Here is a 55,733-nt window from a genome sequence, read left to right as displayed (position 1 = left end):
CGGATGACGAATGGGATCTCGAAAACGCAGTCAACATCAAGGGTACCTATCACATGATGGTTGCCGCGATCGAGCACATGCGCACGCGCCCGAAGGTTGAAGCGCACGTGGCGGGCCGCATCGTGAACATCACGTCGGTCGACGCGTTCAAGGCGCATCCGCAAAACGGACACTATGCCGCCACGAAGGCCGCCGTCGTCAGCCTGACCAAGTCGTTCGCTGAAGAAGTCGCGAAGGACGGCATCCTGGTCAACTCCGTCGCACCGGCAGGCTTCGCAACCGAGCGCGCGAAAAAGCTCGGCTTCCTCGGCGAACTCGCAGCGGCCAACCCGCTCGGCCGGGCCGCGGAACCCGAGGAAATCGCGCAGTGGGTGGTGATGATGGCAAGCAGCCGCAACACCTATGCGACCGGCGAGAACGTGATCGTCAGCGGCGGCTATATTTACGCATGACGTAAGTCAAAGAACCGGCGCTCGCCTCGCCCGAGTCGGCAGGGCGGGCGCCGGCGACACCTGCGAGTATGCTAAAGTCATAATATGTCATACGGCGCAGGTCACACAAGGACAACCGGGCGCCGGCGCGGTATGCCTGCATCCGTCAATTGCAGAGCCTTCCTATCCTGTGTGGAGCACACGGAATGTCTCTGGACGCTGAAACTCTCCTAAAGAATGCCGCCAGCTCTGGCCGGCGCCGCAGCCTGACTGAACTCGTCATTCAGGCGCTGAACGACAAGATCGACCGCGGGGAATACCCTCGCGGCTCCAAATTGCCGACCGAGCCCGAACTTTGTTCCGAATTCGGCGTCAGCCGGACCGTCATTCGCGAAGCAGTCGCGTCGCTCAAGCTTGGTCGCCGCCTGATCGCCCGCCACGGCGTTGGCGTGTTCGTTGCCGATGAAACCGATCAGGCATCGGAGCTGAATTTCATCGATTCGACCACGCTGAATAACTCCATGCATGTGCTCGAGCTGCGGACCGGGGTCGAAACGGAAGGCGCTGCTTATGCGGCCCGCCGGCGATCGGAGCCGCACCTGAAGGCGCTCAAGGAAGTCTATGCACGGATGGAGATCGTCGCGATCGACAACGACGCCGAATGCGCTCGCGCGGACTTCGAATTCCACCTGGCGGTCGCAACGTGCTCGGAGAACCCCCATTTCGTGTCGATCTTGCGGTCGCTGGGCCAGGAAATCATCGGCGATCTGCGATTGAAGCACGCGAAAGCGAATCTGAAAGAGCGCAAGACGTACATTAAGCGCATTCAAAGAGAACACGGCGACATCCTCGAAGCCATCGAGAACCAGGATGAGAGCGGCGCCCGCCGCGCGATGCGACGCCATCTCAACGAAAGCCTCGAGCGCTACCATCATTTGACGAGCGCACGCTCGGAGTAAGCCAGAGACTCGCGGGCCCTCATTCGGTACGGACGAGGTATAGACACGCGCGAGAACGACCACCATGAGCGGATGCATCACGCGGGCGCCGATCGTCCGCGGCATCCAATGCACGGATGTCGGGATACTTTCCCTGAAGTCGGCATAAAGAAAAAGCGGCTCCCGGACCACTCGCCCGGGAGCCGTTCATGTCGTCCGGAGGACGTCGTTGGAAGCGCGGTGTCAGAACCGGTGACGCAGCCCCACCGTCACGATCGCTTGAGAACGCTTGCCGGCATCGATGTCCATCGACCCGATCACGGCCTGTGCCGCGCCGGCGCCATTCTCGCCCGTCGCATGCCCGTATGACGCAACCGTATAGACGTCCGTGCGCTTGCTCAGGTTGTAGTCGGCCCCGATGCTGAACTGGTGGTATTTCGCCGACGAATCGCCCAACGACCGCAGGTAGTTGTAGCCGACTTCGGTCAACAGCGCCGGCGTGACCTGCCAGACCCCATAGACCGAGCCGTTGTGGTATTTCTCGGAACGCCTGAACGCCGATGACGCATCCGGGTTGTATTGCGAGTAACTGTAATAACCGCCTAGCGTGAATGCGCCAAGCGTATACCGGCCGGCCGCACGCGCGATGTTGACGGAGCGCGCGGAAGCATACGCTGCGTTGACACTGCTGTTGAACAGCGAGTCCGCCGAGGTCTTCGCCCGTTGCGCCACCGAGCCGTTGCCATTGTCGACGTGCAGGAAGCCTGCAGCCACCGCAAGCGGACCGTTGGTATACGCGGCCGCACCGCTGTATGTCTGGCCAGAGCCGACCGCACCTGCGACGCCCCCGAACGAATACATCGCGGCGAACTGCAAGCCGGACCAGTTCGGGCTCGACCACTTGATGGCGTTGTTCACGCGAACGCTGTTGTCGGCGTTGTCGATATCGCCTGGCGACGAAAAGAACCCGCCGAGGTAGTTGTCGCCCTGCACTGGCTGCACGAGATCGATGAGCGGATCGTACTGGCGGCCGAGCGTCACAGCACCCCAACCGCTGGAAAGCCCGACGTAGGCCTGTCGACCGAACATGCGCCCGCCTTGACCGAGGCTGCCCGATGTCGAACTGAATCCGTTCTCGATCTGGAAAATCGCCTTCAGGCCGCCGCCAAGGTCTTCGCTGCCCTTCAGCCCCCAGCGCGATCCCGATTCTGTTCCGCTTGCCATCATCAGTTGCGTCGATTTCCCACCGCTGTTATGGACGTACATCAACCCCGTATCGACGATGCCGTACAGCGTGACCGTGCTTTGCGCGTACGCATGCGAGGCGAGCACGCCTGCGGAAATCGCCGCCAGTCTTAAATATGGATTCCTCATTTTTTCTTCCAAACCCCTGTTTCGTTTGTATTGCGGCCAATTGCTCGCGTGTGAGAATCGGCGTCAGCGCGCGTCGGACCGTCGCATCGAAGTGCTACCCTTACTGAAACGATTCTGTCAGTTTTTGATCGGTTCGACCTTGTCGCCGGTCGCAATGGCTTGCGGCACCCACTTTCCGCCGATCACCTTGTAGAACGTCGCAGCGGGATCCTTCATGTCACCGTTCGGCATGAACGCGATGTTTCCGGACACGCCTTCGAACGACACCGATTTGATGAGCGGCGCATAGACCTTGGGATCGGTCGAATTCGCCTTCTGCATCGCATTAATCAGCACCCAGGTCGCGTCATACGCGGACGGCGAATAGGCAACGACACCCTCGTTGTACTTGGCCTTCATTTTCTGGTCGAATGCCTTGCCTGCCTTGAGCTTGGTCAGCGGCACACCGTAGTCCCAGGACATGGCACCTTCGGCACTCTCGCCCGCCACTTTCAGGAACGTGTCGTTTTCGAAGCTGCCACCACCTAACATCGTCGCCCGGATGCCCAACTGGCGCATCTGCTTCATCACCATGCCGGCCTGCTGGTCCAGCCCCGCCCAGAAGACCACGTCCGGATTGAACGACTTAATCCGGGTCAGCTGCGCGCGGAAATCCACCGCCTTATCGGTCGTGAATTCGCGGTCAACGACATTGCCGCCCGCAGCCTTCACGCCCTTGACGAACTCGTCGGCCATGCCCTGGCCGAACGCGGTGCGATCGTCCATTACCGCAATGCTTTTGCCCTTGAGTGCCCCAACGGCCGAATGGCCGGCAAGCTGTCCCATCTGGGCGTCCGAATTCGTCACGCGAAACACGGTATTGAAGCCTTGCGACGTCAGTGTCGGATTGGTCGCCGTCGGCGAGACCATCGGAATTCCGGCGTTGTAGTAGATCCGCGAGGCAGGCACGCTGGTGCCCGAGTTGAAATGCCCGACGATGCCGGCGACCTTGGAGTCCACCAGTTTCTGCGCGACTTGCGACCCCATCCGCGGGTCACCTTGGTCATCCTCCGCATCCAGGACAAAGCGCACAGGCTGACCGCCGATCACGAGCTTTTTCGCATTCGCGTCATCGATCGCCAGCTCAACGCCTCGCTTCAGGTCGACCCCGTAATGTGCCGAGGCTCCGGTCAGTGGTGCGGCGAATCCGATCGTGACATCTGCAGCACTGGCCAGTTGGCTAAACATCAGCCCGGTTGCAGCCAACGACGCCGCCATCGCAATGTGCTTTATGGAAAACGAAATCTTCATTTGACACCTCTATGAGTTTGACGAGGCCAACGCCGCCACATCGACACACTTGATCAGACAAATGCTCATCGACGCGTCGCATACAGGCCGGACGGAGACGGTTCCGCCATTCCGCGACGCCAAGTTGGCGTGGATTGGCGAGCCCAAAATCAAGCCGCGCCGGGCAGCTCAGACGCCAAGGTATTAGGTGAGACGTCATATGTCAACAACTCAAAATATCACCCATGGTAAGGGTTTCCCTCAGGGGAGATTGCTAGGGAGGTGGGCGGAATTCGAGACATTCGCGCGGTAGGCGACCGCCTGAACCGCGAGCATTCCACAGTAATGCCGTCAATGAACGACCGAGGGCGGTCGAAAAAAAGAAGCCAACGTTTCGTAAAATCGAGAAACGGAGGCATGCATGAATCGAATTCCAAGAGCGGTCTATACGAAGGAGCTTCGTGGACGAAGCGGTCAAGCTGGCGTTGACTGAAGATGTTGGGGTGTCGGAAGCGTCGCGGCGGCTGTCGATCCCAATCAAGACGCTGGCAAACCGGGTGCGCGCGGCGAGGGCCGGCAAGCTGAAAGATGTCGGTCGGCACGAGAAGCCACTGACGGAAATGGAGGCCGAGCTGGCGCAGGTCAAACGCGAACTGGCCGAGGTCAAAATGGAATTCGATCTCCTCTCGAATTCCAGGAAAGAGCCAAGTACCCGTGAACGAGGAAGACAGGCAGGTCAGAGGATCGACAAGGGTTGATGTTGCTCCCGGATACCTACGCGACGAACAAAATAAGACGACTCATCCGATACTCACGCACACAACACATTGAGTAATTTAATTTTTTAAAAACAAAACACCCTCAAACATCCGGATCCGGAATCCGCGCCGACTGGATCACGACCAGCGTATCGCCCGCCTCGATCCTGCACGGCGGGTCCTCATAAAACGACTGGATCTTCCCGCACCGGTCGAGCCCGACCACGATCGCGCCGGGCACGACGTTCGTCATGCAGCCGATCTCGTGCGGTAATGCCTCGCGCTCGATCAGCGTCGCGCGGCCGCGCGTCGACAGCATGTCGTTCACGAACGGCACGATATAGCGGCTATGCACCGCATCCGCGAGCAGCAGCGCGCCGATCTTCGTCGACGACACGATCACGTCCGCGCCGGCCTGCCGCAGTTGCCGCTGGTACAGGTTCTCCTGGATCCGCACGACGATCTTCGTTTCGGGCGCGATGCTGCGCACCGACAGCGTCAGCAGGATCGCGGTCGGATCGTCGGTCACCGAGATGATCACGGCCTTCGCCGCGCGCACCTGCGCCTGCTGCAGCAGATCCTCGTGCGCGGGATCGCCGAGCAGCCCCGTCACGCCGAGCGACGTCGCGGCCTCGAGCGCCTGCTGCTGCGAATCGATCACGATGATCGTCGCGGGATCGACGCCGCTCTCGAGCAGCTCGCGCACGGCGATCGACCCCGACAGGCCATAACCGCACACGACGATGTGATCGGACAATTGCTTTTGCAGGCGTTTCATGCGGAATTCCTCGACGACGCGCTGGATCACGAACTGATACGCCGTGCCCAGGAAAATGAACCAGATGACGATGCGGATCGGCACGATGAAGAACGCATCGAGCAGGCGCGCCCGCGCGGTGACGGGCACGATGTCGCCGTAGCCGACCGTCGCGACCGTGACCATCGTGAAGTACACGAGATCGGCGACGGTCATCGGCGTGCTCTTGGTCGAATCGCGCAGGCCGTCGCGATCGAGATACAGCACGAGGAACGCGAGCACGCACAGCAGCACGACCGCGCCGAAGCGGAACAGCAGCGTGCGACGCGGCGACGCCGCGGGGCGCGTGAACAGCGTACGCGCACGCGGCGCCTGCCACGGATCGCGGGCACGACGCAGACGGGAGCGCAACGAGCGGCGCTGGGCGGAGGGCGTTGCCAACGGGGAATCTCCTGAAGGATGCGGGCTCGATTCTACGATGGGAAGGCGTCGATCAACCCGACGTCATCGCATCGATTCATCCGTCACAGCATGCTGCGCGGCCGCACCATCGTCCCGTCGACGAAGCGCTGCGCGCGAAACGCCGACAGGTCGAGCGACGGTGCGCCCGTGTCGATCCATTCGGCGAGCAGCCGGCCGACGATCGGCCCCATCGCGAAACCGTGACCGCAGAACCCGGTCGCGATCGCGAGCCCCGACGGCGTGCCCGGCGCATCGATCACCGGAATGCCGTCGGGCAGCACGTCGATCAGGCCAGCCCACGCCTCGACGATCTGCGCGTCCTTCATCGCGGGGAACATCGCCTTGAGCTTCGCGAGCGCGCGCGGCGCATGCGCGCGATTCGGCTGCGGCTGCGGATCGCGCGGTTCGATCGGCCCGGCCGCACCGTTGATGCGCGCGAGCGCATCGCGCCACGCGGCCGAATTCAGGTGCAGCCGGAATTTGTCGCGCTGCGACCAGAATTCCGGCCAGAAGAGACTCAACCCGCGCAGGTGGCCGAGCGTCAGGTCGACGTCGACCTGCATGTCGTCGGCGAGATTGATCGCGCCGCTCTTGCGCTGCCGGATGCCGAGCCCGTGCCCCCAGAGCGTCGACGCAGATACCGGCGGCACCACACTGGTGCGCATGCAGGTGCCGCGCACGGCCTGCTGCGGCAGGCGGATGCCGACGCCGTCGAGCAGCCGGAAACTGGTCGCGCCGGCCGCGCAGATCACGCGCCGCGTGCGGATCGCGCCACGCTCGGTCGCAACGCCGACGACCGCGCCGCCAGCCGTCTCGATCGCCGTCACGCCGCCCCCTTCGAAGAAGCGCGCACCGGCCTCGGCGGCACGCGCGGCGAACGCCGCGGCCACGCGACGCGGCTCGGCCTGCCCGTCGGTCGCGGTATACAGCCCGCCGAGCGTGCGCGCCTGCGGCGAAAGGCCGTTGACGCGCTCGTCGATCTGCGCGCGCGTCAGCATACGCGTGTCGAGCCCGTGCTCGCGCGCGACGGAGAGCCATGCGTTGAACGACGACCAGTCCGTTTCGTTGTCCGCAATATAGAGACAGCCGCCCTGCCGCCATTCGAGATCGAAACCGAGGGTTTCCTCTAACCCTTCCCAGATTCGCATGCCGGCCATCATCAGCGGCACCTCGGCGGCTTCGCGGCCCTGCTGCCGCACGAAGCCCCATGCGCGCGTCGACTGCTGTCCGGCGATGCGCGACTTGTCGAGCACGACGGCCTTCAGGCCGCGCAAACCCAGGTAGTACGCGGCCGCGCAGCCCATGATGCCGGCGCCGGCGATCACGACATCGGCCTCGGCGGGGAACGCCGTTTCGGCGCGGGTCAATGCATCGTGCAGCGGATAGGTTGTCGTCATTGCTTCCTGTTGGTCGTTAATCCATCCGAATACGGGCTGCCGCGGTAACGTCGTGACACACCTTTCACACAAACGCACCGATCGCGACACGGAATGACGACCATTTTGCGGTAAAGTTATCTTTTCCGCGCGTGGCCGGTCGGCTCGCCATTGGACGTCATGAAGACTGTCCGTCGAGACTGCCGCAAGGCGTCGTTCTGAACGTCACGATCCGTTCCCGTAGCATGACCACTGAAGCAATCACCACGGATTCCCTCGCGGTCGCCGAGCGCGTGCGCGAGCTGATGACCCGCAACGGCATCGGCAAGCGCCAGCAGACCACCGAGCTGTGCCGCATCCTCGACCTGAGTTTCTCGCAAGGCCACCGCAAACTGCGCGGCAGCAGTCCCTGGACGCTCGCGCAAATCAAGAAAGTCGCCGAAGCGTACGGCGAACCCGCCGCCCAGCTGTTCGGCGCGCAAACGCTCGACCCCGGCATGGTCGGCGCCTATTCGCAGGAGGCCGTACTGTACGCGGGCGTCGCCGAGATTCCGTGCACCGCATGGATCGGCGCGCCGCTCGAAGCCGGCGCGCGCCCCGAGTTCGTCGCGTACGAACAGAACGGCCGCTGGCGCGTGCTGCGCCATACCGGCGTGCTGTACCAGAACGCGTACGACGTGCACAAGATCGAAATCTATCCGCGCCGCGCGGAGAGCGACAAGCTCGTCGTCGCGGTGATCGACCCCGATCGCGTCAGCGCAACCGAGCTGTGCCGCTATCTCGAACGGCAGGGTTTCGCGACGGCCGCGTTCGACGGCCTCGCGCCGTTCGTCGACGCGCTGCAGGGCCAGGCCTTCGACGCGGTCCTGACCGAATGGCTGTTCGACGACAGCACGGCCGCCACCGCGATCAAGGCCGTGCGCACGTCCGACAACCCGGGTGCGCCGATCTTCGTGCTGACGGGCGACCTGCTCACCGGCCGCGCGAGCGAAGCCGACATCAGCGAAGTGATCCGCGCGTTCGACGTCGTCTGCTACGAAAAGCCCGCGCGCATGGCGATCCTCAGCGCCGATCTCGCGAAACGGCTCGCACGCGGGTAATTTCCGCCGACCCGGCTCGTCTTCCTCAAGGCCAGCGGGCGCGCAATGCCGCGGGCGCGAACAGGTTCCTCAGTACAATAGCCGCACCTGTTCACGCCCACCCCGGCATCCGCCGCCCGACTCCATGGCCCGCCTCATCCCCGACGACTGGAAAAGCCTCGCCGCGACCGGCGCGGCCGAACGCGAGCGCGAGACGCTCGCCGCGCTCGAACACGCGCTGCCGGACAACTACACCGTGTATCACGGCGTGCACTGGACGCGCGCCGATCAAGCCTTCTCGGTATTCGGCGAGGCCGCGTTCGTCGTCGTGAGCCCGGCCGGCCGCGTGCTGCTGATCGAGCAAAAGGCCGGCTTCCTGCGCGAAACACCGAAGGGGCTCGTGAAGGTCTACTTGCAAAAGGAGCGCAATGTCCCGATCCAGCTCGCGCGCACGCAGGAAACGCTGCACCGGCGCCTGACGGCCGCGCTCGGCGCGGGCGTCTACGGCGTCGAGGCGCTGCTGTACTGCCCCGACTACGCGATCCGCCAGGCATCGATCGCGGGCGTCCCGGCCGACCGCATCGTCGACGCGTCGCGCAAGACGCAGCTCGCGCAAGTGATCCTGCAGATCCTGCCCGAGGACGACGAACACTTTCCGAACGCACCGAAGCTCCACCATTTCCTCGCGGACGAACTGGCGCTCACGCCCGACACGAGCGCGCTCGTCGGGCAGGCCGGCACGCTCGTCACGCGGCTGTCGGGCGGGCTCGCCGCGTGGGCGCGCCAGCTCGAATTCGCGCCGTTCCGGCTGCGCGTCACCGGCACCGCCGGCTCGGGCAAGACGCAGCTCGCGGTGCAGGCGATGCGCGATGCCGTCGCGGCCGGCAAGCGCGTGCTCTACGTGTGCTTCAACCGCCCGCTCGCCGACTATATCGCGCGCATCGCGCCGCCCGGCGCGAAGATCGCGAACTACCACCAGTTGTGCGACTGGGTCGCGCGCGACGGCGGCTATACGCCCGACTTCCAGGTGCCCGGCGAATTCGAGCGGCTCGAGGCACGCTTCGCGGAAGCGCCGATCCCGGAGCGCTGGCGCTTCGACGTGCTGGTCGTCGACGAAGGGCAGGATTTCCATGCACCGTGGGCAGCCGCACTGGAACGCCTGCTGGCGCCGGACGGCGCATGGTGGTGGCTGGAAGATCCGCTGCAGAACCTGTACATGCGCGAGCCCGTTGCACTGCCCGGCTGGGTCGCGCTGAAGGCGCTCACGAACTACCGCAGCCCGCGCGACCTGCTCGAATTCGTGCGCGACGTCGTCGGCCGGGTCGAGCCGCTCGCGGCCGAACTGCGCTCGGGCAGCCCGTTCGACGGTTCGGATCCGTCGGTGTCGGCATACGGGGAAGCAGGCGCGTCGGGGGACGCGCTGGCCGACGCCTGCATCGACGCGACCAAGCGCGCGATCACGCACGCGCTGTCGCTCGGCTTCCGCAAGCAGGACATCGCGGTGCTGTCGTATCGCGGCCGCGAAGGCTCGGTGCTCGCGCCGCTCGACCAGCTCGGCCCGCACCGGATCAAGAGCTTCACCGGCAAGTACGACCTGTTCGGCAACCCCGAATATCGCGAAGGCGACGTGCTGCTCGATTCGATCTACCGCTTCAAGGGCCAGTCAGCGCCGTGCGTGATCCTCACCGAGGTCGACTTCGACACGCTCGACGCACGCGCCGCGCGCAAGCTGTTCGTCGGCGCGACGCGCGCGACGATGAAGCTGCTGATCGTCGCGTCGTCACGCGCGGCCGCGCAACTCGCGGCAGGTTAACGGGGCAGCGCGGATCGTCCAACACGGGAACAATCTCCAACGTGATGCTCGTCGACACAATCGGGCACATTTCTTTCCGCCTCGCCCCCTGAACTACCCGCCTTTCGCGCGGCTCCTGCAATACCGGGTGGTTTATCCGCTTCCGGCCTGCCGTTACGATGCCGAGCCATTCCGCATGGCATTCGAAAGGTATCGACCGATGGCTGCAGTGAAAATCGAATTAGGTTTCGGCAGGCAGGCCACCTTGAACAGACTCGTTTCTCCAGGTGCGTTGACGTTGCGGCAGAGACGAGATGCAGACGAGTTCCTGCGGGCCTGGCCGACCGCGGGTGTCGGAAATGAAACCCATAGAGCACTGGACCATATCCGGCGGCTTGGCTTCACGCGTCGTATAGCACGGCTGGCGCGGCCGTCGGCGCTGCTGTTGCGGTACTTCGCGCGGTCATACAAAGCGGAGGGGTTTCCGTTTCGATCGAGCGAACCGCTACGCAATCCGGCGGAAGCGGCGGAACCGGCACGCAGGCCCCCCGAAAGGCCAGGGCGGCCGGACCGTCGTTCATGCCGTTCTCCAATCTGGAAAGCGTCAAACCGGTCAGCATGCCGCCCTCACCTTGCGACGCGACCGCCGCTCGCAGTTGGGCCACGCCGAGCGACGTGAGCGCGGATGAACTCCTCAGCTATCTGCAAGTCGTTGTGGGGCGCTTGAGGTCTGAAAGAGCAGTCACGCAGGCTGGCAACCGCTTCACTTCCACGCTACTCGGCGACGCACCGCCGTTCGAATATTCGGAAGCCTCGCCGAGCGATGACATTTTTGAGGTTGCAAAAACACCGAACACTGGAAAACCTGGAACCTGGTACACGAATCCAGGCAGCGGACAGATGCGTTTGTACGGCGACGGTGGTCGACCAGCAGTCGATATCGATTTCGACCACGATCACGGCCAAGGTATTCCTCACGCACATAACTGGGCGATCGACCCACTTCACGGGAAATTGCGCCGAGGGCCGGGCGTACCAATATCTATTCTTCCTTAAAATATGAGCCGGAATTTCATTATGGAAAACGTGAATCACCAAAACGTCATTGGGTTCGAGAACATGCCGACCTTCCATGATGCCGAACTCGTCATGATCGACCATCGTCCGACCGATCAGGAATTGCGGCTTCGGTTCAGTCGAATCGACGGAGGAATCGGCACCTTTCGCTTCACCGGTGTCATCTCCCAGCGCGTGATCGATTTTGCGGAACAGAACGTTGTGTCACGCCTTCTGATATCCGCTGCGTACCCATTTTCAGCGGCGGAGATATGCCACTGGCTGAAGTGGATGGACAGCCGAGAGGATTTCGAAGCGGCGAGCGTCGATGAGTCCCTGCTCGATCGGTATCTGGCCGATTTCGACGCGGATCGAAAGGCGTTGTTCGTCCTCGAGCCGTCATGCGGCGCGGAAGTCGCTGTACTGTGCGAGGCGATCTGGCTCAGCCTGGACCCCGACGTCTGAACATCCGACGGCGTGACATGGCAGGCGAAACGCTTGGGCGATCACGCCGAGTCGCTTGCCAACCCGCCACCATTCGCGACGCGCCCGCTCAAGCCACCCGGAACGCCCCCACCGCGCGACGCAACCCGTCGGCCTGTTCCTCGAGCGACGCGGCGGCAGCCGCAGCCTGCTCGACGAGCGCCGCGTTCTGCTGCGACACCTGATCCATTTGCGACACCGCGCGGTTCACCTGCTCGATCCCGTCGCGCTGCTCGTTCGATGCGGCCGCGATCTCCGTCATGATGCCCGTCACGCGCCCGATCGCCTGCTGGATGTCCTGCATCGTCGTGCCGGCCACGCCGACGAGCCGCGAGCCGTTCGCGACGCGCTCGACCGATTCGCCGATCAACGTGCGGATTTCCTTCGCCGCGGACGCCGAGCGTTGCGCGAGCGTGCGCACCTCGCCCGCGACCACCGCGAAGCCGCGGCCCTGCTCGCCCGCACGCGCGGCTTCGACCGCCGCATTCAGCGCGAGAATGTTGGTCTGGAACGCGATCCCCTCGATCGTGCCGATGATGTCGGCGACCTTCTGCGAGCTCTGGTCGATCTCGTTCATCGTGCCGATCACCTCGCCGACCACCGTCGCGCCGCGCGTCGCGATCTCGTTCGCGCTATCCGCGCAGGCTTGCGCCTCGAGCGCATGGTCGGCGTTCTGCTTCACGGTCGCCGTCAGCTGCTCCATGCTCGCGGCCGTCTCCTGCAGCGCGGACGCCTGTTCCTCGGTGCGCTGCGACAGGTCGGTGTTGCCGGCCGCGATCTGGTGCGTCGCCGTCGAGATCGCTTCGGAGCCCTGGCTGACCTGGCGCACGGTATCCGCGAGGCTGCGCTGCATGCCCGTCACGCCCTTGACCAGCTCGGCCATCTCGTCGCGCGACGACCAGCGCACTTCCGACGTCAGGTCGCCGTCCGACAGGCGGCGGAAATGCGACAGCAGCCGGTTCACGGGCTGCGTGATCGCGAAGTGCAGGCCGATCGCGCAGCCGAGACACGCGGCCAGGCCGAACGCGATACCCGCGATCGCGCCCGCGCGCATCCAGCCGTAATAGGTCTGCGCGGTGTCGTAGACGTCCTTGCCGCGCGCCGCCTGGTACGTATCGAGCGCATCGGTCGCCTGCGTGAGCGCGACCGACAGCGGCGGCGCGACCGACATCAACAAGCGGTCGGCCTCGTCGCGCCGGCCGTCGCGAATCGCATCGATCAGCGGCTTCAGCGCCTGCCCGATCAGCGCCTGGCGCGCGGCGTCAAGGCGGCTCGCGAGCGGGCCCTCGTCGCCGTCGTGCGGCATCGCCGCGTAGCCGCGCCACGCGGTGTCGGCCTTCGCGAGATAGTTCTCGGCCTTCTTGACGAGATCGGGCACTTCCGGCGCTTCCGGATGCAGCAGCGCGCGGTCGAGCGTCGTGCGCACGATCGTCAGGTTCAGGCTCGCCGCGGCAAGCGCGGTTTTCGCAGCCAGTTGCTGCGTATAGGCCTCGTCGAGCGCGCGGTTCGAGCTCTGCATGCCGGCGAGGCCGATCAGGCCCGACACGACGAGCAGCACGGCGACGAGACCGAGCGTGGAGAAGATCCGCGTACGGATCGAGAAACGGGAAAACAGGGCGTTCAGGTTCATGACGGCACGTGAGCGATAAAAAGTGCCGCGGCAATCGGTCCGCAGCACTCTGGATTACGGTTTGCCTGCAGAAAACTTGAGTCCGTCCCCGCTTTCAGTCTGATCCCGGTCAATTTTTCGCGCCGGCAATCTCCTGTTACGGTTGCAACATATCGAGGCTGGGCAGAAATTGACTGGTCAACCATCTATGGCTATATTTCGACTCAATTCCCTGCCATGGCAGATATCTCGATGACAACCGACACCCTCCTTATTCCGCCGGCCGCCGAAGCGGTCCGCCGCGACGCGCCGACCGGGCTGATCGTCGCCGCGCTGCTGCTCGTCATGCTGCTGTCCGCGCTCGACCAGACGATCGTGTCGACCGCGCTGCCGACCATCGTCGGCGAGCTCGGCGGGCTCGACCAGTTGTCGTGGGTCGTCACCGCGTACCTGCTGTCGTCCACCGTCGTGCTGCCGCTGTACGGCAAGCTCGGCGACCTGTACGGGCGCAAGATCGTGCTGCAGGCCGCAATCGTGCTGTTCCTTGCCGGCTCCGCGCTGTGCGGCGTCGCGCAGGACATGACCCAGTTGATCGTGCTGCGCGCGCTGCAGGGGCTCGGCGGCGGCGGCCTGATGGTCGTCACGATGGCCGCGATCGGCGATCTGGTCCCGCCCGATCGCCGTGCGCGCTACCAGGGGATGTTCGGCGGCGTCTACGGCCTCGCGACGATCATCGGCCCGCTGCTCGGCGGCTTTCTGGTCGAGCATCTGTCGTGGCGCTGGATCTTCACGATCAACCTGCCGCTCGGCTTTCTCGCGCTCGCGGTGATCGGCATCGCGTTCCGGCCGCACACCGCGCACGTGAAGCACCGGATCGACTACATGGGCGCCGCGTTCCTCGCGACCGCCCTCACCTGCGTGATCCTGTTCACGAGCGAAGGCGGCTCGCTGCTGCCGTGGTCGTCGCCGCAGCTGTGGATGACGCTCGTGCTCGGCCTCGTCGCGATCGGCGGCTTCATTTATGAAGAACGGCTCGCGGCCGAGCCGATCATGCCGCTCGAACTGTTTCGCCATCGCACCTTCGTGCTGGTCAGCCTGATCGGCTTCGTCGTCGGCGTCGCGTTGTTCGGCTCGGTCACGTTCATCCCGCTCTACCTGCAGGTCGTAAAGGGCTCGACGCCGTCGCAGGCCGGGATGCAGTTGCTGCCGATGATGGGCGGGATGCTCGTGACGTCGGTCGTCAGCGGCCGGCTGATCTCGCGGCTCGGCTCGTACCGGATGTTCCCGATCGCGGGGACGTTGATCGGCGGCGTCGCGATGGCGCTGCTGTCGACGCTGACGCTCGATACGCCCCTGCACACGATGTACGCGTACATGGCGCTGCTCGGCATCGGGCTCGGCATGGTGATGCCCGTGCTCACGCTCGCCGTGCAGAACACGGTCGAATTCCGCCACATGGGCGTCGCGACGTCGGGCGCGACACTGTTCCGCTCGATCGGCGGCTCGCTCGGCGTCGCCGCGTTCGGCGCGCTGTTCTCGCACGGGCTGCAGTCGCGGATGCTGCAAGCCATGCCGGCCGGCACGGAGTTGCCGCCCGCGCTCGGCCCGGCCACCGTGCACCAGTTGCCGGATGCCGTGCGCGATGCGTACCTGCATGCGTTCGCCGGCTCGCTGCACGTCGTGTATCTCGCGGCGGCGACGGTGATCGCGATCGCGTTCGTGCTCGCGTGGTTCGTCGAGGATGCGCCGCTGCGCAAGCACAACTGACCGGCCGGCGAGCCGGGCCGCGACAGCACCGCGATGCGACCGCCAGGCCGCATCGCGGTCCGTAACCGCGCGCCGTTACGGCACCAGCACGACCGCGCCCGTCGTCGCGCGCGACTCCAGCAACCGGTGCGCGTCGGCTGCCTGTTCGAGCGGCAGCCGCGCGCCGATCTCGACGTGCATCCCGCCCGCCAGCCGCTCGAGCGTCGCGCGCGCGGCTTCCCGATACCCGGCCACGTCGCGCGCGATGAAGCCGAGCACACTCGGCCGCGCAAGCGCGATCGAACGGGCCGGCCCCAGTTCGTCGAGGTCGATGGTCTGCCGCGCGCCGATCGCGGCAACCTGTCCGATGCTCGCGACCATCCCGAACGGACGGATCGCGCCAAGCGTACGCGTCAGCACGTCGCCGCCGATCCCGTCGATCGCGTAATCGACACCTGCGCCGCCGCCGAATGCGCGCGCGGCCGCAACAAAATCCGCCTCGCGATAATCGACGACCGCCTCGGCGCCATGCGTGCGCACGAGCGCGGCTTTCGCAGCCGAACCGACCGTGCCGATCACCCGCGCGCCGAGCGCGCGCGCCCACTGCGTCGCCAGCAGCCCGACGCCACCGGCCGCCGCATGCACGAGCACCGTGTCGCCGGCGCCGACCTGCCGGACGCGATGCAGCAGCATGTAGACGGTAATCCCTTTCAGCAGCCCGGCGGCGGCCGCGGCGTCGCTCAGGCCGTCGGGTATCGGCAGCACGCGCTCGGCCGGCATCGTGCGCAGGTTCGCGTAGCTGCCGGTCGGCATGCCCGCATACGCGACACGCTGGCCCGGCACGAGATCCGTCACGCCAGGCCCGACCGCATCGATCACGCCGGCCGCCTCGACGCCGAGCGCGTCCGGCAGCGCGGGCAATGCATGTGCGCCCGTCCTGAAATAGATATCGACGAAATTCACGCCAACGGCGGTCTGGCGAATCCGCACCTCGCCGGCGTCGGGCGGCGCCACAGGCGCATCGACGCGGCGCAGCACGCCGGCATCGCCGTAGCGGTCGATCCCGATCCGGACGGCAGTGGCAGTTTGGGTCATGACGTTCCTCGCAATCGAATGAAGTGACACGATCATCCCATCGTGCATAATCGAACGGAATTCACGTTAATCGCCCATCCACTGTGCAAAATTCGACCGATCTAGATTCTGTTCCCGCGTCCGCGCTGCCGATGAGCTGGGACGACATCCGCACTTTCCTCGCGGTGATGCGCGGCGGCAGCCTGTCGGCCGCCGCCCGGGCGCTGCAGGTTCAGCATTCGACGGTCGCGCGGCGCATCGACGCGCTGGAGTCCGCGCTCGGGATCCGGCTGTTCGACCGGCTGCCGCGCGGCTGGCCGCCGACCGACGAAGGGCTGCACCTCGCCGAGCACGCCGCGCGCCTCGAAACCGACGCGCATGCATTCGCGCGCGCCGCCCAGGGCGCGGCAGCGCTCGACGGCGTGGTGCGCGTGTCGGCGTCGCCGGTGTTCGCCAGCCATTTCCTCGCGCCACGGCTCGCCCGCGCGCAGCGTGCCTGGCCGGCGCTGCGGATCGACCTGATGGGCGAGATGCATGCGGCGAACCTGTACGCGCGCGAAGCCGATCTCGCGGTGCGGCTGTCGCGGCCGAGCGAGCCGGGGCTCGCCGCGCGCCGGCTCGGCACGATGCGCTTCGCGCTGTGCGCGTCGCCCGAATGGGCGGACGCGCCGCCCGACACCTGGCCGTTCGTCGGTTACGACGACGCGCTCGCGCAAACGCCGCAGCAGCAGTGGCTCGAACGCTTCGCGGCCGGGCGCCGTTTCGCGTTCATCACCAACGACCTGGCCGCGCAGCATCGCGCGTGCGCGGCGGGGGCCGGCGTCGCACTGCTGCCGAGGTTTCTCGTCGACGATCCGGCGGCGCACGCCGGTGCGCCGCTCGTCGAGCTGACGGCCGCGCCGCATTGCGACATCGAGCGCGAGATCTGGCTCGTCGTCCACCCGGATGTGCGCCGGTCGCCGCGCGTGCAGCGCGTCGCCGATGCGATCGCCGAAGCCGTTCACGCGGCGGACGGCCGACTGTAAGCGGCCGAAACCGCAAACGGCTTTGCCACGCGGTCCGGCGGACGGCATAGTAGCGATTTGATTGCGCCAGGCCCGCCGCCATGCCCACTACCCCCGCCTGCGTCGTTCGCGACGCGACCGATGCCGACCTCGATGCGATCCACGCGATCTATGCGCACCACGTGCACCACAGCGTCGCATCGTTCGAGGAAACGCCACCCGACGTCGCCGAACTGCGCGCGCGCCGCGACGCGGTGTTGCGCCACGGGCTGCCGTATCTCGTCGCCGAATGCGACGGCCGCGTGGCCGGCTATGCATACGCGACGCCATACCGCACGCGCAGCGCATACCGCTTCACGATCGAAGATTCGATATACATCGACGACGCGTGGCGCGGTCGTGGGATCGGCCGCGCGCTGCTCGCGGCTTTGATCGCACGTTGCGAAGCCGGCCCGTGGCGGCAGATGATCGCGGTAATCGCCGATGGCGGCACGGGCGGCTCGACATCGCTGCATCGCGCGTTCGGCTTCGAGCCGGCCGGCATGCTGAAGGCGGTCGGTTTCAAGCACGGCCGCTGGATCGACACGGCGCTGCTGCAACGCCCGCTCGGCGACGGCGCGCGCACGCTCCCCGCCTCGCCCGAGCCTGCCGCGTCGCGCTAGAATGGCCGCATGTCAAAACAGACTCATTCCACCCCCGACGAGGCCGCGGCGGATTCCCGCAACGAGTACACGGTCGACGAGCTTGCACGCGTGTCCGACACGACCGTGCGCAACGTCCGCGCGTACCAGGATCGCGGGTTGCTCGCGCCGCCCGAGAAACGCGGGCGCGTCGGCATCTACGACGATACGCACGTCGCGCGCCTGAAGCTGATCAACCACCTGCTCGCGCGCGGCTACACGCTGTCGAACATCCAGGACCTGATCAAGGCGATCGACGAAGGCCACGACCTGCGCTCGATCCTCGGCCTCGAAAACGCGATCGGCGGCCGCTGGTCGCATGAACTGCCGAAAACCTATTCGCTCGCCGCGCTCGCGCAGATGTTCGGCGCGCAGGCGACCACGCAGCTGTCACGCGTGACCGAGCTCGGGCTGCTCGAACGGCGCGGCCTGTCGTTCGTCGCGAAGAGCCCCGCGCTGCTCGAGGCGGCGGCCGCGATGACGAAGGAAGGCATTCCGCCGCGCGAGCTGCTCGACGTGATCAGCCTCGCGCGGCCGCATTTCGACGCGATCGCGCGGCTGCTCGTCGATCTCGTCGTGAAGCGGCTCGACCGCTACGACGCCGGCACGCTGCCGCCGGCCACCGACGTGCCCGAACTGGTCGACGCGATCTGGCGCCTGCGCCCGCTCGCGGCCGTGTTCGTCGAAGGCGAGACGAACCGCGCGCTCGAAACCGCGGCGAGCGCGTATCTCGGCGGCCGCGTCGCGACGATCCTCGACAAGAAGCTCAGCGACGAGGCCGCGCGGCAGTCCGGCGCGCCCGATACGCAAGGCGACGGCGACAAAGCATAGGGCCGCCGCCGTCATATTCATATCCGCAATGCTTCGTTTGCGGGCGCGATCGCCCATGCGACGATTCTTCCAACCGAGCGGCACCGGCCGCTCGCCCGAAGACGTTTCGCATGGAGTCCGTTCGATGATTCGTTTTACCCGCTGGATCACCCGCACCGCCGCCGTCACGCTCGTCGCGCTGTCCGCCGCGTCGGCCTTCGCGCAGGGCGGCGCCGACAAGATCGTGCGCATCGGCTATCAAAAAGCCGGCCTGCTGTCGGTCATCAAGGCGCAAGGCTCGCTCGAAGCGCGGCTCAAGCCGCTCGGCTATGGCGTCCAGTGGTTCGAATTCCCGGCCGGCCCGCAACTGCTCGAAGCGCTGAACGCGAACAGCATCGACTTCGGCTATACGGGCGCGCCGCCACCCGTGTTCGCACAGGCGGCCGGCGTGCAGTTCGTCTATGTCGGCGCGGAACCGCCGGCGCCGCACAACGAAGCCGTGTTCGTGAAGGCCGATTCGCCGATCCGTTCGGTCGCCGGCCTGCGCGGTAAGAAGGTCGCGCTGCAGAAAGGCTCGAGCGCGAACTACCTGCTGCTCGAAGCGCTGAAGAAGACTGGTGTGCGTTACGACGAAATCCGCCCCGTGTATCTCGCGCCGGCCGACGCGCGCGCCGCATTCGAGAGCGGCAACGTCGATGCGTGGGCCGTCTGGGATCCGTACTACGCGGCCGCGCAGAACGCGCTGAAGGTGCGCACGCTGTCCGATTACACGGGGCTCGCGGCCACCAACAACTTCTACGAGGCGACGCGGAACTTCGCGCAGCAGCATGCCGACGTGGTCGGCGCGATCCTGAAGCAGGCGCGCGAGACGGGCCAGTGGGTCAACGGGCATCCGGCCGACACGGCCGCGCTGATCGCGCCGAAGGTCGGCCTGCCGCAACCGCTCGTCGAGACATGGATCAAGCGCGTACCGTTCGGCGCGGTGCCGCTCGACGACCGGATCGTCGCGGCCCAGCAAGGTGTGGCCGATGCGTTCTACGCGGCGAAGCTGATTCCGCAGAAACTGAGCGTGGCCGACCACGCGTGGATCGATAAAAGCGTGGCGACGGCGCTCGCGGTGAAGTAACGCGAACGCAGCGCGCGTGCATGCAAAAAAAACCGACGGGCACCCTGCCCGCCGGCCTTGTTTTTTGGTTCTGCTCGAATGCACAAGCACCGCGAAGCCGACCGGTAACGCTCAGCCCCGTCTGGTCCCATCACCCCAGCTCAAACGACGTCACCCCAAACACGCGATCGATCGCGATCGCGGGCGCGTCTTTCGTATACATCCGCGCGGTTTCGAAAACGCTCGTCATGCCGTGCCGTTCCGCCAGCGCGACGGCCGCAGGATTCGTTTCCGGCACGTCGAGCACGATGACCTCGCCGGGCATGCTCGCCGCCAGCGCGCGAAACAGCCCGGTGGCGACGCCTGCGCCATCGGCGAAGAGCGGGCCGATCTTGCACCCCGCCTTGCAGCGGCGCACGACACCGTATCCGACGACACGGCCAGCGTCGACTGTAGCGAGCGCAACGGCATCCGGCTGCGCGATCCAGGCGGAGACGAAACGCTCGCGCGCCGCAGGAAAACACTGGCGATCGTAGGCAAGCAACTGCTCGAACGGCACATCGGCCGCTGCGGCTACATGCGCGCACCCGATGCCTTCCACGCGCCCCTGATAGCGGATGTTGCGGTACGCGAGCCGGAACCCGGACTTCCTGTAGTTCGCCTGCTGGGCGACGACGCCATCGAGACCGACGTTGCGGTCTCCGAGATAGCGCATGCCGTGCTGCCAGATTCGCATGCCGAAGCCTTTGCCGCGAAACCCGGGTTTCACGATGTAGAGACCGATGAAGCCAAAGCGTTCGTCGTAGGCGACGGCGGCGAGGCACGCGACCGGCTCGCCGTGCCAAACGCCGACGAAGAAACCGGCCGGGTCCGCCTCCCTGAAACAATGCGGGTCATGCCGGCCGGGGTTCCACCCTTCTGCAGCAGCCCATTCGACCGACAGGGCCACCTCGCCGGTCGACATGGTGCGCACGATAAAGTCTCCGCTTTGATCCATGGTTCGTCCCAGTCGCGGTTCTAGAGATTTTCGCCACGTGCTACGGTAAATGCATCGGGGAAGCGCCGGCAAGCCGGCTCCGGCCAACTGACAGAACAGACCGTGCAATCATGCCCCGCAGCCAGGGCTGCCGGACGAAATCGATCTCCCAAGATTTCACGTACTCTCGCCTCGTTGCTGCGGATCGATTCATCATATTCCCAAGGGCGGGTATCAGAGTAGAACGGTCCGCCCAGATAATGGGCCTTCGCGTGCGGATTTCGGCAGTCATGTAGTCGGCCGTTAATTACATCCCTGTTTCATTCTTGACCGCAGGCGACATCTTCGGCACGTCGTGCGGGCGACGCACGCGGAACGCTATGAATTTCGATGCGTTATCGTGAATTCATTGCGCGCGACCTATACTTTCAAAATCATTTCGTCCGCGATAAGGAGGCGCAATCGTCCCCGATGTACTTCGCGGGGCATCCCGCGCGGTCATTCACGCAAGACCCATGACTACTGTCGTATGAGGAAGGCATCATGTCGCGCAAATACATCGATTGCCGGGAATTCCCGAGCGAAATGAATTGTTCCGTTGCGCTATCCGCGGATTCCGAAGACGAGTTGCTTGAGGCGGCCGTCCAGCATGCGGTCACGGTTCACAAGCATGCCGATTCGCCGGAACTGCGTTCACAGCTGAAAACGCTGTTTCATGACGGCACACCCCCCGTCGAAACACCGCGTCAAGCGTGACGCTGGCGCGACAGATTGAAGAGCAGCGACCGCCTCACGACGGCCATCTGCTGACAACGCATTTGCGTTGACCGTAGCTGCACATCTTGCCGAAATCTTCTTCCGCATAGGGTCCAGCGGGGCGGCTACGGAAGTTCCGTTATCGTGCGAATACCTCACTGCCGGGCCGAACTCGTACTGCCGCGTTCGGCCACATTCGGTCGTTCGGGCATGTGCGTGGATGCTTGCCCGGGCGACGCGCCCCACACCTGAGAGCAGTCATCCGTTTCCGCCAACAGGTACGGCAAAAGCAGCAAGGCTGCCGGTCACGGCACGAGACTCATTCGCCATTGATCTCCGCGGCGGCTGCGCGCGGTGCGAGAAGATAACGCTGAATCCCCAAGCCGCAAGCTTCGCAATTCGTCTGAAACGATTCCACCTGCACACTCAGCTCCGCGCCCAGCGTTTGCAGCCGGGCGTCGATCTACGCCAGCGTGATCGTTCCATACTGCACGGGATCGCGCTTGCCGAGCATGTTGTGATTGATGCCATACAACATCAGGATCTTCTTCATTCTTGCCTCGGTCCGTGCGTTCAGTCGAGGGGGATAGTGAGCTGGTCGATCACTGCGCTGGTTAGGGGGCGCACGCCGCGCCACCAGGCGAAGGCTTCGGCTGCCTGTTCGACCAGCATGCCCACACCGTCCGCCACGCCGAGTACGCCTGCATTGCTCGCAAGCCGCAGGAACGGTGTCAATCGCTTGCCGTAGGCAAGCTCGTAGGCCGTACCCTTCGGGCTGAAAACGCCGGGCGGGACGGGCGGCAGGTCGCCGGTCAGGCTCGCTGACGTGGCATTGACCACCAGGTCGAAGCGTCCCATGCGTTCGAGATCGGCATAGCCGCAGGCGACGAGCGCACCACGCCCGGCGACCTGGGCCGCCAGCGCCTGTCCTTTGGCCAGGTCGCGGTTTGCGATGACCATTTCAGCCGGGCACGCCTCCAGGAACGGCAGCAATGCGCCGCGCGCTGCGCCACCGGCGCCGAGCATCAGCACGCGCTTACCGGTCAGCGACAGGCCAAGGTTGACCTCGATATCGCGGACCAGCCCGATGCCATCGAAGTTGTCGGCCAGAACGCGCCCATCTTCGAATTTGAGCGCATTGGCGGCGCCGGCCAACGTTGCGCGCTCGCTGCGTTCGTCCGCCATCGCGAAGGCCTTGAGCTTGAAGGGCGCGGTCACGTTCAGGCCCTTGCCGCCCGCGGCCGCGAACGCCCGCACCACCTCGGCAAAGGCCTCCTGCGGCTCGACCGGCCCCTCGATGGCCGTATAGCGCAAATCCTGCTGCGTCTCTTCGGCAAAGAGACCATGGATCAGCGGAGATTTCGTGTGTCCGATCGGGTTGCCGATCACCGCGTAATGGTCAGTCATCGTGGGCTCATTTGGAATAAAGGACGCCATCGGTCTGCATCGCGTCAATCTCGGCCGGGTCGAAGCCCAGCGAGCGCGCCACCTCGGCGTTGTGCTGCCCGAGGTCGGGCGCGACGTCGCGAATCGTCGTATCGCAATCGGAGAAGCGGAACGGCAGGTTGGGCAGGCGCAGCGTGCCGTAGCGCGGATGCTGCTGCTCGACCACCATGCCCCGTGCGTGGATCTGCGGGTCGTCCAGTACCTCGTCGATGCGTTGCACCTTGGCGCAGGGGACGTCGATGCCGTCCAGCAATGCCAGGATCGACGCGACGGAGCGCGCGGCCACCCAGGGTTCGACGACCGACAGGATGTTCGACCGATGCGCGTTGCGCCCCACGCTGTCGTGGAATCGCGTGTCGGCACCAAAGCCCGCCGGGCCGCCATGCGATTCGATCAATGCTGCGAAGCGTTTCCACGAATCGTCCACCTGCGCCGCGATCACGAGATCGCCGTCCGCGGCGCGGAACACGCCATAGAGCGTCGAGGTCGGCATGTCGTGCCCCGTCTGCTCGGGCAGCGCGCCTTGCAGCGTGTAGCACTGCACCGCGTACTCATGCATCGACACCAGCGTGTCGTACAGCGCCATGTCGATGTGCTGACCGCATCCGCTCTTCGCGCGTCCCAGCAATGCGGCGTTGATTGCGGCTACCGCGTGAATACCGGTGTACATGTCGCCCAGCGAAATGCGCAGCAACGGAGGGCGCTCGCCTGGCGTGCCGACCATCTGCATGATCCCGCTTTTGGCTTCGGCAATCAGTCCGAAGCCGGCACGATGCGCGTCCGGTCCCGTGTGGCCATAAGCAGAAATCGAGCAGTACACCAGGCCCGGATTGCGTGCCGACAACGCAGCGTAGCCGAGCCCCAACTTGTCCAGCGCACCGGGCCGGTAGTTCTCGACGAACACGTCCGCCGAGTCGCACAGGCGCTGCATGAATGCCTTGCCGCGCGGGTCCTTCATGTTGACGCTCACGCCGCGCTTGCCCATGTTGAGCTGCAGGAAATAGCCGCTTTGCTGGTCGTCGAGCACGGTGGCGTGCTGGCGCCCGGCGTCGCCACTGCCCGGGCGCTCGACCTTGATGACTTCGGCGCCGAGCGCCGCCAGGCATCGCCCCACGTAGGGGCCGGCAAGAAAGTGGCTGTAGTCGACGACGCGAATACCTTCGAGAGGACGGGCCTGCATCAGAACGCTCCCGGCCGGCGCGGCACCATCAGGCGGTGCTCGCCGCGTTGAACCACTTTGTCATCCTGATTGATCAACTCGGAAGGCAGCACGACAATGCCCCAGCCCGGGCGACTCTTGCTGGTTCGCATGGAGCCGACTCGAAACTTCACGTGCAGCACATCGTTAACCTTGATCGGCAGCAGGAAATCCCAGCTCCAGCCCAGCGACATGCCGGGCAGGAAGCGGTAGTCGCTCTGCGTCTTGAGGCCGTCCGCGATCGACAGCCCGAACAGGCCGTGCGCGACGAGGCAGCCGAAGTGGCTGGCGTTTGCGTAGTCCTCGTCCACGTGCACCGGCGTGCGGTCGCCGGTGAGATCGGCGTACGCGAGGATGCGCGCCTTGGTCACCGTGTATTGCGGGCTGACGCATTCGTCGCCTTCGCGCGCATCGTCCCAGTATTTTTCGATGATCGTCATCTTCATGCCTCAGCGCGTGGGTCGATCGCCAGAGCCTGCGCGACGCAGGAGGCGGGCCTGGCCTGGATGAACTCGACGGCGAGGCCGTCCGGCAGGCGAAGCCAGTTGCGCCCCTGCGGCATTTCGGTCACGCCGAATCTCCGTGCCGAGGCCAGCGCAGCCTCCATGTCTTCGCACATCACGCCGAGGTGGGCGAGCCGGCCTTCGGGGCCGTCATATTCCGGGGCGTGGATGAACTGCAGGCCGCCGAGGGTCCAGTACTGCCGCGGCGCGTCGAGCGTGCCGTCAACTTCTCGCATGCTCATGCCGAAAACGTCTTCGAAAAAACGGATATGCCACCGGATGTCCTTCACCCAGATGGCGACATGCTCCAGATAGGCTTTGGGGGCGTTCATTGGGCTGCCTCGCTGTGCTGGCGGTCGGCCATCGCGCGTTCGATTCCCTTGATGCAGGCGACGAGCGTGGCGTTGACCGGTGTCGGCACGCCGTACCGTTGGCCCCAGCGCACGACTGACCCGTTGATGTAGTCGATCTCGGTGATCGAGCCCTTCTCCAGGCTTTGCAGCATCGAGGTCTTGAACGCCGTGGGTAGCCCCTCGGCGGCCAGCGTCCAGGCCTGCTCGGGATCCGTCATCGACAGCTTGACGCCGGCTGCCTGCGCGGCCGCGATCGCCTCGGCCACGGCCGCGAGCGATGTGGCCTTCAGCACGGGTTCGTCGTAAAGCTGTCCGTAGGTCAGCCCGGTGACGCCGGTGAGTGCGCCCGTCGCGACGTTGACCAGCAGCTTGTCCCACATCGTGCCGATGATGTTGTCGCTGGCCGTCGTGCCGAGCCCGGCGGTGTTGAATGCGTCAGCGATCGCTTGCACGCGGGGTGTGATGCGTCCGTCGAGTTCGCCGATATAGGTGAACTTGCCGAGCACGCCGGACTCGATGTGCCCGGCGCCGCGGAGCACCCCGCCGACATAGGTCTTGCCCGCGAGTACACGCTCGCGGCCAACTACATCGGCAAGGATGTCCTCATGTCCGAGGCCGTTTTGTAGCGACAGCACCAGCGTATTGGGCCCGACCAGCTCCGGCGCACCGCGCATCGCCGCATCGGTGTGGAACGATTTCACCAGCACGATCACCAGATCGGCGACGCCGACTTCGGCGGCTTGCGTTGTCGCGTGGACACGGACATGCCGGGATCCGCCAGCATCGTCGACCTGAAGACCATCGCGGCGCATCGCGTCGACATGTGCCGCCGAGCGGTCGATCAGCCAGGTCTCGTGGCCGCCTTCGGTGAGCGTGGCGCCAATCGCGCAGCCCAGCGCGCCGGCACCCAGAATCGCAATCTTCAATGGCTTCTCCTGGAGGTGTAGCTGCACGATAGGATTTGCCGCTCATGCTGGCAATTCAATGAATACAATAACGTCATTGCATTCGACAATAACGCCATGACTCCGCCCGATCTGCCCGACTTGAAGCTGCTTCAGCTCTTCGACCTGCTGTACGACATCCGCAGCGTCACGCGCGTGGCCGAACAGCTCGGGCAGAGCCAGCCGACGGTCAGCATCTGGCTGGGACACTTGCGGGAATACCTGCACGATCCATTGTTCGTTCGAACGCCCGGCGGCATGGCGCCGACGCCGCAGGCCGATGCGCTGATCGGGCCGTGCCGGGAAATCCTCGAATCGCTGCGGCGGTTCACCGCATGGGAGATCGCGTTCGATCCGGCAACGGCTCAGCGGCGGTTTCGCATCTGCATGACCGACGCGAGCCACATCACGCTGCTTCCGCAGCTACTGGCCCATGTCCGCGCGCAGGCGCCCGCCGTACGGTTGGAAGCCGCGCGGATCGACGGCAACACGGAGCGCGCGCTCGAATCGGGCGAAGCCGATCTCGCGATAGGTTATGTACCGTGGCTCGGCGGCGGAATTTATCAGCAGAAGCTGTACGACCAGGACTGGGTATGTCTGGCCAATCGGCATCATCCGCGGATTCGCGGCCGTCTAGGGGGGAAGCAGTATCGTTCAGAGGGCCATGTCGCCATTACGGCGGGAACGGGGGCCCAGCTCCTTGAACAAGCGCTGCGGCAGGAGCGCATCGAGCGTGACGTGGTGCTGGAGTTGCCGGGCTTTCTGGGTTTGGGCGCGATCATCCAGAGCACCGACCTGATCACGACGCTGCCCCGTCATATCGGCGAGACGCTGGCTCAGGCCAGTGACCTCGCAGTTCATGCATGTCCGATCCCGGTCGAGGGGTTTGCCGTACGGCAGCATTGGCATGCGCGATATCACCACGAGGCGGGGAATCGCTGGCTGCGTGGCCTCGTGATTCAATTGTTCGGCGCTTCGCGCTGACTGGCAACCCCTGGCGTCCAGACCGAGCCGAGCCTCGAGTGACTTCCGTCGAAAGAACTGATTCTCTTGACGATCGGACGTCCGCTCGAACACGGGCAGCTGTCGTTGGTTAAGTGCGTCGACGAGTGGCCGAGAAGGGTCGCGAGCGCCCAGTCGCGACCCGCCGCCAGGGCGGCGACGGTCCTCCTCGAAATGTCGCGTCAGCGCGAAGCCTCGCCGTCGCGGGGCGATGATCCTCGACAACCGACGGAGTTCAGGCTGCTGCCGCCTGATGAATCGAGTCGTGCTGATCGCCACCCAGGATATCGACAAGATTGGTCAACATCCGCCCCAATTCACCCGTCATCAGCGTGACATCCGAGTCGAAGCGTTCATCGTCGTTCTGCGCGGTGGGATCCGTCGCCTCCTTGATCACGTCGAGCGGCGTGACACGCTTGATCGTCAGCGACGGAGTCAGCACGAAGGAGACCCGGTCATCCCAGGTCATCGCGAGGCGCATGCATTGTTTGCCGGCCTCGATGTGCCGGCGCATGTCGTTCGCTTCCAGCGCGTGGCCGACGTATCGCACCGTGGCGCCGCCTTCGCCGCTCGAGCGCAACTCGGCGTCCTGGTCCACGGTGAATCCGCCCGGCGCCTCGCCGGACAGCAGCCAATCCGTCATCGCGGCGACCGGCGAAAGCGCCACATGAACGCCGGCGAGCGGCAACTGATCGATCGATTTGACAAGCAGGCCGCGAACGTCGTCGGCAAGAGCCTGTGCCGCCGCATCGATGACGAGCCAGCCGTTCGCCGTATCGATCCACACGCGGGTATCGCGGCGAATGGTGAACGCGCGCGGCAGCAGTTCGTCGGTAACCTGCTCCTTGAGTTCGCGCAGCTGTTTTCGCCCCACCTTGAAGCCCTGCTGCTCCTCGACTTCAAGCGCCCGGGCCTTGGTCACCTGATTGACGACCGACGCCGGGAGCAGCTTCTTTTCGGCACGAAACACCAGCAGCATCTGCCGGTTGATCGAATACACAAGCGCGCCGTCGTCACGCGGCGACGCCCATCCGAGGCTCTGCATCTCGACGCTGTTGCCCGGCTGAAACGCGTAGGGCGCCAGCCATTTTTCCATCTGATCGGGGGTAACGGCCCAAGGTGCCGGAAGACGATGAAGCTGAAGGTTTTTGAACCACATAGGAGTACGGGCAAAGCGCACCATTCTATATGACGGTGATGCTTCCCGGCCAGGAACAGCCCTTCGGGCGTGTCTCGCGCATGACGGCTGCCGAGCCGAAGCGGCCAATACGGGTTATATGCCCCCGTTTGGCAAAATCTCCGTCAGAAGCGCAAGATCTATGGGTGGAAGGTTTCGCCACGGTTCAGCATGTCGACGAATTCCGCGATTTTACGCGCCCTTGTTTCCGGCTTTTTGGCATTCTGTACCCGAAACAGGATGGCATAGCGGTTACGGCTGTTCAGTGTTGCAAAAAACTTCTTGGCTCCCGGATTTGCGTCCAAAGCGACCTGTAGGTCGTCCGGCACTATCGAGTTGCTGGCCGACGTATAAGCAGCCTTCCAGCGGCCGTCCTTCCTGGCCTTCTCGATCTCGCACATACCGGCCGGGCGCATTCTGCCCGCGGCGATCAGCGCTTCAGCTCTGTCTTTGTTGAGTTTGGACCAGATGCTTTTTGCGGAGCGAGGAGTGAAGCGTTGTAACCAGTATTTCTCACTCTCAGCCTGCTTTTGACCATCAATCCAGCCATAGCAGAGGGCGCTTTCCAACGCCTGTTCGTAGGTTACGGTGCGCTGCTCGGTGCCTTTCTTTGCCAGACGCAGCCATGCTCCGGTCGAAGCGCTGCCGTTTTGCACTAACCAGCTTTCCCATTCGGTCTGACTGGTAAATGTTAGAGCGCATTCGGTCATGTCACTATCCTGAATGGTCAAGTGCATGTGCGGGGAAGGCGTCCGCAGTCTAACAGTGTTTATACGGACATCAGCGTCCGTGGCGCGACCAAAGACCGGACGCTCAGCAGCCACTAGCCCGTCGGCCTTTTACGTTGCGTGGCCATGCGCGCCAGCCTACTTCAGCCCACCCGCCACCTTCCTCTCCCGCCACAGACACAGCAAGTCACACGCGACATGCGCGGCCGCGATCGCAGTGATGTCCGCATGATCGTACGCAGGCGCGACCTCGACCACATCCGCGCCGACCAGGTTCACCGCCCCAAGCCCACGCACGATCGCGAGCGCCTGCGCTGACGACAACCCGCCCGCAACCGGCGTCCCCGTACCCGGCGCGAACGCCGGATCGAGGCAATCGATATCGAACGTCAGATACACAGGCCGCGCGCCGACGATATCGACGATCCGCTCGACCGCCGCGCGCGAACCGTGGTCGTGCACCCACGCGGCATCGAGCCGCTCGATCCCGAGAAAGTCGTCGTTCCACGTGCGGATGCCGACCTGCACCGACGTCGCGGGATCGATCAGCCCTTCCTTCACGGCCTTGTAGAACATCGTCCCGTGATTGAGGCTGTCCGGATCGTCGTCGGCCCACGTATCGCAATGCGCGTCGAAATGGATCAGCGACAGCGGCTTGCCGTAGCGCTCCGCGTGCGCGACCAGCAGCGGATACGTGATGTAGTGGTCGCCGCCGAGCGTCAGCATCTTCGCACCCGAGCGCAGGATCGTGCGCGCGTGCTCGACGATCGCGGGCTTGATCGACCGCGGATTGTGCGCGTCGAACCAGCAGTCGCCATAGTCGACGGCCGCGAGATCCTCGAACGGATCGAAGCCCCACGGATACGGCTTGAGCTCCGCGAGCTGCACGCTCGCCGCGCGGATCGCGGCCGGACCGAGCCGCGCGCCGGAGCGATAGGTCGTCGCGAGGTCGAGCGGCACGCCGGAAATCGCGACGTCGACGCCGTCGAGCGCGCGCGAATAGTTGCGGCGCATGAACGACAGCACGCCCGCATAGGTGTTTTCGATCGAGGAACCGTACGGCGTCGCGCGACGGATCGCGCCGTCGCCGTAGAGAAGTTCGGTCATGGTCGGACCTGTTTTCGTGGGGGGCCGGCCCCGCCCGCTTTGCATGGGCGCGTGGGCCGGGCACGGCATGGATACATCGGGCACGCATCGGCTTGCGCATCCAGTCGCGCGGCCGGGCGGGACATCGACAACGGACATACCGCGGCGATCATAGCAAGCCGAATCGAAGTCGTTGCCCCGGTTCAGCCGGGGCAACGCGTAGAAGAAATCCGGCGGCCATCCCGGCCGCGTCCTAGAAGGATTCGCCGGTTTTCGCGCGCCCTTTCTTCCGGATAATGGCCGGCAGCCGCGCCGCCGACGGCGCGCCGTCCACCGCAGACAACAACAAACCGGAGACACCCGCCTTGATCGCCACGCTTCCCGCCACCTACCGCCGGCTCTGGCCGCTCGCCGTCGCCGCCGCGCTGCTGTACGGGCTGTCGCTCGCCGCCGCGCCCTATCCCGGCCAGGCCGCCGCGAAAGCCGCGATGGGCATCCTGCTGCTCGCAGCGGGCAGCACCTGCGGCGCGCCGCGCGAACGCGCGTGGCTGTGCGCGGCGCTCGCCACCGCCGTGCTCGGCGACGTGCTGCTCGCGCTGCCCGACTGGCCGCTGTCGTTCGTCTTCGGCCTCGGCGCGTTCCTGCTCACGCACCTGTGTTATTGCGCGATCTTCTTGCGCTGGCGCGCGCGACCGCACGGCTGGCGCATCGTCGCGCTCGTCGGGCTGTGGATCGCCGCGCCGGCGTTCTACCTGGACTTCTTCCCGCACCTCGGCGAGCTGCTGGCGCCAGTCGCCGTCTACCTGCTCGTGCTGTGCGTGATGGCGAGCTTCGCGCTCGCCGCCCGCACGCACGGCCCGCTGGTCGCGCTCGGCAGCCTGATCTTCGTCGGCTCCGACACGCTGATCGGCGTCGGCCGCTTCCTCGGCGGTTTTCCGGGCATCGATTACCTGATCTGGGGCCTCTACGCGCTCGCGCAGGTCACGATCGTGGCCGGGGTTTTCCATGAGACAGCCGCCCGATCGATCCGCCCCTGATTCCGTTTCAAACAGACCGCCGCGCGCCGGCGGTCTCGTCCACCGCGTGTCTCGCCCCCATCGACGGGCCTTTCCGTGAATTCCGCGATGCGGAAAGCGGCCCGTTCCAAACCCCGCTCAGCCTTTTCCCGTCTGGCTTCCGGCCCTTAGAGCGCCACTTCTAGCCTCTTGCGGTTTCCGGGCTCACCCACTATCGTTACATCAACCAATGTAACATTAAAAAATGAGCCAAATCGGAGACACCCGGATGAATGCTCGCACGTTGCCTTTCGGTCCGCCCGGCCATGACGGCCTGGACGAAACCATCGATATCGCCATCATCGGCACCGGCTTCGCCGGTCTCGGGATGGCGATCCGCCTGCGGCAAACAGGCATGACCGACTTCGTCGTCCTCGAGAAGGCCGCGTCGGTCGGCGGCACGTGGCGCGACAATCATTACCCCGGGTGTGCATGCGACGTGCAATCGCACGTCTATTCGTTCTCGTTCGCGCCGAACCCGCGCTGGACGCGCATGTTCGCGCCGCAGCCGGAAATCCGCGCGTACCTGGAAGACTGCGTGCAGCGCTTCGGGATCGGCCCGCACCTGCGCCTGAACCACGAACTGCAGCGCGCCGAGTACGACGAGGCCGCGCAACGCTGGCGCCTCACGTTCGCGAACGGCAAGCGGCTGTCCGCGCGCGTGCTGGTGTCGGGGATGGGCGGCCTGTCGCGCGCCGCACTGCCGGCGATTCCCGGCGTGGAAAACTTCCAGGGCCGCGCGTTCCATTCGCAGCAGTGGGATCACGACTACGCGCTCGACGGCAAGCGCGTCGCGGTGATCGGCACCGGCGCGAGCGCGATCCAGTTCGTGCCGCAGATCGCGCCGCGCGTGAAGGAACTCGCGCTGTTCCAGCGCACGCCGCCGTGGATCATGCCGAAGCCCGACCGCAACCTGACCGGGCTCGAGAAGTGGCTGTTCCGCACGCTGCCGTTCACGCAGAAAGCCGTGCGCAGCGGCATCTACTGGATGCTCGAATCGCGCGTGCTCGGCTTCGCGATCCATCCGTCGCTGATGAAGAACGTGCAGAAGCTCGCGCTGCGCCACATCCGCAAGCAGATTCCCGATCCGGAGCTGCGCAAGACCGTCACGCCGAACTACACGCTCGGCTGCAAGCGCGTGCTGATCTCGAACGACTACTACCCGGCGCTGTCGCGCAAGAACGTCGACGTGATCACGACCGGCATCGACCACATCGAAGCCGACGCGGTCGTGACGACCGACGGCCGCCGCCATGAAGTCGATTGCCTGATCTACGGCACCGGCTTCCAGGTTGCCGATCCGTATCCGCGCGGCGCGATCGTCGGCCGCGGCGGCCTCGACATCGTCGACGCGTGGCGCGACGGCGCGCACGCGTATCTCGGCTCGACGCTGCCCGGCTACCCGAACTTCTTCATGATCGTCGGCCCGAACACGGGCCTCGGCCACAACTCGATGGTGTTCATGATCGAGTCGCAGATCGAATACATCCTCGGCGCGCTGCAGGCGATGCACCGCGAGCGCGCGGATGCGATCGAGGTGCGCCCGCTGGTCGAGGCGCAGTTCAACAGCGACCTGCAGGGCAAGCTGAAGAAGGCGATCTGGTCGACGGGCGGCTGCAAGAGCTGGTACCTCGACCCGCGCACGGGCAAGAACACCACGCTGTGGCCGGGCTTCACGTGGCGCTTCCGCCAGGCGACCGCGCGCTTCTCGATCGCCGATTACCACGCGTATCGCGCCCCGCAGCACGACACGATCGCGCGGCCCGTCGCCGCGCCCGCCGCTTCCGCCGAAGCGGCCTGAGCCAGACAAGGAGCAAACGACATGAGAGATTTCGCCAACAAGGTCGCCGCGATCACGGGTGCCGGCTCGGGCATGGGCCGCTCGCTCGCGATCCAGCTCGCGCAGGCCGGCTGCCATGTATCGCTCGCCGACAAGAACGGCGTCGGCCTCGCGGAAACCGAACGGATCGTCCGCGCGATCGCGCCGAACGTGCGCGTGTCGACGCGCGTGCTCGACGTCGGCGAGCGCGACGCGATGTTCGCGTGGGCCGACGACACCGCGAAGGAGCACGGCAAGGTCAACCTGGTCTTCAACAACGCGGGCGTCGCGCTGTCGAGCACGATCGAAGGGATGGAATACAGCGATCTCGAGTGGATCGTGAACATCAACTTCTGGGGCGTGGTGCACGGCACGAAGGCGTTCCTGCCGCACCTGAAGGCATCGGGCGACGGCCACGTGATCAACACGTCGAGCCTGTTCGGGATCTTCGCGCAGCCGGGCATGAGCGGCTACAACGCGACCAAGTTCGCGGTACGCGGCTTCACCGAGTCGCTGCGCCAGGAACTCGACATGATGAAGTGCGGCGTGTCGGCGACCTGCGTGCATCCGGGCGGCATCCGCACGAACATCGCGCAGGCCAGCCGCGTCTCGAAGAACATGGTCGGCTTCATGGTCGCAAGCGAGCAGCAAGGCAGGGACACGTTCGAGAAGTTCTTCATCACGACCGCCGACGACGCCGCGCGCACGATCCTCGCCGGCGTGCGCCGGAACAAGCGCCGCGTGCTGATTGGCCGCGATGCGAAGGCCGGTGACTGGATGGCGCGCATCCTGCCGTCCGCCTACCAGGCGCTCGTCGTGCTGGCGACGCGCCGCGAGGCCGCGAAGGCCCGCCGCCACGCCGCACGCGGCACGCCGGCGCCCGCGCCGCTGCACGCCACGTACAACAACGCAGGCAATCAGGGAGGAGAACAATCATGACGACCCCGAACATGATGCCGGTGCGGCGCGACATCCGTTTCGCGCTGCCCCCCGAACGCGCGCGCGACTGGCACGTGCAGGGCGTACCGGTCACGCACTTCATGAACGCGCTGTCGCTGCTGTTCCCGGCCGGCGAGCGCTTCTTCATGGATTCGGTGCGCCACTACCGCGACCGGATCGAGGATCCCGAGCTGAAGAAGCAGGTGCTCGGCTTCATCGGCCAGGAAGCGATGCACACGCGCGAGCACATCGAATACAACGACCTGCTGCAAGCGTCGGGCCTGCCGGCGCACAAGCTCGACAAGCGCCTGTGGACGATCCTCGGCTGGTTCAAGAAGGCGCTGCCGCATTCGATGCAGCTCGCGATCACGATCGCGCTCGAGCACTACACGGCGATCCTCGCGAACCAGCTGCTGTCGGGCCACGAGCACCGGATCGACGGATCGGTCGAAGGCTACCAGCAGATGTGGATGTGGCATGCGATGGAGGAAACCGAGCACAAGGCGGTGTCCTACGACGTGTGGTCCACCGTGATGAAGCCGGGCCTCGGCAGCTACCTGCTGCGCACCGGCACGATGCTGACGACGACCGTGTTCTTCTGGGCGATCGTATTCGACTTCCACGTGCGCCTGATGCGCGCGCACCGTCGCGAACACGGCAAGTTCGGCGGCATGTGGCGCCTCGTGAAGTATCTGTACGGCCCGAAGCACGGCGTGTTTCCGAGCATCGCGCGCGAATGGCTCGACTACTTCCGCCCGGGCTTCCACCCGTGGGACCACGACAACCACCAGTACCTGCAGGGGCTCGACACGCTGCTCGAAAACATCGACGCGACCAACGCGCGCTACGCGACGCAGGCCGCCCCGCGCCGCGTGCCGCTGCACCCGGTTCCGCAGGCATGACGCCATGGCGCGCGCACACGCGATGCTGACCGTCCAGTCCGGCGACGTGAAACTCGCCGTCTACGCAAGCGGGCCGCGGCGCGCGCCGCCGCTGATCCTCGTGCACGGCTACCCCGATTCGGCGGCCGTGTGGGCGCCGATCCGCGCGCGGCTCGCGAAGCGCTACCGCGTGATCGCCTACGACGTGCGCGGCGCCGGCGCGTCCGATGCGCCGCGACGCCGCGCCGACTACACGCTCGCGCGGCTCGCCGACGACCTGAAGGCGGTAGCCGACGCGACCTGCGGCGACCGGCCGTTCCACCTCGTCGGCCACGACTGGGGCTCGATCCAGTGCTGGGAGGCCGTGACCGACCCCGCGTTCCGCGGCCGGATCGCGTCGTACACGTCGATCTCGGGCCCGTGCCTCGATCACGTGTTCCGCGCGAAGATGCGGCTCAAGCAGAGCCTGAAGTCGTGGTACATCGCGTTCTTCCACCTGCCGCTCGTGCCGTCGCTGGTGTGGCGGCTCGGCGGAGCAGCACTGTGGCCGCGCTGGCTGCAGTTCACCGAGCGCGTGCGCGCCGAGCGCGATCCCGTGCAATTGAAGAACGCGCTGAACGGCCTGCAGCTCTACCGTGCGAACTTCCTGGCGCGGGCGCGCAAGCCGCGCGAACGGTACGCGCAGGCGCCCGTGCAGATCCTGGTGCCGGTGCGCGACCGTTACGTGACGCCCGAGATGTCGGTCGACCTCGATCGCTGGCTCGGCGACCACGTGCGCGAGGAAATCGACGGCACGCACTGGATCGTGCTGCGCCACCCGGACATGATCGCGTCGCGGATCGACCGCTTCGCGTCCGCGCACGAGCGGCCGGCGGTCACGACCGCCGCCGTTCAGCGCAGCGTCGGCGCCGGCAGGCGCCTGAACAGCGTCTCGTAGTCGACGACGAGCCCATCGTCGTCGATGTCCATCTCGGCCGTGAAATTTCGGAAGATCCCTTCGTAGCGGTAGCGCCGGCCCGGCTCGATGCAGGCGTAGGCCTGCTTGACCGGCGTGACCTTCAGGTCCGGCGTCGAGATGTACGCGACGTCGATCGGCCGCCGCTCGCCGCGCGCGAGCCCGAGGCGGCCGATCGGCAGCGAATTCGTGAACGGCGTCGCCGCGATGTCGATGTCGATGCAGCCGTCCAGCGCCGGCAGCGCGCGGCCCGTGCCGTCGCGCCAGCGGCCTGCGCCGTCGCCGCGCAGTTCGAGCGTGCCGCCGCCCATCACCTTGAGCACCGCATACGTCGCGCGCCATTGCGGATCGCACTCGACGCGATACGCGAGCCCGTATGCACGGCCGTACCGCTGGCCGACCACCGCGCTTTCGACGACGATCCCGCCGCCGCTCCGGTCGAACGTCAGATGTTCGACCCCGTCGCCCTCGAGCGACGCCCAACGCACTTCGCGCATCGTCCGGCCTCCCGGTTTCCCCGATGCGGGGCATCGTCGCACGAATCCCGCAACGAAAACGCCAGCAGATTCCCAAATTCGCTACCAAAACAGATAACGCACCAAAAAACGCTAACGCAGCCCAGGTCAAACACGGGAAAACATCCCCATTCCCCGATCTGGGGCATCGCCCACAAATCCTGACTATCCAGAATTCCCTATTCCGGTGCATGGGTTTGTGTCCTATGCTCGCGGCTCGTCCTGTTTCGCCGCCACCATGTCTACCGCCCGCTCCGCCTCGCCATCGATCGACCTGCGCATCCTGTTGCGCGGCATCGGGCAGATCGTGCTGCAGGCGAATGCGTTCACCGGCACGCTGCTGCTCGCGGCGCTGGCGCTGACCGACTTGCGGCTCGCGTGCGCGGCGCTGGTCGGCTCGGCCGCCGCCAGCATGACCGCCGTGCTGACGGGCGCCGAACGCCGCGACGTCGAACAGGGGCTGCACGGCTTCAACGGCGCACTCGCCGCGCTGATCGCCGTCGTTTTCGCGCCCGATCCCCACGTCGCCCTCAGGCTGACGCCGCTGGCCGCAATCGGTGCGGCACTCGTGCAGCGCGCGATGCGCGCGCCGCTCGCCCGCTGGCGCCAGTGCCCGTATTCCAGCCCGTGCCTCGCCGTCACAGCGTTGTGGCTGCCGTTTGTCGCGCTGCAGCATGCCGATGGCGCCACGGCCGCCGCGACGACGCTTGTGTCGGCGGGCGCCGCGCTGCTCGCGGGCGTCGCCCAGACCACCTTCGCGCAGGGCGCTTGGGCCGGCGCGCTGATCGTCGCCGGCATCGCCGTCGCGTCGCGGCGTGCGGCCGCATTCGCGCTCGGCGGCGCGATCGTGTCGACCGTGCTGCTGGCCGCGCTCGGCGCCGACCACGCGTTGTTCGCGGCCGGCCTGCTCGGCTTCAACGGCGCGCTTGCCGCGCTCGCGCTGATGTCGCGCGGCGTACGGGCCGCGCTCGCGGCCGCCGCACTCGCCGCGTTGATCCAGTGGCTCGCGACGCGCGCGGGCATGCCCGTGTTCACGGCGCCGTTCGCGCTCGCGTCGTGGGTCACGGTAGCCGTCGCGCGCCGCTTCACTCTTGGAGAACCCGATGTCGTCATTCGCACACCGTCCTGATGCCGTCAAGCCCGGCGGCCCGACCTCGGACGCCGAACGCCGGCTGCGCGTCGACCTCGCCGCCGCGTATCGGCTCGTCGCGCTGAACGGCTGGGACGACCTGATCTACACGCATCTTTCCGCGACCGTGCCAGGCGAGCCCGGTCACTTCCTGATCAATCCGTTCGGCCTCACGTTCGACGAGGTCCGCGCGTCGAACCTCGTGAAGATCGACCTCGCCGGCAATCGGATCGGCGACAGCGAGCATGCAGTCAATGTGACCGGTTTCGCGCTGCACGCGGCCGTACACGCCGCGCGCGCCGATGCCGTCTGCGTGATGCATCTGCACAATACGGCCGGCATCGCCGTGTCGATCCAGCGCGATGGGCTGCTGCCCGCGTCGCAGCACGCGCTGCGGTTTCATGGCGACCTCGCGTACCACGACTACGAGGCGCTCGCGTTCTCGCCGGCCGAAGGCGCGCGGCTAACCGCGAGCCTCGGCGCGAAATCCGCGATGCTGCTGCGCAATCACGGCACGCTGACGGTCGGCCGTACCGTTGCCGAAGCCTATGTGCTGATGGATACGCTGATCAAGGCGTGCGACATCCAGGTCCGCGCGCAGGCTGGCGGCGGGTCGCTCGTGCTGCCGGACCCGGCCGTCGCGGACCGCACCGCCGAACAACTGCGCGACGGCGGCGCGATCGAAGGCGAGCTGGAATGGCCGGCGCTGCTGCGCCGGCTCGACCGGATCGATCCGTCGTATCGCGACTGACGCCGTCGCCGGCCTCTCAACGAATCGTTCACCCCAACCATCGGAGCATCCAGTCATGCCGACTTTCAATATCCAGTTGTTCGAAGGCCGTACCGTCGAGCAGAAGCGCGAATTCGTCGAAGCGATTACACGCGTCACGTGCGAGACGCTCGGCTGCACGCCGGGCTCGGTCGACATCATCCTGACCGACGTGAAGAAGGAGAACTGGGCGACGGCCGGAAAGCTGTGGAGCGACGAGCGCTGAGCGACAACGGCGGCGTCACTTCGGCACCGCTCGCAATGCGCTGACGCATACCCGCGTCGTCCGCGACGGACACTGCAGGCGGCTTCCTCCGCCCTCTCCCGTTGTGCGCCCGCACATCGCTTTGTCACGCAATCGGCGCATAATGCCGGACACACGCAGCAGCCAATGGCCACCCGACGAGGAGACCGCCATGGAAGCGAAGAACGAAGAAGTCGTCGCACACCTGCTCTCCGACGTCGTCGAATTCGCGCGCGGGCGCCTGCCCGAAGCCACGTTCCGGATCGTCGAACCCTTCCTGCATCATTACTACGATTTCGTCGACGCCGACGATCTGCAGAACCGCAGCATCGCCGATCTCTACGGCGCCGCGATGGCGCACTGGCAGACCGCCCAGAAATTCGTGCCCGGCAACGAACGGCTGCGCGTATACAACCCGATCCTCGAACAGCACGGCTGGCATTCCGACCACACGGTCATCGAGATCGTCAACGACGACATGCCGTTCCTCGTCGACTCGGTGACGATGGCCGTGAACCGCCTCGGGCTCGCGCTGCATTCGGCGCTGCACCCCGTGTTCCGCATCTGGCGCGGCGCCAACGGCAGCATCGAGCGCGTCGACGCGGGCGGCGCGACGCCCGGCGACGCCCAGTCGCAGCTCGCGTCGTTCATCCATTTCGAAGTCGATCGCTGCGGCGACGCCGCGCTGCTCGATACGCTGCGCGAGGACATCGCGCACGTGCTCGGCGACGTGCGCGCATCGGTCGAGGACTGGCCGAAGATCGTCGACATCGCCCGCGCGACGATCAAGGAGATGAAGGCGCGCGAATCGACCGCGGAAGACATCGAGGCGCGCGCGTTCCTCGAATGGATGGCCGCCGATCACTTCACGTTCCTCGGCCAGCGCGACTACGCGCTCGTGTCGCACGGCGCGGGTTTCGGCCTGCGCGGCATCGAGGGCTCCGGCGTCGGCATCCTGCGCGAATCGCTGCGCACGTCGGGCGCTCCCGACGTGACGCCGCTACCGCAAGCCGCCGCCGACATCATCACCGGCCCCTGGCCGATCTTCCTGACCAAGGCGAATTCGCGCGCGACCGTGCACCGGCCCGGCTATCTCGACTATGTCGGCGTGAAACTCGTCAGCGCCGACGGCAAGGTCACCGGCGAGCGCCGCTTCATCGGGCTCTACACGTCGACCGCGTACATGGTGTCGAGCGCCGAGATCCCGATCGTGCGCCGCAAGTGCGCGAACATCGTGCGGCGCGCGGGCTTCCTGCCGAAGGGGCATCTCGGCAAGACGCTCGTGACGGTGCTCGAAACCTATCCGCGCGACGAGCTGTTCCAGGCCGACGAAGACCAGCTCTACGACATCGCGCTCGGCATCCTGCGGCTGCAGGAACACCAGCGCACGCGCCTGTTCGTGCGCCGCGACCGGTTCGACCGCTTCGTGTCGTGCCTCGTGTTCGTGCCGCGCGACAAGTACAACACCGACCTGCGCCGGCGCATCGCAAAGCTGCTCGTCGACGCGTACAACGGCGTGAACGTCGAATTCACGCCGCTGCTTTCGGAATCAGCGATCGCGCGGATTCATTTCGTCGTGCACGCGGAACCGGGCACGATGCCGGACGTCGACACGCGCGAACTCGAAACGCGGCTCGTGCAGGTCGCGCGCCGCTGGCAGGACGATCTCGCCGACGCGCTGCTCGACGCATTCGGCGAAGAGCAAGGCAACCGCCTGCTGCAGCGCTATGCCGATTCGTTCCCGGCCGGCTATCGCGACGACTACCCCGCGCGCACGGCCGTGCGCGACATCGAGCTGATCGAGCGCGTGAAGGATTCGGGCCAGCTCGCGATGAACCTGTACCGGCCGATCGAGGCCGAGGCGCGCGCATTCCGCTTCAAGGTCTATCGCGCGGGCGACCCGATCGCGCTGTCGCGCAGCCTGCCGATGCTCGAGCATCTCGGCGTGCGCGTCGACGAGGAGCGGCCGTACCGGATCCAGACGCAGGACGCCGCACACGCATGGGTGCACGACTTCGGCCTCGAGCTCGCCGACGATACCGAGTTCGACATCGAGCGCGTGAAAGGCCTGTTCGAGGATGCGTTCGACCGGATCTGGAACGGCCGGATCGAGAACGACGACTTCAACCGCCTCGTGCTGCGCGCGCACCTGAGCGCGCGTGAAGTGACGATCCTGCGCGCGTATGCGAAATACCTGCGGCAGGTCGGCTCGACGTTCAGCGACGCGTATATCGAACGCGCGCTGACCGGCAATCCGGCAATCGCGCGGCAGCTCGTCGAGTTGTTCCTGCTGCGCTTCGACCCGCTCACCGGCGACACGCGCGACGTGCAGGCCGAACGGCTGCTGAAGGCGATCGAAGGCGCGCTCGACCAGGTGCCGAACCTCGACGAGGACCGCATCCTGCGCCAGTTCCTCGGCGTAATCAACGCGACCGAGCGCACGAACTACTTCCTGCTCGACGCGAACGGCGAATCGAAACCCTACCTGTCGTTCAAGTTCAATCCGGCGAAAGTGCCGGGCCTGCCCGAACCGAAGCCGATGTTCGAGATCTGGGTGTATTCGCCGCGCGTCGAAGGCGTGCACCTGCGCGGCGGGCGCGTCGCGCGCGGCGGCTTGCGCTGGTCGGATCGCCGCGAGGATTTCCGCACCGAGGTGCTCGGGCTGATGAAGGCGCAGATGGTGAAGAACGTCGTGATCGTGCCAGTCGGCTCGAAAGGCGGCTTCGTCGTGAAGAACCCGCCACCGCCGAGCGATCGCGAAGCGTGGATGCGCGAAGGCATCGCGTGCTACCAGACGTTCCTGCGCGGCCTGCTCGACCTGACCGACAACCTCGCCGGCACCGCGATCGTGCCGCCGCCCGACGTCGTACGCCACGACCCCGACGATCCGTATCTCGTCGTCGCCGCCGACAAGGGCACGGCCACCTTCTCCGACTACGCGAACGCGATCTCGCACGAGTACGGCTTCTGGCTCGACGACGCGTTCGCGTCCGGCGGCTCGGTCGGCTACGACCACAAGAAGATGGCGATCACCGCGCGCGGCGCATGGGAATCGGTCAAGCGGCACTTCCGCGAGATGGGCGTCGATACGCAGACGACCGACTTCACCGTGGTCGGCGTCGGCGACATGTCGGGCGACGTGTTCGGCAACGGGATGCTGCTGTCGCCGCATATCCGGCTCGTCGCCGCGTTCGATCACCGGCACGTGTTCCTCGACCCGAACCCCGATCCCGCGACGAGCTTCGCGGAGCGCCAGCGCATGTTCGCGCTCGAACGCTCGAGCTGGGCCGACTACGATTCGGCCGCGATCTCGTCGGGCGGCGGCGTCTACCCGCGCACCGCGAAGACGATCCCGCTGTCGCCGGCCGTGCAGGCCGCGCTCGGCATCGACGCGCACGCGCTGGCGCCGACCGAGCTGATCCGCGCGATCCTGCAGGCGCCGGTCGACCTGCTGTACAACGGCGGCATCGGCACCTACGTGAAGGCTGCGCGCGAGACCCACCTGCAGGTCGGCGACCGTGCGAGCGACGCGGTACGCGTGAACGGTGCAGACCTGCGCTGCAAGGTCGTCGGCGAAGGCGGCAATCTCGGCTGCACGCAGTTCGGCCGCATCGAGTTCGCGCAGCGCGGCGGCCGCATCAACACCGATGCGATCGACAACTCCGCCGGCGTCGATTGTTCGGATCACGAAGTCAACATCAAGATCCTGCTCGGACTCGTCGTCTCCGACGGCGAGATGACCGAGAAGCAGCGCAATGCCCTGCTCGCGGAGATGACCGACGAAGTCGGGCTGCTCGTGCTGCGCGACAACTACTACCAGACGCAGGCGCTGTCGATCGCGGGTCGTTATGCCGTCGAGATGCTCGACGCCGAGGCGCGCCTGATGCGCTGGCTCGAACGCGCGGGCCGCCTGAACCGCGTGATCGAATTCCTGCCGACCGACGACGAAGTCGCCGAACGGCAAACCGCGAAGCTCGGCCTCACGTCGCCGGAACGCGCGGTGCTGCTCGCGTACAGCAAGATGTGGCTCTACGACGCGCTGCTCGAATCCGACGTGCCCGAGGATCCGCTGGTTGCCGCGATGCTCGTCGACTACTTCCCGAAGCCGCTGCAGCAGCGCTTCAGCGAACCGATGCGCCGCCATCCGCTGCGCCGCGAGATTCTCGCGACGCACCTGACCAACGCGCTCGTGAACCGCGTCGGCTGCGCGTTCGTGCACCGGCTGATGGAGGAAACCGACGCGAAGCCGGGCGACATCGTGCGCGCGTGCATCATGGCGCGCGACGTGTTCGACCTCGATGCGGTATGGCGCGACATCGACGCGCTCGACAACCGTGTCGCCGACGACGTGCAGGCGCGCATGTTCGTCGACGTCGCGCGGCTGCTGGAGCGCGCGGCGCTGTGGTTCCTGCGGCATCTGCAGTCCGGCGCGGTGGCCGACGGCGGCGTGGCCGAGCTGATTGCGCGCTGCCGCGACGCGGCGCAACGGCTTGCGCCGCAACTGCCGTCGCTGCTGCCGGCCGACGATCTCGATGCGCTGTCCCAGCGGCAGCGCGTGCTGGTCGAAGCCGGCGTCGACAGCGCGCTCGCCGTGCGTGTCGCGAGCGGCGACATCTCGGCCGCGCTGCTCGATATCGCCGAAGTGGCCGCGACCTGCAACCGCAGCCTCGAACTCGTCGCGGGCGTGTATTTCTCGCTCGGCACGCTGCTCAATTACGGGTGGATCGGCGAACGCGCGGCGACGCTGCCGACGCCGACGCACTGGGACATGCTGGCGCGCGCGGCCGCGCTCGCGGAAGTCGCGCGCCTCAAGCGCACGCTCGCGACGAGCGCGCTCGCGGAATCGCCGGATTCGGCCACGCCGGAGACGATCGTCGGCGCGTGGCGCGAGCGCCGCGAGTCCGCGCTCGCCCGCTACGAGCACCTGCTCGCGGACCTGCGCGCGTCGGGCGGCGCAAGCCTCGCGGTGCTGCTCGTGGTCGTGCGGGAGATGGCCGTGCTCGAACGGGCCTGACCGATCCGCCCGGCATCCGGCGAATTCGCGCCGCCGGCCCGGTGTGCCCGGAACCGGCTCGCACGTATGTGCTGGCTTGCGTGCGACGCTAGACCGTCGCGACCAGCAGCTCTTCCGCGTTGTTCGGCGGCCTGAGACCGTCCGTGCGATCCGCGAAGTAACGCCGCGTCAATTCGGCGGCCGACACATGCCCTGCCTTCGCGAAACCGGCTTTCAGCGCGAGCGCCTGGATCTGCGCCGGCATGAAGAAGCTGATGAACGGCGTGCCGCTCGCTTGCGCGCCCTTCGCGGCCATTTCCAGCCCCGGGCGCACGTCCGGATCCGCGTTCTCCAGCGGCAGCAGGAACGTCATCGCGAACGTCGAGCCCGGCGCGAGCGACGCGACTTCGCGCAGCGCGGCCGCGTTCGCGTCGCGCGTCAGGTACATGCTGACGCCGGTGGACACCACGACCGCCGGCTTGCCGGCATCGAAGCCCGCGGCGACGAGCGCATCGCGCCACGACTGTTTCGCCTCGAAATCCACCGGCACGAAACGCAGCCAGTCGGGCACGCCGAAGCCGAGTTCGACCAGGCGGCGCTGCTTCCATGCCTGCGGCACCGGCGGGTCGACTTCGAAGACGGTCATGCGCGACGCCATGTCGGGCCGGCGCTGCACGAAGCTGTCAAGGCCGGCACCGAGGATCACGTACTGGCTCACGCCGCGCGCGGCCTGTTCGACCACGAGATCCTCGATGAAGCGCGCCCGCGCGACGATCGATGCGCGGAACGGCCGCGTGAACTGCGGATCCATGTCGCCGCGCTGCTGCCAGCCCGGCTCCGGCGCGAGCAACCGCAGCCCGACTGTGTCGGCGAGCACGTGCGGCGGCGCGTCGAGTTCGACGTGCAGCGCACGCCACAGCGCGACGCGCGCGGCGGTGCTGTCGGGGGCGTCTTCGCGGGTATCGGTCATATCGGCCTCACGCGCCATGCCGGCCCGGCGCCTGCAGCCGCCACACGCGGCCGTCGGGGTCGCGCACGGTCATGTCGCGCGTGCCCCAGTGCGTATCCTCGAACGGCGTGACGACGTCGACGATCGGTTGCGGGCGCACCGCCTGCTCGTCCGGCACTTTGAGCACGACCTGCATGTCCGGCGTGTCGCCCGGCGGCACTTCGGCAATGAACAGATAGGGGCCGTCGCTGCTGCGCAACCGGCCCGACTGGTGATCGGTTTCGAATTCCAGCGTGAAGCCCAGCGCCTGGAAGAACTTCGCCGACTTGCCCCAGTTGTGCGTCGTCAGGAACACGGCTTCGATTCGCTCGGATGACATGTCATTCCTCCTTGGTGGACGGCCCCGCGCCCGGCTGCGGAGCGGCCAGGTACGCGCGCAACGCATCGGCCACCAGCGCGGACAGCGATTGCTCCGTTTCGATGGCGCGATGCTTGACCTGCCGGATCAGGCTCAGCGGCAGGTACACGTTGAATTGCTTCACTTCTTCGTCGATCATGGAAGCTAGTATGCTAGCAATCTAGTAAATGTCAACCGCGAGCGGTGGAGAGGGATGGCTTGATCGGGTGCGGCCCGTGTGCGGGCCGCCTGCGCGAACACCGTGCGTTCGCGTTATTGCCCGGCGCGAGCCGCCAGCCGCGCAAACAGCGCGTCGAGATCGAATCCCGCCGTATTGATGCCGATCGTGTCGCGCAGGCACGCACCCCACGCGGCCGCGTCGTCGAACGTGACGGTGCGCCCGGCTCCCGCCGCGTCGCGCAGTGTCAGCACGGTGTTGAGCAGCGCCGCGCGGCCGTCCGGCAGCACGCGGCACGCGATCAGGTCGTTCACGAAGATCGATTCGGGATACGTCGACGTGAACCAGTTCGCGGCGTCGTAATCGATCCACTCGGCCGGTTTCAGCGAGAAGCGGTAGGTGGTCTGCCAGCCGTCGGGGATCTCGAACTGCATGTCGAATTCACCGTCGACCGGCGCGTCGACGACGCGAAACGCGCCGTGCGGCGTCAGTTGCCGCTCGCCCGGCACGAAGCGCAGCGGCGCGGTCAGCGTCGCACTGCCGAAGCCGATGTCCGCGAGCCAGACCGCGCCATCGAGATCGATGCGCAGCAGCATGTGCGTCTGCGCCGTGACGATCTCGGGCGGCCGCATCCAGCGCACGCGCGCGATCAGCGGCGTCACGCGAAAACCGATCGTCGTGAGCGCGGTGTAGAACAGCTTGTTGAGTTCGAAACAGTAGCCGCCGCGGCGGTGCCCGATCACCTTGTCGACGATCGCGGGCAGGTCGAGCGCGACGCGCGCGCCGGTCAGCGGATTGAGGTTTTCGAACGGAATCGCCTGCGGGTGCAGCAGATGCAGCCGGCGCAGCACGTCGAGCGTCGGCTCGGCCGGGCCGTCGTAGCCGATGCGGGAGAAATAGCGCGAGAGGTCGAACGAGTCAGTCATGAACCTGCACCGATAAAAGGGACACGCCACGATAGCATCGCGCGAAATCCCCATGTTGTGCGGGACCTTTGTTCTTCGTCGCGCGCGATGCCGGCACCGCATCGCGCGCAATCCCGCGCAGCATTACGGCAGCAGCTTCAGCGCGGACGACGCGACCGACGGCACCGAAATGCCCTGGCTCGTCGCGAACTGCACGGCCTGGCTGAGCGTCGCCGCGAGCGACTGCAACTGGCCCGGCGCGCTTTGCGCGATATACGACGCGGCCTGCATGTTTTGCGGATTCAGGCCCGACTGCAACAACGACGCGGCACTCGTCGAACCGAGATTGCCGAGCCCCGACTGCAGTTGCGAATACTGCGTGAGCCCCTGCCCGAGCGACGCGAGGCCGTTGCTGAACGCCTGCTTGTCGATCGGGCCGTGCGTCGCGCCGCCGCTCGCGAATGCCTGGCCGAGCGCCTGCGACACCGACTGCTGCGCGCCGCCCATTTGCGACAGCGCGGCCGGCGTCAGCGCATCGCCGCCGCTTAGCCGGCCCGCGGCCTGCTGCGCCTGCCCGGCCGCACCGGTGAGCCCCATCGCCGACGCGAGCGACGACTGGCCGGCCAGCACCTGCTGGTTCGCGCCGACGTAGGCCTGCAGCAGTTGCGCGACGCCGCCCTGCGCGGACGCCGCCTGCTGCTGCCCGCCGCCGAGCAGCGACGTGCCGATCGACTGCAGGTCGAGCTGCGCGTGCGCGGCGCCGCTCCCCAGGATGCCGAACGCAATGCCTGCCGATGCCAGATGCCTGGCCGTCGCGCGAATGTGCTTCATGTGTTTCCCTCGTGCCCGAATTGTTGAGGCCGATATTGTCGAAGCGCGTCGCGCGCCGCCGCAACGACTGAAACACATCGAAACGAAATCACGCCGCACGGCCGCTTGCAATTTCGCGACCGCGGTACGCAGTCGCGCGGATTCGTCCGCGTTTGCCGCGCGATATCGGGCGCGTAGCGGGATTCGTTCTCCGGCCGCATCAATGACGGCGGCTTCCGGCCTCCGCAAGCGGCGCGACGAAGCGCATCGCCGCCTGGCGCTGTCGGGCAACGCGTTCGTGGCCGGCACGCGGAGCGCGGACGAACATCCCGTTCCGGGATCGAAGCAAAACGGGCGGCTCGCCGCCGCCCGTTTCGCCACCCGCTACCGGCTACCCGCCGGCCGCGACGTTACGCAGCCATCCACGCCGGCAGCCGCCGGTCGACCCAGTCGGCCGCCTGCTCGTAGCCGCGTGCGAGCTGCAGCACGGCGAGATCGGCGCGCGGGCGCCCGATCAGTTGCATCCCCATCGGCAGCCCCGCGTCGTTGAAGCCGACCGGCACGTTGATCACCGGGCAGCCGGCCAGCGTCCACGGCACGACCGTTTCCATCCAGCGGTGGTAGGTGTCCATCGCGCGCCCCGCGATCTCCTTCGGCCAGCGCTGGTCGACGTCGAACGGGAACACCTGCGCGGTGGGCGCCGCGATGAAGTCGTAGCGGTCAAAGAAGCTCAGCACGGCCTGATGCCACGCGGTGCGCTCGACGCTCGCATCGAACACTGCCGCGCCCTGCATCGCGAGCAGTCCTTCGACCTCGTAGATCGCCTCGGGCTTCAGCAGCGCGCGCCGCGCCGGGTCGCGATAGTGCGCGAGCAGCCCGCCGCCGGACAGCAGATGCCGGTGCGCGAGCCACAGGCGCCAGATCCGGTCGGGCGCGAACGCCGGCAGTGCGGCATCGACGTCGCAACCGATCTCGCGCAGCGTCGCCAGCCCCTGTTCGCACTGCGCGAGCACGCCGGCTTCGGTCGCGAGATAGCCGTTCCAGTCGCCGACCCACGCGACGCGCTTGCCGCGCAGGTCCGTGTCCAGCGGCTGCGCGAACACGGCCGGATCTTCCGCGAGCGACAGCGGATCGTTGCGGTCGTAGCCGGCCTGGATCGCGAGCAGCTGCGCGACGTCGCCGACCGTGCGGCCCATCGGCCCTTCGATGCCGAGCTGCTGCACGAACACGTCGACACCCGGCCATCGCGGCACGCGGCCCTGCGACGGACGGAAGCCGTAGATGTTGCAGAACGCGGCCGGATTGCGCAGCGAACCGCCGAAATCGCTGCCGTCCGCCACCGGCAGCATCCGCGACGCAAGCGCCGCCGCCGTGCCGCCGCTGCTGCCGCCCGCGCTCTTCGTCAGGTCGTACGGATTGCGCGTCGCGCCGTAGACCTCGTTGAACGTGTGCGAGCCGAGCCCGAATTCGGGCGTGTTGGTCTTGCCGATGAAGATCGCGCCGGCCGCGCGCATCCGCGCGACGCCCACGGAATCGGCCTGCGGCACGTTCTCGCGGAAGATCGGCGATCCGTAGGTCGTCCGGAGCCCCTTCGTCATCGCCAGATCCTTCGGCGCCTGCGGCATCCCGTGCATCCAGCCGTGGTACTCGCCGCGCGCCAGCGCGGCATCCTTTTCCGCGGCTTCGGCGAGCAACACGTCGCGGTCGCGCAGCGCGACGATCGCGTTGACCGCGCCGTTCACGCGCTCGACGTGATCGAGATACGCGCGCATCGTCTCGACGCACGAGACAGCCTTGCTGCGGATCGCCGACGCGAGCTCGCCTGCCGACAGGCGCACGATCGGGTCGACGGGGATGGAAGCGGGAGCGAGAAGCTGCGGGGCGCCGTGCGGCATGCGGGGTCTCCTGGGAAGCGGTATCGAATGGCGGGCCGCTGGACGGCGGCCGACGCTCTACTCTACGCGACGCCATCCGCTCGACCTCCGATATTTTGCGGCGCAATTCATTGCGGATTCGACTAAATCGGGGTGGCGCGGGCGGCCGGCGATGCGCTTGCCGACGGCCGCCGCGGCCGCAGCGATCCGGCGTCATCGTTTATGCGCATAAACTTAAATTTCTTATATTTTTAATCTGCGCGTCACGGACCCGCACGCGTTTACGACTTTTTTGCATGGGCACCCGATCTCTTTAGATCGTTTCGTCCGGCCGCAGGCTACGCTGGAAGTACTTCGTTCCCGGGACATCGTCCATGCTCAAGTTGCTGGTTCCGGTCGGCCATTCGCCGCGCTCGCTTCAGGCGGTCCGGCACGCGACGTTTCTGTATCGCGAGCGGTACGCGTCGGAGATCGTGCTGATCAACGTGCAGGCACCACTCGAATCGACACGGCTCGAGGCCTATCACCCGCTGTCGCGGTTGCGCGCGATCGAGGAGAAATTCGCGACCGACGATCTCGCGATGGCCGAGCGGACTTTGCGCGACGCGGGCGTGAAATTCAGCGTCGTGATGAGGGTCGGGCCGGTGGCCGACACCATCGCGGCAGCGGCGGCCGAGACCGGTTGCGACGAGATCGTGGTCGTCGCGCCGAGACATGATCCGCTGCATGCGCTGATGGCGATGTTTCGCCGCAGCGTGATGGATCGGCTGGTGCGGATTTCGAATGTGCCGGTGACGGCGGTGCAATGACAGGGATGGCGCGCCACGCCCGCGCACGGCACTCACGCGTGTGGCGCAGCGCTTATTCGATGACCTTGCGCCAGAACACGAAATAGGCGGCCGCCGAAGACGCAACCAGCAGAATTGCCCACATCGGAGCGAGACTGATCAGCACAGAAGAGACGTTCAACATTTGGATTCCTCACTATTTAGACAGCGATATTCAACACGTGCCGGCTTGCCGGACCCGATGCACGCGTCACACATCGCGCTCCGTCAAATCATGCATTCATGCTATCGCTTTGAACGGCCGAGCGACCGTCGCCACCCGCCCGCACCCTGACATTCGTCAAACTCTCGAGAATCACACGCCTGTCGCGCTGAAATCCGTCGCGCGATTGCGTCGCTGTACGCCGGGCTTCGTCTACCGGCCGCATTGAAACCGCTGGCCGCCGGCCTGAAAGCCGCCGCCTTCCTGTTGCACACGAAACATGAAAAACGGGACGGGATCACCCTGCCCAGCCACCATTTCAGCAGACGTTTACCGGGGGAAGCCCCAAGTGCTTCGTCGTACGTGTCCGCGTTACGCTTGGGCAACGAGGAGACGAACCATGAGACGAGCCGTACATATCGCTGTTTTCGCGCTGCTGGCCTATCTCATCGGCGATCGCGCGATCCTGCATGCGCAGGGCCGCGACGCCAGCCCGCTTGCGTGCGAACAGGGCGCCGCGCAGGTGAAGGGCGACGCGCTCGGCCGCGGCTTCGGCGAAGCGGCCGCCAGCAGCCAGAGCGAGGCATTCATGTCGGGCTGCCTGGTGACGGGGCGACGCACCCAGGACGTCGCGATGGCGGCCCGCTGACGTGAGTCCGGCGGAATGAGCCATCCGAACACCGCGTTGATCCAGCGCTTTTACACCGCCTTCCAGCAGCGCGACATCGACGCGATGCTGGCCTGCTATGCCGACGACGTCGTCTTCAGCGATCCCGCATTCGGCGAACTGCGCGGCGAGCTCGCGCGCGACATGTGGCGCATGCTGGTCGCGCGTGCGCAGGAATTTTCATTGACGTTCGGCGAGGTCGGCGCTGACGAGCAGGCCGGACGCGCGGAGTGGATCGCGCACTACCGGTTCACCGCGACCGGCCGGATGGTGGTCAACCGGATCGAAGCACGGTTCCGGTTTCGCGACGGGCTCATCGTCGAGCATCGCGACAGTTTCGACCTGTGGCGCTGGGCGCGCCAGGCACTCGGGCTGAAGGGAGCCCTGCTCGGCTGGACGCCTTTCATGCAACGCGCCATCCGCGCGCAGGCGCGGAAGAATCTCGACGCGTATCGAGCGAAGCGGAGATAAGGCACGCGCTGCTATTGCTTCATCGTGGCGTGGATCAAGCCACGTGACACAAAGCGCCGCGCGCGCACCGTTTCATGCGCGCCCGTGCAGGTATGTGCCGCGTCGGCAATCTGAATCGCATTCAGGGGCTTCGTTGGCTGGTGCATGCCAGCGCCCGTCGCGACCAGGAACGCCCCGCTCCTGTTCCACATGACGAAAGCCAGACCCGGCAGGGCCGACCCGACGTCGGCGGACGCCCCGAAATCGCGGTCGGGCAGCTAGCCGCAGATCCCCTCCGTCCCCGCCGGCAACCGCCAGAACCACCCGGACCACCTTGCCTGCAAAGGCGCTCAGGCAAGCCTCCGAATCACGCCCGACAAGGCCGACGCCCCCATGCCCCCCGATCTCCCATGTCTTGTGTTTCAACTCTTATATAAGACATAAGACATTTGACGTTCCAGTGCATTGAGATTAGAATCCCGCTCAAAGCAGTGCCTGGAACAGCCCCGGAGTGCCGGAAAGGCCTTCCCCTCAAACGCAATATCAGCAGGTCTCCCCATGCTTGAAAACTTTCGTGCTCACGTGGCCGCCCGCGCCGCGCTCGGTATTCCTCCCCTGCCGCTGACGGCACAGCAGACCGCCGAACTGGTGGAACTGCTGACGAACCCGCCCGCCGGCGAAGAGCAGACGCTGCTCGACCTGATCACCCACCGCGTGCCCGCGGGCGTCGACGAAGCCGCCCGCGTGAAGGCCGGCTTCCTGGCTGCCGTGGCCAAGGGCGAGACCGCCTGCGCGCTGATCTCGCGCGAGCGCGCCACCGAGCTGCTCGGCACGATGCTGGGCGGCTACAACATCCAGCCGCTGATCGAACTGCTGTCCGACGACGCAGTCGCGGCCGTGGCCGCCGACGCGCTGAAGAAAACCCTGCTGATGTTCGACCAGTTCCATGACGTGAAGGAACTCGCCGACCAGGGCAACGCGCACGCGAAGGCCGTGCTGCAGAGCTGGGCCGATGCCGAATGGTTCACCAGCCGTCCGGAAGTGCCGCAAAGCCTGACCATCACCGTCTTCAAGGTGACGGGCGAAACCAACACCGACGACCTGTCGCCGGCCCCGGACGCCACCACCCGCCCGGACATCCCGATGCACGCGCTGGCGATGCTGAAGAACGCACGCCCGGGCATCACGCCGGAAGAAGACGGCAAGCGCGGCCCGGTCAAGTTCATCGAGTCGCTGAAGGAAAAGGGCCACCTGGTCGCGTACGTGGGCGACGTGGTCGGCACCGGCTCCTCGCGCAAGTCGGCCACCAACTCGGTGCTGTGGTTCACCGGCGAAGACATCCCGTTCGTTCCGAACAAGCGCTTCGGCGGCGTGTGCCTCGGCAGCAAGATCGCCCCGATCTTCTACAACACGATGGAAGACGCCGGCGCGCTGCCGATCGAACTCGACGTGTCGCAGATGGAAATGGGCGACGTGGTCGAACTGCGCCCGTATGACGGCAAGGCGCTGAAGAACGGCGAAGTGATCGCCGAGTTCCAGGTCAAGTCCGACGTGCTGTTCGACGAAGTGCGCGCCGGCGGCCGCATTCCGCTGATCATCGGCCGCGGCCTGACCGCGAAGGCACGCGAATCGCTGGGCCTGGCCCCGTCGACGCTGTTCCGCCTGCCGCACCAGCCGGCCAACAGCGGCAAGGGCTTCTCGCTCGCGCAGAAGATGGTCGGCCGCGCGTGCGGTTTGCCGGAAGGCCAGGGCGTCCGCCCGGGCACGTACTGCGAACCGAAGATGACCTCGGTCGGCTCGCAGGACACCACGGGCCCGATGACCCGCGACGAACTGAAGGATCTCGCCTGCCTCGGCTTCTCGGCCGACCTCGTCATGCAGTCGTTCTGCCACACCGCCGCTTATCCGAAGCCGGTGGACGTGAAGACGCACCAGACGCTGCCGAACTTCATCAGCACGCGTGGCGGTATCGCGCTGCGCCCGGGCGACGGCGTGATCCACTCCTGGCTGAACCGCATGCTGCTGCCCGACACCGTCGGCACCGGCGGCGATTCGCACACGCGCTTCCCGATCGGCATCAGCTTCCCGGCAGGCTCGGGCCTGGTCGCCTTCGCGGCCGCCACCGGCACGATGCCGCTGGACATGCCGGAATCGGTGCTGGTCCGCTTCAAGGGCAAGATGCAGCCGGGCGTCACGCTGCGTGACCTGGTCAACGCGATTCCGCTGTACGCAATCAAGCAAGGCATGCTGACGGTCGCCAAGCAAGGCAAGAAGAACATCTTCTCGGGCCGCATTCTCGAGATCGAAGGCCTGCCCGACCTGAAGGTCGAGCAGGCGTTCGAACTGTCGGATGCGTCCGCCGAGCGTTCGGCCGCCGGTTGCTCGGTCCACCTGAACAAGGAACCGATCATCGAATACCTCAACAGCAACGTCACGCTGCTGAAGTGGATGATCGCGCAGGGCTACCAGGATCCGCGCAGCCTGCAGCGCCGTATCGAGGCGATGGAGCAGTGGCTGGCCGACCCGCAACTGCTGTCGCCGGACGCCGACGCCGACTACGCGGCCGTCATCGAGATCGACCTCGCCGACATCCACGAGCCGATCGTCGCATGCCCGAACGACCCGGACGACGTGAAGACGCTGTCCGACGTCGCAGGAGCTACGATCGACGAAGTGTTCATCGGCTCGTGCATGACCAACATCGGTCACTTCCGTGCCGCGTCGAAGCTGCTGGAAGGCAAGCGCGACATCCCGGTCAAGCTGTGGGTCGCGCCGCCGACCAAGATGGACCAGAAGCAGCTGACCGAAGAAGGTCACTACGGCGTGTTCGGCACGGCCGGCGCGCGGACCGAAATGCCGGGCTGCTCGCTGTGCATGGGCAACCAGGCACAGGTGCGCGAAGGTGCGACGGTCATGTCGACGTCGACCCGCAACTTCCCGAACCGCCTGGGCAAGAACACGAACGTGTACCTCGGCTCGGCGGAACTGGCGGCAATCTGCTCGCGTCTGGGCAAGATCCCGACCAAGGAAGAGTACATGGCCGACATGGGCGTGCTCAGCGCCAACGGCGACAAGATCTACAAGTACATGAACTTCGACCAGATCCAAGACTTCAAGGAAGTGGCCGACACCGTGCAGATGTAAGCACGCTGTCGGGCTGCGGCGGGTTGTTGCCGTCGCAGCGCCACGCAATGGCGCCGCCGGGTGAATGCCCGCGGCGCCATTTTTTCATGCGGCGCCGCTATGCGGCACTCACGCGGCATCGCCGCCCGGCGCGCGACGGATCACCAGCTCGTTGAAGCCGGTGCCCGCGTCGGGTTCGCGAGAAAAACGATGCGCGGGAAGCAGCGCGAGCAGGATCTCGGCGGTCGTGCGCACCACGCAGCCACTCGCCACATGGCCGCCCGACACGCGGCCGCCCGCATCGGAAACGGACATGTGCAAGTGCGCGCCATCCGGCGATACCGAGCCGGCCAGCGTCAGGATTTCGAGGTCGCCGCGCAGTTCGGTCGGCAGGTCGGCGCCGGCAAAGCGCAACTGCGCGACGCTCAGGCTGCCGATGCCCTGGATCACGAACGCCGCGTGCGATGCGTGCCGACGCAATGCAAGCTCGATCGACGCGCGCAGATCGTCGCCGGGGGACAGTCGCAGTGGATGGGCGTGCATGGTCGATATCCTGTTCGCGGGCCGCGGTTTCGGCCAAGGGTAAGTTTGTGCCGGCAATCCGGCAAGCCCGCCAATCGATCGGCGGATCGGAGATCGAGCCGCAGACACTCGAATTCGACCGCGCCATCGCATGGCAACTCGCCAACGTCGATCGTGAAACCGAGTACGTCGATATCCCTCCAGCGTTTCCCCGGCCTCCCGTCGTGCCCTCCCGCCCGTCCCGGAGCGACGTCGCACTCATGAGATTTGCTGATGAATCCACCGCCAAAGAATCGTTTGTTGCGGTGGATTCCGACTTCGATAATTTGTCCCGAGGCCCGCATCCTGTCCCGCTCAGGTCAGGGCAACAAACTCAACAGATGCCAAGGAGACGAGACAATGAACGCCCCCGCCGAAGTCAAACAATTCCCGCTCGTGCAGCTCGAAACCGTCCTGAAGCCGATTGACCAGGCTACGGGCCTCAGCAACGAGTTCTACACCGACGAACACTACTTCAAATACGAACGTGATGCGGTGCTGAGCCGCGACTGGGTCTGCATTGGCTTTGCCGATGACATCAAACAGGCGTCGTCCGTCCGGCCGATCGACTTCATGGGCCTGCCCCTACTGCTGATGCGCAATCGCGAAGGCACGCTCCAGGTCTTCCACAACGTGTGCAGCCATCGCGGCATGAAGCTGGTGCACGAAGCCGGTGAGATTCAGGGCGTGATTCGTTGCCAGTATCACTCGTGGACCTACGATCTCAACGGCTCGCTCAAGGGCACGCCGCATGTCGGCGGCATCAACCAGCACAAGGACCCGCGCTTCGCGTGCGAAAAGCACGGCCTGAAGGCACTGCGCAGCCATGTCTGGATGGGCATGGTGTTCGTGAACCTGTCGGGCACGGCGCCCGATTTCGAAGAAGCGATCAAGCCGCTGACGGATCGCTGGCAGGAATTCCTCGGGACGGACGGCCTGTCGCTGATCAGCGCACCGCACGACAGCGGCTCGTGGTCGCTGGAGGTCAACTGCAACTGGAAGCTGGCGGTGGAGAACTACTGCGAGGCCTATCACCTCCCGTGGGTCCACCCGTCCCTGAACTCGTATTCGCGCCTGGAAGACCACTACAACATCGCATTCGCCGAGCGCTTCGCGGGCCAGGGCAGCCGCGCGTACAACCTCGCCGACGTCGAAGGCACGTCGCTGCCGACCTTCCCGACGTGGCCGCGCGACCGGATGCGAACGGCGGAATACGTCTCGTTGTTCCCGAACGTCCTGCTCGGGATCCAGGCTGACCACGCCTTCGCGATGGTCCTGCAGCCGATGGCGGCGAACCGCACGGTCGAGCATCTGCGGCTGTTCTTCGTCGGCGACGATGCCGCGCACGATCCGGGCTACGCGGCGAGCCGGCACGCGGTGCTGGCCGCATGGCGCGTCGTGTTCTCCGAAGACATCGGCGCGGTGGAAGGCATGCAGGCTGGCCGTCAATCGCCGGGGTTCAAGGGCGGTGTCTTCTCGCCCGAAATGGACGCACCCACGCACTATTTCCATCGCTGGATGGCCGGCAAAGTGCTCGAGAACGGACAGGCGTAACGGG

At 66.1% G+C, this 55,733-nt stretch carries 51 protein-coding genes and 2 pseudogenes (1 of these 53 only partly in view); 28 read left to right on the top strand and 25 right to left on the bottom strand.

What is annotated here, in order from left to right; genetic code table 11:
* Window positions 1-452, top strand: the 3' portion of a protein-coding gene (locus tag CUJ89_RS22355) for an SDR family NAD(P)-dependent oxidoreductase (protein ID WP_114179610.1). Its footprint begins 301 nt before the window's first position; 452 of the gene's 753 nt are visible here — the last part of the coding sequence; its start codon lies beyond the left edge, outside the window; the stop codon is at window positions 450-452.
* 185 nt (window positions 453-637) lie between these two features.
* A complete protein-coding gene (locus tag CUJ89_RS22350) occupies window positions 638-1,390 on the top strand; it encodes a FadR/GntR family transcriptional regulator (RefSeq protein WP_114179609.1) in 753 nt (250 codons plus the stop codon).
* 222 nt (window positions 1,391-1,612) lie between these two features.
* Here CUJ89_RS22350 and CUJ89_RS22345 read toward each other — a convergent pair whose 3' ends face one another.
* On the bottom strand, window positions 1,613-2,743 hold the full coding sequence (locus CUJ89_RS22345; protein ID WP_114181507.1) for a porin: 1,131 nt from the start codon (window positions 2,741-2,743) through the stop codon (window positions 1,613-1,615).
* 117 nt (window positions 2,744-2,860) lie between these two features.
* Window positions 2,861-4,033, bottom strand: coding sequence for a branched-chain amino acid ABC transporter substrate-binding protein (locus CUJ89_RS22340; RefSeq protein WP_114179608.1), 1,173 nt, complete (start codon window positions 4,031-4,033; stop codon window positions 2,861-2,863).
* Between the two features lie 400 nt (window positions 4,034-4,433).
* Between CUJ89_RS22340 and CUJ89_RS22335 the strand changes: the two are divergent.
* A pseudogene (locus CUJ89_RS22335) lies at window positions 4,434-4,710 on the top strand (transposase); the annotation flags it as partial.
* 163 nt (window positions 4,711-4,873) lie between these two features.
* On the opposite strand, the gene CUJ89_RS22330 reads toward CUJ89_RS22335, so the two are convergent.
* Window positions 4,874-5,968: a potassium channel family protein gene (locus tag CUJ89_RS22330; protein ID WP_114179607.1), complete on the bottom strand. Its 1,095-nt coding sequence runs from the start codon at window positions 5,966-5,968 to the stop codon at window positions 4,874-4,876.
* An 83-nt stretch (window positions 5,969-6,051) separates the two neighbouring features.
* On the bottom strand, window positions 6,052-7,386 hold the full coding sequence (locus tag CUJ89_RS22325) for an NAD(P)/FAD-dependent oxidoreductase (RefSeq protein ID WP_114179606.1): 1,335 nt from the start codon (window positions 7,384-7,386) through the stop codon (window positions 6,052-6,054).
* 224 nt (window positions 7,387-7,610) lie between these two features.
* Here CUJ89_RS22325 and CUJ89_RS22320 point away from each other — a divergent pair, with 224 nt between their 5' ends.
* The 4 genes from CUJ89_RS22320 to CUJ89_RS22305 all read left to right on the top strand — a co-directional run bounded on the left by CUJ89_RS22320 (window position 7,611) and on the right by CUJ89_RS22305 (window position 11,757).
* On the top strand, window positions 7,611-8,465 hold the full coding sequence (locus CUJ89_RS22320; RefSeq protein ID WP_006485970.1) for a helix-turn-helix domain-containing protein: 855 nt from the start codon (window positions 7,611-7,613) through the stop codon (window positions 8,463-8,465).
* A gap of 124 nt (window positions 8,466-8,589) precedes the next feature.
* Window positions 8,590-10,257: an ATP-dependent helicase gene (locus tag CUJ89_RS22315; RefSeq protein ID WP_114179605.1), complete on the top strand. Its 1,668-nt coding sequence runs from the start codon at window positions 8,590-8,592 to the stop codon at window positions 10,255-10,257.
* Window positions 10,258-10,815: 558 nt separating this feature from the next.
* A complete protein-coding gene (locus CUJ89_RS22310) occupies window positions 10,816-11,292 on the top strand; it encodes a hypothetical protein (RefSeq protein ID WP_152036654.1) in 477 nt (158 codons plus the stop codon).
* A 21-nt stretch (window positions 11,293-11,313) separates the two neighbouring features.
* On the top strand, window positions 11,314-11,757 hold the full coding sequence (locus tag CUJ89_RS22305) for a hypothetical protein (RefSeq protein ID WP_114181506.1): 444 nt from the start codon (window positions 11,314-11,316) through the stop codon (window positions 11,755-11,757).
* A gap of 88 nt (window positions 11,758-11,845) precedes the next feature.
* Here CUJ89_RS22305 and CUJ89_RS22300 read toward each other — a convergent pair whose 3' ends face one another.
* A complete protein-coding gene (locus CUJ89_RS22300; RefSeq protein ID WP_114179603.1) occupies window positions 11,846-13,405 on the bottom strand; it encodes a methyl-accepting chemotaxis protein in 1,560 nt (519 codons plus the stop codon).
* A gap of 231 nt (window positions 13,406-13,636) precedes the next feature.
* On the opposite strand from CUJ89_RS22300, the gene CUJ89_RS22295 reads away from it, so the two are divergent.
* Window positions 13,637-15,151, top strand: a complete 1,515-nt coding sequence (locus tag CUJ89_RS22295) for an MDR family MFS transporter (RefSeq protein WP_114181505.1) — start codon at window positions 13,637-13,639, stop codon at window positions 15,149-15,151.
* 75 nt (window positions 15,152-15,226) lie between these two features.
* Here CUJ89_RS22295 and CUJ89_RS22290 read toward each other — a convergent pair whose 3' ends face one another.
* Complete coding sequence (locus CUJ89_RS22290) at window positions 15,227-16,225, bottom strand: quinone oxidoreductase family protein (protein ID WP_114181504.1); 999 nt, start codon at window positions 16,223-16,225, stop codon at window positions 15,227-15,229.
* 131 nt (window positions 16,226-16,356) lie between these two features.
* Between CUJ89_RS22290 and CUJ89_RS22285 the strand changes: the two genes are divergently transcribed.
* The 4 genes from CUJ89_RS22285 to CUJ89_RS22270 all read left to right on the top strand — a co-directional run bounded on the left by CUJ89_RS22285 (window position 16,357) and on the right by CUJ89_RS22270 (window position 19,824).
* Entirely contained in the window at window positions 16,357-17,229 is an 873-nt protein-coding gene (locus tag CUJ89_RS22285) for a LysR family transcriptional regulator (protein ID WP_114179602.1), read from the top strand.
* 80 nt (window positions 17,230-17,309) lie between these two features.
* Window positions 17,310-17,870 (top strand): GNAT family N-acetyltransferase, encoded by a 561-nt coding sequence (locus CUJ89_RS22280; RefSeq protein ID WP_114179601.1) that lies wholly within the window; start codon window positions 17,310-17,312, stop codon window positions 17,868-17,870.
* Window positions 17,871-17,879: 9 nt separating this feature from the next.
* Window positions 17,880-18,719 (top strand): MerR family transcriptional regulator, encoded by an 840-nt coding sequence (locus CUJ89_RS22275; RefSeq protein ID WP_114179600.1) that lies wholly within the window; start codon window positions 17,880-17,882, stop codon window positions 18,717-18,719.
* 124 nt (window positions 18,720-18,843) lie between these two features.
* Window positions 18,844-19,824: a sulfonate ABC transporter substrate-binding protein gene (locus CUJ89_RS22270; protein WP_114179599.1), complete on the top strand. Its 981-nt coding sequence runs from the start codon at window positions 18,844-18,846 to the stop codon at window positions 19,822-19,824.
* Window positions 19,825-19,954: 130 nt separating this feature from the next.
* Here the strand turns inward: CUJ89_RS22270 and CUJ89_RS22265 are convergent, their stop codons facing one another.
* Window positions 19,955-20,800, bottom strand: coding sequence for a GNAT family N-acetyltransferase (locus CUJ89_RS22265; RefSeq protein ID WP_114179598.1), 846 nt, complete (start codon window positions 20,798-20,800; stop codon window positions 19,955-19,957).
* A 522-nt stretch (window positions 20,801-21,322) separates the two neighbouring features.
* Here CUJ89_RS22265 and CUJ89_RS22260 point away from each other — a divergent pair.
* Window positions 21,323-21,535, top strand: coding sequence for a DUF1059 domain-containing protein (locus CUJ89_RS22260; RefSeq protein WP_114179597.1), 213 nt, complete (start codon window positions 21,323-21,325; stop codon window positions 21,533-21,535).
* Window positions 21,536-21,926: 391 nt separating this feature from the next.
* Here CUJ89_RS22260 and CUJ89_RS22255 read toward each other — a convergent pair.
* The 6 genes and pseudogenes from CUJ89_RS22255 to CUJ89_RS22230 all read right to left on the bottom strand — a co-directional run.
* Window positions 21,927-22,088: pseudogene (locus CUJ89_RS22255) on the bottom strand (type II 3-dehydroquinate dehydratase); the annotation flags it as partial.
* Window positions 22,089-22,108: 20 nt separating this feature from the next.
* Window positions 22,109-22,942 carry a shikimate dehydrogenase gene (aroE, locus tag CUJ89_RS22250; protein ID WP_114179596.1) on the bottom strand — a complete coding sequence of 278 codons (834 nt, stop codon included), beginning with the start codon at window positions 22,940-22,942 and terminating at the stop codon, window positions 22,109-22,111.
* Window positions 22,943-22,949: 7 nt separating this feature from the next.
* Window positions 22,950-24,161, bottom strand: a complete 1,212-nt coding sequence (locus CUJ89_RS22245; RefSeq protein WP_114179595.1) for a CaiB/BaiF CoA transferase family protein — start codon at window positions 24,159-24,161, stop codon at window positions 22,950-22,952.
* Window positions 24,161-24,619: a MaoC family dehydratase gene (locus tag CUJ89_RS22240; RefSeq protein ID WP_114181503.1), complete on the bottom strand. Its 459-nt coding sequence runs from the start codon at window positions 24,617-24,619 to the stop codon at window positions 24,161-24,163. Before CUJ89_RS22240 ends, CUJ89_RS22245 begins: the two co-directional genes overlap by 1 nt.
* Window positions 24,620-24,621: 2 nt before the next feature.
* Window positions 24,622-25,014 (bottom strand): VOC family protein, encoded by a 393-nt coding sequence (locus CUJ89_RS22235; RefSeq protein ID WP_114179594.1) that lies wholly within the window; start codon window positions 25,012-25,014, stop codon window positions 24,622-24,624.
* Window positions 25,011-25,961 (bottom strand): ketopantoate reductase family protein, encoded by a 951-nt coding sequence (locus CUJ89_RS22230; RefSeq protein ID WP_114179593.1) that lies wholly within the window; start codon window positions 25,959-25,961, stop codon window positions 25,011-25,013. The genes CUJ89_RS22235 and CUJ89_RS22230 overlap by 4 nt, the downstream gene beginning before the upstream one ends.
* Window positions 25,962-26,057: 96 nt before the next feature.
* Between CUJ89_RS22230 and CUJ89_RS22225 the strand changes: the two genes are divergently transcribed.
* Window positions 26,058-26,963 (top strand): LysR family transcriptional regulator, encoded by a 906-nt coding sequence (locus CUJ89_RS22225; RefSeq protein ID WP_114179592.1) that lies wholly within the window; start codon window positions 26,058-26,060, stop codon window positions 26,961-26,963.
* Between the two features lie 253 nt (window positions 26,964-27,216).
* Here CUJ89_RS22225 and CUJ89_RS22220 read toward each other — a convergent pair whose 3' ends face one another.
* The 4 genes from CUJ89_RS22220 to CUJ89_RS38870 all read right to left on the bottom strand — a co-directional run bounded on the left by CUJ89_RS22220 (window position 27,217) and on the right by CUJ89_RS38870 (window position 30,348).
* Complete coding sequence (locus tag CUJ89_RS22220; RefSeq protein ID WP_114179591.1) at window positions 27,217-28,140, bottom strand: recombination-associated protein RdgC; 924 nt, start codon at window positions 28,138-28,140, stop codon at window positions 27,217-27,219.
* A gap of 158 nt (window positions 28,141-28,298) precedes the next feature.
* Window positions 28,299-28,868, bottom strand: coding sequence for a YdeI/OmpD-associated family protein (locus CUJ89_RS22215; RefSeq protein ID WP_114181502.1), 570 nt, complete (start codon window positions 28,866-28,868; stop codon window positions 28,299-28,301).
* A gap of 156 nt (window positions 28,869-29,024) precedes the next feature.
* Window positions 29,025-29,993: an agmatinase gene (speB, locus tag CUJ89_RS22210; protein ID WP_114179590.1), complete on the bottom strand. Its 969-nt coding sequence runs from the start codon at window positions 29,991-29,993 to the stop codon at window positions 29,025-29,027.
* A 232-nt stretch (window positions 29,994-30,225) separates the two neighbouring features.
* Window positions 30,226-30,348: a hypothetical protein gene (locus CUJ89_RS38870; protein ID WP_265341771.1), complete on the bottom strand. Its 123-nt coding sequence runs from the start codon at window positions 30,346-30,348 to the stop codon at window positions 30,226-30,228.
* On the opposite strand from CUJ89_RS38870, the gene CUJ89_RS22205 reads away from it, so the two are divergent.
* From CUJ89_RS22205 to CUJ89_RS22185, 5 genes are all read left to right on the top strand, one after another.
* Entirely contained in the window at window positions 30,338-31,009 is a 672-nt protein-coding gene (locus CUJ89_RS22205; protein WP_114179589.1) for a lysoplasmalogenase, read from the top strand. The two genes, CUJ89_RS38870 and CUJ89_RS22205, sit on opposite strands and share 11 nt — an antisense overlap.
* 247 nt (window positions 31,010-31,256) lie before the next feature.
* Window positions 31,257-32,828 carry a flavin-containing monooxygenase gene (locus CUJ89_RS22200; RefSeq protein ID WP_114179588.1) on the top strand — a complete coding sequence of 524 codons (1,572 nt, stop codon included), beginning with the start codon at window positions 31,257-31,259 and terminating at the stop codon, window positions 32,826-32,828.
* 21 nt (window positions 32,829-32,849) lie between these two features.
* Entirely contained in the window at window positions 32,850-33,785 is a 936-nt protein-coding gene (locus tag CUJ89_RS22195) for an SDR family NAD(P)-dependent oxidoreductase (protein ID WP_114179587.1), read from the top strand.
* The gene (locus CUJ89_RS22190) at window positions 33,782-34,687 is read left to right on the top strand and encodes a metal-dependent hydrolase (RefSeq protein WP_114179586.1); all 906 of its coding nucleotides are present in this window, start codon (window positions 33,782-33,784) and stop codon (window positions 34,685-34,687) included. Before CUJ89_RS22195 ends, CUJ89_RS22190 begins: the two co-directional genes overlap by 4 nt.
* A gap of 4 nt (window positions 34,688-34,691) precedes the next feature.
* A complete protein-coding gene (locus tag CUJ89_RS22185) occupies window positions 34,692-35,603 on the top strand; it encodes an alpha/beta fold hydrolase (RefSeq protein ID WP_114179585.1) in 912 nt (303 codons plus the stop codon).
* On the opposite strand, the gene CUJ89_RS22180 is transcribed toward CUJ89_RS22185, so the two are convergent.
* Window positions 35,558-36,118: a putative glycolipid-binding domain-containing protein gene (locus tag CUJ89_RS22180; RefSeq protein ID WP_114179584.1), complete on the bottom strand. Its 561-nt coding sequence runs from the start codon at window positions 36,116-36,118 to the stop codon at window positions 35,558-35,560. The two genes, CUJ89_RS22185 and CUJ89_RS22180, sit on opposite strands and share 46 nt — an antisense overlap.
* Window positions 36,119-36,374: 256 nt before the next feature.
* Between CUJ89_RS22180 and CUJ89_RS22175 the strand changes: the two genes are divergently transcribed.
* The 4 genes from CUJ89_RS22175 to CUJ89_RS22160 all read left to right on the top strand — a co-directional run bounded on the left by CUJ89_RS22175 (window position 36,375) and on the right by CUJ89_RS22160 (window position 43,292).
* Window positions 36,375-37,265 (top strand): urea transporter, encoded by an 891-nt coding sequence (locus CUJ89_RS22175; RefSeq protein WP_114179583.1) that lies wholly within the window; start codon window positions 36,375-36,377, stop codon window positions 37,263-37,265.
* Window positions 37,240-38,016 carry a class II aldolase/adducin family protein gene (locus tag CUJ89_RS22170; protein WP_114179582.1) on the top strand — a complete coding sequence of 259 codons (777 nt, stop codon included), beginning with the start codon at window positions 37,240-37,242 and terminating at the stop codon, window positions 38,014-38,016. Before CUJ89_RS22175 ends, CUJ89_RS22170 begins: the two co-directional genes overlap by 26 nt.
* Before the next feature lie 55 nt (window positions 38,017-38,071).
* The gene (locus CUJ89_RS22165) at window positions 38,072-38,260 is read left to right on the top strand and encodes a 4-oxalocrotonate tautomerase (protein WP_114179581.1); all 189 of its coding nucleotides are present in this window, start codon (window positions 38,072-38,074) and stop codon (window positions 38,258-38,260) included.
* Window positions 38,261-38,450: 190 nt separating this feature from the next.
* Window positions 38,451-43,292 carry an NAD-glutamate dehydrogenase gene (locus CUJ89_RS22160; protein WP_114179580.1) on the top strand — a complete coding sequence of 1,614 codons (4,842 nt, stop codon included), beginning with the start codon at window positions 38,451-38,453 and terminating at the stop codon, window positions 43,290-43,292.
* 88 nt (window positions 43,293-43,380) lie between these two features.
* Here the strand turns inward: CUJ89_RS22160 and CUJ89_RS22155 are convergent, their stop codons facing one another.
* From CUJ89_RS22155 to CUJ89_RS22125, 6 genes are all read right to left on the bottom strand, one after another.
* Window positions 43,381-44,241: a class I SAM-dependent methyltransferase gene (locus tag CUJ89_RS22155; RefSeq protein WP_114181501.1), complete on the bottom strand. Its 861-nt coding sequence runs from the start codon at window positions 44,239-44,241 to the stop codon at window positions 43,381-43,383.
* Window positions 44,242-44,248: 7 nt separating this feature from the next.
* Window positions 44,249-44,599, bottom strand: coding sequence for a VOC family protein (locus tag CUJ89_RS22150; protein WP_114179579.1), 351 nt, complete (start codon window positions 44,597-44,599; stop codon window positions 44,249-44,251).
* 1 nt (window position 44,600) lies between these two features.
* On the bottom strand, window positions 44,601-44,777 hold the full coding sequence (locus CUJ89_RS22145; RefSeq protein WP_114179578.1) for a ribbon-helix-helix domain-containing protein: 177 nt from the start codon (window positions 44,775-44,777) through the stop codon (window positions 44,601-44,603).
* Between the two features lie 113 nt (window positions 44,778-44,890).
* Complete coding sequence (locus CUJ89_RS22140; protein WP_114179577.1) at window positions 44,891-45,721, bottom strand: arylamine N-acetyltransferase family protein; 831 nt, start codon at window positions 45,719-45,721, stop codon at window positions 44,891-44,893.
* A gap of 123 nt (window positions 45,722-45,844) precedes the next feature.
* Window positions 45,845-46,531, bottom strand: coding sequence for a hypothetical protein (locus CUJ89_RS22135; protein WP_114179576.1), 687 nt, complete (start codon window positions 46,529-46,531; stop codon window positions 45,845-45,847).
* A gap of 389 nt (window positions 46,532-46,920) precedes the next feature.
* Entirely contained in the window at window positions 46,921-48,405 is a 1,485-nt protein-coding gene (locus CUJ89_RS22125) for an amidase (protein ID WP_114179574.1), read from the bottom strand.
* A gap of 353 nt (window positions 48,406-48,758) precedes the next feature.
* Here CUJ89_RS22125 and CUJ89_RS22120 point away from each other — a divergent pair, with 353 nt between their 5' ends.
* The 4 genes from CUJ89_RS22120 (at window position 48,759) to acnB (ending at window position 53,635) form a co-directional block, all read left to right on the top strand.
* On the top strand, window positions 48,759-49,193 hold the full coding sequence (locus tag CUJ89_RS22120) for a universal stress protein (RefSeq protein WP_114179573.1): 435 nt from the start codon (window positions 48,759-48,761) through the stop codon (window positions 49,191-49,193).
* A gap of 581 nt (window positions 49,194-49,774) precedes the next feature.
* The gene (locus tag CUJ89_RS22115) at window positions 49,775-50,023 is read left to right on the top strand and encodes an adhesin (RefSeq protein ID WP_114179572.1); all 249 of its coding nucleotides are present in this window, start codon (window positions 49,775-49,777) and stop codon (window positions 50,021-50,023) included.
* Between the two features lie 15 nt (window positions 50,024-50,038).
* The gene (locus CUJ89_RS22110) at window positions 50,039-50,512 is read left to right on the top strand and encodes a nuclear transport factor 2 family protein (protein WP_114179571.1); all 474 of its coding nucleotides are present in this window, start codon (window positions 50,039-50,041) and stop codon (window positions 50,510-50,512) included.
* Window positions 50,513-51,049: 537 nt separating this feature from the next.
* Window positions 51,050-53,635 (top strand): bifunctional aconitate hydratase 2/2-methylisocitrate dehydratase, encoded by a 2,586-nt coding sequence (acnB, locus tag CUJ89_RS22100; protein ID WP_114179569.1) that lies wholly within the window; start codon window positions 51,050-51,052, stop codon window positions 53,633-53,635.
* Window positions 53,636-53,743: 108 nt separating this feature from the next.
* Here the strand turns inward: acnB and CUJ89_RS22095 are convergent, their stop codons facing one another.
* Window positions 53,744-54,157 carry a PPC domain-containing DNA-binding protein gene (locus tag CUJ89_RS22095; RefSeq protein WP_114179568.1) on the bottom strand — a complete coding sequence of 138 codons (414 nt, stop codon included), beginning with the start codon at window positions 54,155-54,157 and terminating at the stop codon, window positions 53,744-53,746.
* Window positions 54,158-54,535: 378 nt separating this feature from the next.
* Here CUJ89_RS22095 and CUJ89_RS22090 point away from each other — a divergent pair, with 378 nt between their 5' ends.
* Window positions 54,536-55,729: an aromatic ring-hydroxylating oxygenase subunit alpha gene (locus tag CUJ89_RS22090; protein WP_114179567.1), complete on the top strand. Its 1,194-nt coding sequence runs from the start codon at window positions 54,536-54,538 to the stop codon at window positions 55,727-55,729.
* The last annotated feature ends 4 nt before the right edge of the window (window positions 55,730-55,733 follow it).

This window comes from Burkholderia pyrrocinia, assembly GCF_003330765.1.
GTDB classification, from domain to species: Bacteria; Pseudomonadota; Gammaproteobacteria; order Burkholderiales; family Burkholderiaceae; genus Burkholderia; species Burkholderia pyrrocinia_B.
This window is presented reverse-complemented; position numbering and strand designations above follow the sequence as displayed.

What these genes read in the sequence shown, in the direction of transcription:
- CUJ89_RS22350 (WP_114179609.1), top strand. Translation starts at nt 638, where the DNA reads ATGTCTCTGGACGCTGAAACTCTCCTAAAGAATGCCGCCAGCTCTGGC.
- CUJ89_RS22345 (WP_114181507.1), bottom strand. Translation starts at nt 2,743, where the DNA reads ATGAGGAATCCATATTTAAGACTGGCGGCGATTTCCGCAGGCGTGCTC.
- CUJ89_RS22340 (WP_114179608.1), bottom strand. Translation starts at nt 4,033, where the DNA reads ATGAAGATTTCGTTTTCCATAAAGCACATTGCGATGGCGGCGTCGTTG.
- CUJ89_RS22325 (WP_114179606.1), bottom strand. Translation starts at nt 7,386, where the DNA reads ATGACGACAACCTATCCGCTGCACGATGCATTGACCCGCGCCGAAACG.
- CUJ89_RS22320 (WP_006485970.1), top strand. Translation starts at nt 7,611, where the DNA reads ATGACCACTGAAGCAATCACCACGGATTCCCTCGCGGTCGCCGAGCGC.
- CUJ89_RS22315 (WP_114179605.1), top strand. Translation starts at nt 8,590, where the DNA reads ATGGCCCGCCTCATCCCCGACGACTGGAAAAGCCTCGCCGCGACCGGC.
- CUJ89_RS22310 (WP_152036654.1), top strand. Translation starts at nt 10,816, where the DNA reads ATGCCGTTCTCCAATCTGGAAAGCGTCAAACCGGTCAGCATGCCGCCC.
- CUJ89_RS22305 (WP_114181506.1), top strand. Translation starts at nt 11,314, where the DNA reads ATGGAAAACGTGAATCACCAAAACGTCATTGGGTTCGAGAACATGCCG.
- CUJ89_RS22300 (WP_114179603.1), bottom strand. Translation starts at nt 13,405, where the DNA reads ATGAACCTGAACGCCCTGTTTTCCCGTTTCTCGATCCGTACGCGGATC.
- CUJ89_RS22295 (WP_114181505.1), top strand. Translation starts at nt 13,637, where the DNA reads ATGACAACCGACACCCTCCTTATTCCGCCGGCCGCCGAAGCGGTCCGC.
- CUJ89_RS22290 (WP_114181504.1), bottom strand. Translation starts at nt 16,225, where the DNA reads ATGACCCAAACTGCCACTGCCGTCCGGATCGGGATCGACCGCTACGGC.
- CUJ89_RS22285 (WP_114179602.1), top strand. Translation starts at nt 16,357, where the DNA reads ATGAGCTGGGACGACATCCGCACTTTCCTCGCGGTGATGCGCGGCGGC.
- CUJ89_RS22280 (WP_114179601.1), top strand. Translation starts at nt 17,310, where the DNA reads ATGCCCACTACCCCCGCCTGCGTCGTTCGCGACGCGACCGATGCCGAC.
- CUJ89_RS22275 (WP_114179600.1), top strand. Translation starts at nt 17,880, where the DNA reads ATGTCAAAACAGACTCATTCCACCCCCGACGAGGCCGCGGCGGATTCC.
- CUJ89_RS22270 (WP_114179599.1), top strand. Translation starts at nt 18,844, where the DNA reads ATGATTCGTTTTACCCGCTGGATCACCCGCACCGCCGCCGTCACGCTC.
- CUJ89_RS22265 (WP_114179598.1), bottom strand. Translation starts at nt 20,800, where the DNA reads ATGGATCAAAGCGGAGACTTTATCGTGCGCACCATGTCGACCGGCGAG.
- CUJ89_RS22260 (WP_114179597.1), top strand. Translation starts at nt 21,323, where the DNA reads ATGTCGCGCAAATACATCGATTGCCGGGAATTCCCGAGCGAAATGAAT.
- aroE (WP_114179596.1), bottom strand. Translation starts at nt 22,942, where the DNA reads ATGACTGACCATTACGCGGTGATCGGCAACCCGATCGGACACACGAAA.
- CUJ89_RS22245 (WP_114179595.1), bottom strand. Translation starts at nt 24,161, where the DNA reads ATGCAGGCCCGTCCTCTCGAAGGTATTCGCGTCGTCGACTACAGCCAC.
- CUJ89_RS22240 (WP_114181503.1), bottom strand. Translation starts at nt 24,619, where the DNA reads ATGACGATCATCGAAAAATACTGGGACGATGCGCGCGAAGGCGACGAA.
- CUJ89_RS22235 (WP_114179594.1), bottom strand. Translation starts at nt 25,014, where the DNA reads ATGAACGCCCCCAAAGCCTATCTGGAGCATGTCGCCATCTGGGTGAAG.
- CUJ89_RS22225 (WP_114179592.1), top strand. Translation starts at nt 26,058, where the DNA reads ATGACTCCGCCCGATCTGCCCGACTTGAAGCTGCTTCAGCTCTTCGAC.
- CUJ89_RS22220 (WP_114179591.1), bottom strand. Translation starts at nt 28,140, where the DNA reads ATGTGGTTCAAAAACCTTCAGCTTCATCGTCTTCCGGCACCTTGGGCC.
- CUJ89_RS22215 (WP_114181502.1), bottom strand. Translation starts at nt 28,868, where the DNA reads ATGACCGAATGCGCTCTAACATTTACCAGTCAGACCGAATGGGAAAGC.
- speB (WP_114179590.1), bottom strand. Translation starts at nt 29,993, where the DNA reads ATGACCGAACTTCTCTACGGCGACGGCGCGATCCGTCGCGCGACGCCG.
- CUJ89_RS22200 (WP_114179588.1), top strand. Translation starts at nt 31,257, where the DNA reads ATGAATGCTCGCACGTTGCCTTTCGGTCCGCCCGGCCATGACGGCCTG.
- CUJ89_RS22195 (WP_114179587.1), top strand. Translation starts at nt 32,850, where the DNA reads ATGAGAGATTTCGCCAACAAGGTCGCCGCGATCACGGGTGCCGGCTCG.
- CUJ89_RS22190 (WP_114179586.1), top strand. Translation starts at nt 33,782, where the DNA reads ATGACGACCCCGAACATGATGCCGGTGCGGCGCGACATCCGTTTCGCG.
- CUJ89_RS22185 (WP_114179585.1), top strand. Translation starts at nt 34,692, where the DNA reads ATGGCGCGCGCACACGCGATGCTGACCGTCCAGTCCGGCGACGTGAAA.
- CUJ89_RS22180 (WP_114179584.1), bottom strand. Translation starts at nt 36,118, where the DNA reads ATGCGCGAAGTGCGTTGGGCGTCGCTCGAGGGCGACGGGGTCGAACAT.
- CUJ89_RS22175 (WP_114179583.1), top strand. Translation starts at nt 36,375, where the DNA reads ATGTCTACCGCCCGCTCCGCCTCGCCATCGATCGACCTGCGCATCCTG.
- CUJ89_RS22170 (WP_114179582.1), top strand. Translation starts at nt 37,240, where the DNA reads ATGTCGTCATTCGCACACCGTCCTGATGCCGTCAAGCCCGGCGGCCCG.
- CUJ89_RS22165 (WP_114179581.1), top strand. Translation starts at nt 38,072, where the DNA reads ATGCCGACTTTCAATATCCAGTTGTTCGAAGGCCGTACCGTCGAGCAG.
- CUJ89_RS22160 (WP_114179580.1), top strand. Translation starts at nt 38,451, where the DNA reads ATGGAAGCGAAGAACGAAGAAGTCGTCGCACACCTGCTCTCCGACGTC.
- CUJ89_RS22155 (WP_114181501.1), bottom strand. Translation starts at nt 44,241, where the DNA reads ATGACCGATACCCGCGAAGACGCCCCCGACAGCACCGCCGCGCGCGTC.
- CUJ89_RS22150 (WP_114179579.1), bottom strand. Translation starts at nt 44,599, where the DNA reads ATGTCATCCGAGCGAATCGAAGCCGTGTTCCTGACGACGCACAACTGG.
- CUJ89_RS22145 (WP_114179578.1), bottom strand. Translation starts at nt 44,777, where the DNA reads ATGATCGACGAAGAAGTGAAGCAATTCAACGTGTACCTGCCGCTGAGC.
- CUJ89_RS22140 (WP_114179577.1), bottom strand. Translation starts at nt 45,721, where the DNA reads ATGACTGACTCGTTCGACCTCTCGCGCTATTTCTCCCGCATCGGCTAC.
- CUJ89_RS22135 (WP_114179576.1), bottom strand. Translation starts at nt 46,531, where the DNA reads ATGAAGCACATTCGCGCGACGGCCAGGCATCTGGCATCGGCAGGCATT.
- CUJ89_RS22125 (WP_114179574.1), bottom strand. Translation starts at nt 48,405, where the DNA reads ATGCCGCACGGCGCCCCGCAGCTTCTCGCTCCCGCTTCCATCCCCGTC.
- CUJ89_RS22120 (WP_114179573.1), top strand. Translation starts at nt 48,759, where the DNA reads ATGCTCAAGTTGCTGGTTCCGGTCGGCCATTCGCCGCGCTCGCTTCAG.
- CUJ89_RS22115 (WP_114179572.1), top strand. Translation starts at nt 49,775, where the DNA reads ATGAGACGAGCCGTACATATCGCTGTTTTCGCGCTGCTGGCCTATCTC.
- CUJ89_RS22110 (WP_114179571.1), top strand. Translation starts at nt 50,039, where the DNA reads ATGAGCCATCCGAACACCGCGTTGATCCAGCGCTTTTACACCGCCTTC.
- acnB (WP_114179569.1), top strand. Translation starts at nt 51,050, where the DNA reads ATGCTTGAAAACTTTCGTGCTCACGTGGCCGCCCGCGCCGCGCTCGGT.
- CUJ89_RS22095 (WP_114179568.1), bottom strand. Translation starts at nt 54,157, where the DNA reads ATGCACGCCCATCCACTGCGACTGTCCCCCGGCGACGATCTGCGCGCG.
- CUJ89_RS22090 (WP_114179567.1), top strand. Translation starts at nt 54,536, where the DNA reads ATGAACGCCCCCGCCGAAGTCAAACAATTCCCGCTCGTGCAGCTCGAA.